Origin of the sequence: Bradyrhizobium sp. CSS354 (assembly GCF_029051725.1) — a bacterium.
Lineage (GTDB): Bacteria > Pseudomonadota > Alphaproteobacteria > Rhizobiales > Xanthobacteraceae > Bradyrhizobium.
Map to the genome: position 1 here is coordinate 1 of NZ_JAACFU010000004.1, position 54,835 is coordinate 54,835.

Sequence of the window (54,835 nt, forward strand, 5' to 3'; positions counted from 1 at the left end):
CCCGAGATCACCCTCCACCGCCTCCCCGACCTCCTCCACCCCAACCTCCGCCTCGTCTTCGTCGGCACCGCCGCCTCTACTCGATCGGCCGAGCTCGGGCACTACTACGCCCATCCCGGCAACCGCTTCTGGCGCGCGATCCATGAGGCCGGCATCACGCTGCGGCGCTATCAGCCGGGCGAGTTCGCAAGCTTGCTCGAGCTTGGGATCGGCTTCACCGATCTTTCCAAGTCGAGCGCCGGGATGGATCACCAGATCGCGGCTGAGACGGTCGACGTGCCTGCGTTCAGGGCCAAGATCAAGAAGTATCGGCCGAGGACAATTGCGTTCACGAGCAAGAAGGCGGCGAGCTTGTTTTACGGCAGGCCGACGAGCGGGATTGCGCTGGGGCGGCAGCCGCGCGTGGAGAGTTTGCCCGAGGTGTTCGTGCTGCCTTCGCCGTCCGGGGCGGCGTCCGGGCATTGGACGCTGGAGCCGTGGCGGGAGTTGGCGGCGTGGATCGGTTCGTAAGGCAGGTTGGGGATATCGCCAACACTCAGCCGTCGTCCCGGCGAAGGCCGGGACCCATACCCTCAGAAGACGTTTTGCGATAACTGGTCGCTCGGTATTGTGAACTACCCGCAACCGACAAATTACGCGGTATGGGTCCCGGCCTTCGCCGGGACGACACTGTGGATTGGGCAACACGATACCGCCAAAATGGACGCGGGTAAGCTGTCGGAATCCGCCCGCGTCATTCGTCCTCCGCACGCAAACTACGAAACCCGAGCGGCGCTGCCGCATCCCCGTCATTGCGAGGAGCGCTTGCGACGAAGCAATCCAGACTGTCTCCGCGTCGGCAGTCTGGATTGCTTCGCTGCGCTCGCAATGACGACGAATGGAGATCTCCCGATGCCTCCCACCATCACCGCCTTCGCAAACTCGCCCGACCGCGGCAAGGGACAAGCGCGCGACATGCGGGTGCGCTGGGCGCTGGAGGAAGTCGGCCAAACTTATGATGTCCGTCTGGTTTCGTTCGCCGCGATGAAAGAGCCCGCGCATCTTGCGCTGCATCCGTTCGGGCAGATCCCAACCTACGAGGACGGCGACCTCGCCCTGTTCGAATCCGGCGCCATCGTGCTCCATATCGCGGAGCGCCGTGCCGGGCTGCTGCCGACCGAGCCGAACGCCAGGGCCCGCGCGATCACGTGGATGTTTGCCGCGCTGAGCACGCTGGAGCCGCCGATCGTCGAGCTCGGGATGGCCATGCTGTTCGAGCGCGACAAGGGCTGGTACGCGGAGCGACTGCCGATGCTGCAGGATCGCGTCCGTGTCAGGCTCGGCGAATTGTCCCGCCGCCTCGGCGATGCCGACTGGCTCGACCGCGCGTTCAGCGCCGGCGATCTCATGATGGTGACGGTGCTGCGCCGGTTGAACGCATCGGGTCTGCTGGATGCGTATCCAGATATCGCCGCCTATGTCGCCCGCGGCGAAGCGCGGCCGGCGTTCAGGCGGGCATTCGATGCGCAATTGGCGGTGTTCAAGGCTGCGCCGGCTTCGTAACCCGGATGGAGCGGCTTGTCGGCCGTAGCTCGGAGAGCGAAGCGGAAGCGCAATCGGGGACCACCGCCCCGCATTCCGCTCTGCTCCCTGCGGGCTACGAGACCGTCGCTACGCTCCCACTCACTGAAACCGATACGTCACCCCGAACGTCGCCAGATGCGTCCGCATCGCGACGTCGTAGGTGCTGGCGGACGGATTGCGCCCGGCGTCGGTGGCGGATCTGGCGAAGGTGAAGGACGAACTGCCGTAGTCGGCATAACGATATTCGGCGCGCGCCACCCAGTGGCCGAAGAGCGCGGTTTCGATGCCGCCGCCGGCCGTCCACCCTGCTTTTGTGGTCGCCCCCGTGATGATCGCCGGCGTCAACCCGAAAAGGCCGCAGACGACGCTGACGCAGGTCGAGGTCAGCTCATAGTTCTGCCAGGCCACGCCGCCGGTCGCGTAGAGCAGCGTCTGCGGTGTCAAGAGATAGCCGAGCCGGCCCCGCACGCTGGCGTCCCATTTGCTGCGAATCGCCAGGCTCTCGCCGCGCGACTGGGAGTCGGCGAGCGATATGGTGGTGAAGCCTTCGCGCGTGGTGATGCTGTCGGCAAAACCAAAATCGCCTTCGACGCCCGCGGCCCATTGCGGGGCGAACTGCCAGAGATAGCCGGCATAGGGGTTGACGCGGAACGCGGTGTTGTCCATCGGGCGAATGGTGGCGCGACGCGTCAGATCCTCGGGGAAGCCGGCACGCGATTCGGACGTCGTGATGAGATCGGTGCGCGTGGCGCGCGCACCTAGACCCAAGCCCACATACGCGCCGGTCCAGGACGGCAGGATCGCGGCCTGCGCGGCCAGCGGATGCGAACGGCCGCCGATGACGGGCTCGCCGAACTTCCAGGCGAGGCCGACGCTTGCGGTGTGCGTCCGCAAGCTCGCGTCGAAATTGTCGACCGTGAGCGCCGGGCCTGCAGTCGCCGTGCGCGTGAAATTGAAAGGCGCAGCGCCGAAATCCGCGTAGCGATATTCGGCGCGCACGAGCCAATTGCCCCACAGCGCGGTCTCGATCCCCGCACCCAACGTCCAGCCGGTACTGGTTGCGGAATTCGAGATCAGCTTGGGTGCCAGGCCGTTGCTGGCACAGCTGGCGCTGACGCAGACCAGGGAGACGTCATAGTGCTGCCAGGCGAGGCCGCCGGTGGCATAGATCAGCGTCGCCGGCGTCAGCAGATAGCCGGCGCGGCCGCGCAAGGTCGCATCCCAGCCCGCTTTGACCGACAGGCTGTCGACCCCAAAGGTGGACGAGCCGGCCCAGGGCGAGGCGCGAAACCCGGGGAGTGCCGTGGTCTTGTCACCGAAGCCGATATCGCCTTCGACGCCGACGACCCAGCTAGGTGCGACCTGCCAGTTGAAGCCGGCATAGGGATTGACGCGAAAGCCGGTGCCGTCGAACGGCTGGGTGAGCACGGCTCGCGTCAGGTCGCGGGCAACGCCGTCTTGCAGCACCGACGTGGTGGTGAGATCGGCACTGGTCGATCGAAAGCCGAGACCGAGCCCGGCGTAGAATCCGGTCCATGACGAGGCCACGAGCGGCGGCGCCTTCGTGTACGGTCCCGGCACGATGTCTGCGGCCTTCGCCGGTGCGACGAGAGCCAGTCCGGCCAAAAATACCGTGCCACAGCACAGGGCGGCAATCACTCGGCGGGTCGATGAACGTCGCATGTCGGGCCTTGGATCCCTGCAGGAATGTCGAGCGATTCCATACTGCGAACGGGCGACGCCTATCGTCCTCCGATCGAAGGAGGCGGCGCACAAAGCGCGAGACTGTTGCAAGGGCGTCACTGCGGCGATACGACTTCAGCTTGAGGAGCGTCCCATGCTGACCCTCTATTCCTATCCAGACCTGTTCGGCGTCGCCGACAACAACGGCTACGGCCTCAAGGTCTATGCCCTCCTGAAACTCGCTTGCGCACCGTTCGTGCATGAGCATGTGTTCGATGCCTCCGCCGCGCCGCGCGGGCAGCTGCCCTATATCGTGGATGACGGCGAGACGATCGGCGACAGCGAGACCATCATCGCGCACGCGACCGCGAAATACCGCCTGACAATCGACGCGGGGCTTTCACCGGAGCAGCGCCGCACCAATCACTTCGTCACGCGCATGCTCGACGACCTCTATTGGGTGATGTCGTATTCGCGCTGGAAGGACGAGTGTTATTATCCCGCGTTCCGCGACGCCTTCATCGCGCAACATCCGCAGATCGACGCGGCCGGGTTCGAGAAGGCGAAGGCGTATAATGCGCAGCGCTATCATTTCCAGGGCATCGGCCGCTACTCGCCCGAGCAGGCCTATGCGCGGGGGCTCGCCGATCTGCAGGTGCTGGCGGAGATCGTGCCGGCGGCCGGCTTCGTCCACGGCGCGGCGCCTGCTAGCATCGATGCCGGCATCTACGGCTTCATCGCCAACATCTATTACTTCCCGATCCCGACGCCGCTGAAAACCTTCGTCGATGCGCACGCAAATCTCGTCGCGCATTGCGAGAGGGTGCATGCGATGGTGAGCGCGTAGTCCGCAGGTCTCGTAGGGTGGGCAAAGCGAAGCGTGCCCACCAACTTTTCGTATGCCGCTGACACCGTGGTGGGCACGGCGCCTGCGCGCTTTGCCCACCCTACGGCACCAAGTCCTACGGCATCGCCCCTACCGCATCGTGATCGCAAGGCCGCTCAGATCCGCATTCGCCATCAGGCCGACCTGCGTGCCGGAAAGCTCGAGCACGGCGCCCTTCTGGTTGGTCAGCACGATCGCACGCGCGCCGCGGCCCACTGCGATGCCGGCACCGGCGGCGCCGTAGACGCCGGCGATGTCGGAGGGCCGGTTGATGTTGGAGACGCGGCCGCGCAGCACGGTCTTGGAGCCGCCGAAGACGAGGCCGTAGTCGAGACCGCCGGTCGAGAGCGAATAGGCGCGGCCGCGGAAGTTCAGCACGCCGGAGCCGCCGGAGCCGCCGATGATCCAGCCCGCCTTGTAGATCGTCAGCACCACGGTGCCGCCGTCGGCCAGCGCCGAGGTCGAGAGGCCGGCGAGCGCGGCAATGCCGACCAGCGCGGCGCGAAGGGTGGATGCGAACTTCATTGGGGGTCTCCGGGGGCTATTCTTCAACGAGGGAAACGAATCAGACGCAGCGAATGTATCCGATGCATCGCGGCGGCAACATGATGGGGGCGGCATTGAGGCGCGAGGTGCAGCAGCGCATTCAACTGTCATCGCCCGGTTTAACCGGGCGATCCAGTATTCCAGAGAGGGCGATGGTGAACCGAGAAGCCGCGGCGTACTGGATGCCCCGGTCGAGCCGGTGCATGACGGCGGAGTTTGGCGCGACAAGACGCTTACCCGCCATCATGCCATTCTGCCCTTGTTTTGCCCGACGGAGCAACAATTATTTTGCTTTTCCCGAAGTCAAAAAGAAACATCAATGATTTCCGCCGGATGCCTACTGTGCATAGGGTTGTTTTCGCGTTTTTTGTTGGAGGCGCCCCGAGCTGCCGCTAGGCTTGCGCTCCCAGCCGTCCATTCGAGGTGACCTCATGCCGATCCAGCATTTCGCGCCCCCGCCGCACGTCAAGGCGCCGCCGCTGTCCTTTGCCACGCGCGCCGGCGATCTCCTGTTCGTCTCCGGCATTCCGGGCTTCGACGCGAGCGGCGCGCTGCCCGAAGGCTTCGAGGCGCAGTTCGCCAATGTCGTCGTCAACATCAAGCGCGTGCTGGCGGAGGCCGGCGCCGAGATCCGCGATCTCGTCAAGGTCAACGTGCTGCTGACCCGCGCCTCCGACGTCGCCGCCATGAACGCACTCTACGCCGGCGCCTTCGGCCCGCCGCCCTACCCCGCCCGCACCACCTGCGTGGTCCACGCGCTGCCCGATCCGAAGATGCTGATCGAGATCGAGGCGGTGGCGTCGCTGGCGAAGGGGTGACGTGTGATAGTCAGGCGACAGTCAAGGCATAAGGGTCATTCGAACAGCCGACGAACGGCTGACATGTCCGTGAACGGTCGCCGCCCCGCTTGCCAGCCGCACCATTTTGCCGCACCAGTTTCCGTCTCACGTTCCCATCAGGAGATATTTCATGCGTCGCGTTCTCGCCCTCTGTGCCGTTGCCGGCATCGCCACCTCCGTGTTCGCCGTGCCGGCCTCTGCCGCGGTCGGCTATTACGTGATCCGCTGGGACAACACCGGCATCTGCCAGATCTGGAACGAGGACCTGAAGTACAAGCCGTTCCAGTGGGGCGTGTCGACCTACAAGGTCGTCAGCAAACCGCTCCCGACCTTCACGGCCGCCTCGGAGCTCCAGATCAAGCTGCGCGCGGAGCGCCGCTGCACCCTGTAAGCTGACGCGACAGATCGGATTTGAAGGGGCGGATCGCGCGAGCGGTCCGTCCTTTTCTTTTGGACGGACCACTGGCTTTCCGGGCGAAATCACGCAATTCCGCGCACGCGCTTTGAACCTGGCCGGTTGGCGGACCTACTCACATCTTTCCCGGGTGCACCCCCAAGCGTCCCGCGCCAACCAGCATCCTTGCCTGCTTGTTTTTGCCCGCTCGTTCTTTCACCCCCTGGCCTTGGAGCCATCGATGCGCGCACCGGCGACAGCAACCATTCTCGCCGTATCGCTCCTGCTCGCTGCAACGGCGCACGCGCAGGCCCCGCAATCCTTCCGCGTGATCTCGCCGGTGTTCGGCCAGTTGGTCAGCTTCGCGATGCCTTCGAATTTTTCCGTGGTGTTCGAGAACACCAAGGGCGTCCACTACATCCGCGAGGCCGTGCTGAAGGGCGAGACGCCCGAACGCTGGACCGAGATGATCACCGTGACCGGCGAGAAGGGCATGACGCTCACTCCAGGTTCATCGCCGGAGAAATTCGCGGGCTCGATCGCAAGCGGTTTCAAATCCGCCTGCCCCGACAGCTTCGCGGCAAGGCCGCTCGGCGCCACCACGTTCGGCCGCTTCGAAGGTTTCGTCGCCGTGATCGGCTGCGGCCGCGTCGACAGCGGCCCGACCCGGCACAGCGAGACCGCACTCCTGGTCACGCTCAAGGGCACGAGCGACTACTACACGATCCAGTGGGCCGAGCGCGGCCCCGAAACCGACGAGCCGCCGGTGAACGACGACCGCTGGCAGGCGCGTTTGCGCGCGCTCAGCCCCATCGAGCTCTGCCCGATCGTAGCAGGCGAAGCCGCGCCCTATCCGAGCTGCACGAGTAAGAGCTGAGCCCTCACGCGTCCTTGTAGGCGCGGGGATGGATCAGGACATCGCGCGCGGCGGCGAGGTCGATGAATGCTTGCGCGCTGCCGCCCTGGTCGGGGTGCATGCCCTTGGCCGCGCGGCGATAGGCCTGGTTGATGTCCTCGCAGGTGAGCTGCACCGCGAGCGGCAGGCCGAGCACCTTGCGGGCGCGATCCTCGCTGGACAATTTTTTCGGCGCAGCATTGCGGCGACCGAAGCGCGGCGCGGTCAGATCATGAATGACGTCGAGCACCACACCGAGACGGCGGCGGGCCGCCACCGTGACGCTGTGATCGTCATTGTCCACGGCCTGGCGCAGCACCGGAAGCGCCTGCTCGGCCGCCTGACGCAGCATGGTATCGGTGCTCATCCGCGCGATCTCGGCCACGACCCGGCCCGCCTCGGCCCAATCGGCGCCGTCCGCCGACCGCAGGCGTTCGAGTGCCAGTTTCCAGGATTCAAGCCGTTCCATCATGCGCGCAACGTTTAGCAATCAAGACCAGTATGCCAAGGCCGCCGTTTCCGACCCCTTAATTTCGAGTTAGCCTTTCATGAAACTTCGAAAAGAAATCGGGAGGAAATTGTCATGGCATTGCTCGCAAACCACATCGCGATCGTCACGGGCGCCGGTTCGGGCATCGGGCGGGCCATCGCGGCCGGCTACGCCCGCGAGGGCGCGCAAGTGGTGCTGCTCGACGTCAACGCCGACACGGTCGCGGAAGCCGCCGAGGAGATCCGCAAGTCCGGCGGCAAGGCCGAGAGCTTCGCCCTCGACGTGACCAAACGCGACGACTGCTTTTCGCTCGCCAAGCAGGTCGCCGACAAGATCGGACAGGTCTCGATCCTCGTCAACAATGCCGGCATTACCCGCCGCAACGCCTTCACCGCCGAGCCGGAGACAGTGGCAAAGGACTGGAACGACATCATCGCGCTCAACCTCAACGGCGTCTTCAACATGACGCAGGCGTTCCTCAGCCCGTTGCGCGCAGCCAAGGGCCGCATCGTCAATATCGGCTCGATCCAGTCCTTCGTGCATCTGCGCACGCCGAGTTCGGCGGCCTACACCACTTCGAAACACGGGGTGCTCGGCTTCACCAAGGCGCTCGCGGTCGAGCTCGGCAAGGAGGGCGTGCGCGTCAATGCGATCGGGCCGGGCTTCATCGAGACCAACATCAACGCCAATGTGCGCGCGACCAATCCGGCGCTGGTGCAGGCTTTCGTCGATCACACCCCGCTGGCGCGCACCGGCAAGCCCGAGGACATCGTGGGTCCAGCGATCTTCCTTGCGTCGGACATGTCGGCTTACGTCACGGGAACGATCGTGATGGTGGACGGCGGATACCGGACGGTGTGAGCGAGATGATGCCTGCTTTGTAATGCGGAATATGCTCGCAGAAATATGCAGTCCGTGCCAATCGCGGCGGTGCGGCGGCATTCCCAAGGTCAATTGGTGCGATCGCCCCGCGGTTAACCTTTCGTTAACCAAACCCGCCCACCGTAGATTTACGGCTTGGGGGTCGTTTGTTCTCGATCCGCTTCCAAAGACGGAAGCGGGCGTTGATCGGGGAGTGTGTCGATGACCACTGTTCATGTCGCTGCGTCCGAACCGGGCGCGTATGTCCTTTCACCGAACCAGATCGTTCCGCTGCTGATCGGCGCGACCGTCGACGAGGTCGAGCGTGAGCTCGTGCTCCAGACGCTCGCGCGCTGCGACGGCAATCGCACGCGCGCGTCGCGCGTGCTCGGCCTCTCGGTGCGCACGCTGCGCAACAAGATCAGGCTCTATGCCGCCTCCGGCATCGAGGTCCCCGCCTATCACGACTAGGGCGCGACGTGCCGCCGATTGGTGTTGATCACGCCCAGGCGCGAGCCCGGGCGGAATTGCTGCTGTCTTCAAACGCCGCTAATTAGCTTGCTTCCGGTCAAGGGAGCAGTGGCGTGGCAGACGAACAAAAACGGCAGGGACCTCAGGGACCGCGCGGACGGCAGGGCGAACCGGGGCGGCCGGGACCGCAGGGTCATCCAGGCAAGCGCGGGCCGGATGGCGCGCGCGGCAAGCCGGGTCCGCAGGGCAAGCCGGGTCCGGTCGGGAAGGCCGGACCGCTGGGCAAGCCCGGTCCGCAAGGCAAGCAGGGCGAAGCCGGACCGCGCGGGGTGGCCGGTGCACAGGGACCTGTCGGACCGCAAGGGCCGGCGGGGCCGCAGGGCCCGCGTGGCGAGCCCGGTCCGCCCGGCCCATTGCCGTCGATCGAGCAGGTGTTGCCGTGGCTCGATCAGCTGTTCGATGCCTGGGACGAGCGCCGCCGCCAGCGCGAGCATGAAGCCGCCGAGCGCGAGGCGCTCGAGGCAGCCGTGCAGGAGACCGACGATGCGCCCCTCGGTGACGAGGACGAGGACAGCGAAGGTGATCACAGGAAAAAGAAGAAAAAGAAGAAGCACGGCAAGGACTGACAGACGAATCTATTTCGTCCCGTTCTCGCGTCGCGGCAGCATGCCCATGCGCTCGAACTGCCAGCGCATGGCGCGGTACCACAGATAGCCGACCGCTGCGCCGCACAAGGCCAGGATCACGACGCTCGCGCTCGAGAACGAGCCGCTCCACCACGTCATCCACGCGGTCCACAGCAGCGTGAAAACGATGGCACCTGCTTTCAGCGGAAGAAGGGGGCGGCTCATGGTCGTGCTCCGGGGTGTCAAAAGCCCGGCGAACATCATCGCGCGTTGAGACCGCTTTCACCGTGAGCCAAGTCACGGAACGGACGCGCGAGCCGCCTAACCGAAGCGCAGCCGCGAACGTTCCTTGGCCTTTTCCGCCTCGACCTCACGGTCGCGTGCCGGGGCATGGGTGTGCAGCGACGTCAGCAGTCTTCGCGCAGCCTCCGAGACCTCCGCCACCGCACGATCGAAGGCCGCCTCGTTGGCCTGCGACGGCTTGTTGAAGCCGGACAGTTTGCGAACGAACTGGAGCGCGCTGGCGTGGATCTCATCCTCCGTCGCTTCCGGCTCGAAGTTGAACAGCGTCTTGATGTTGCGGCACATGCAGTCTCTCCTGACCTTTCCCTCAAGGACGACCGGCGAAAACGAAATCCTACATCCTTCCGGGCAGTTCTGCTAAGTTCCGCCGCAACGCGGCCGCCGACCAGAGCCGCACGGGGGGAATACACATGAAAGCTTCTTGCGCGGCACTGTCAGCCATCCTGTTGTCCGTCTCGTTGTCGGCCATCTCGACAGCCGCATGGGCGGCCGATTATCCGGCGCCGAAACAGGGCGACTGGGTTGTCAGGGATTTCAAGTTCCACACCGGCGAGACCATGCCGGAGCTGAAGCTGCACTACACCACCGTGGGTGAGCCCAGCGGCCAGCCGGTCCTGGTGCTGCACGGCACCGGCGGCTCGGGCGCGAGCATGCTGTCATCAGCCTTTGCCGGCGAGCTGTTCGGCGCGGGACAGCCACTCGATGCGTCCAAATACTACATCATCATTCCCGACAATGTCGGCCATGGCAAATCGTCAAAGCCGTCCGACGGGATGAAGACGAGCTTCCCGAAATACAATTACGACGACATGGTCGAAGCCCAGTATCGCCTGGTGACGGAAGGGCTCGGCATCAAGCACCTGCGGCTCGTCATCGGCAATTCGATGGGCGGCATGCACACCTGGCTATGGGGCGAGAAATATCCGAAGGCGATGGACGCGCTGATCCCGATGGCCTCGCAGCCGACCGAGATGGCGTCGCGCAACTGGATGCTGCGGCGGATCATGCTCGACACCATCCGCAGCGATCCCGACTACAATGGCGGCAATTACACCAGTCAGCCGCGCCTGATGAAATACGCCATCACCGCCTACGGCATCGCGAGCATCGGCGGAACGCTGGCCTATCAATCGCAGGCGCCGACGGCGGCCAAGGCCGACAAGATCGTCGACGAGCGGCTGGCCATGCCGATCACGGCGGATGCCAACGACTTCGTCTACCAGTGGGAGTCCTCGCATGACTACAATGCCGGCGAGAAGCTGGAGGCCATCGAAGCGTCGCTGCTGCTGATCAATTCCGCGGACGACGAACGCAACCCGCCCGAGACCGGCATCACGGACGCCGCGATGACGCGGGTCAAGAACGGCAAGCTGTATCTCATCCCGGCCAGCACCGAGACGCGCGGTCACGGCACCACCGGGAACGCAAAATTCTACAGGGAGCAGGTCCAACAATTTCTGCAAGCCGCGCCGCAGCAAACGATCGAATCTGCGCGCCGCTGATTTTGCATCGCATCACCGGCCGTCTACCCCGCATATTATTTGAGCATGCATTACGCCGGCGGCTCGGGCTTAATCGCATCGATGTACGAATCGACGCGTGAGACAATCACGCGTATGGCACGACACGCGATGAGGAGGATCGCATGCACAGGCTCGTACTGTGCGTTTGGCTGACCGCGCTGACGAGCGCCGCGTTCGCGTTCGACAACGGGCAATATGATCACGTCCCCCCCGACGTCCGCGCCTGGTTCAAGAGCGTGATCGCACCGAACGGCGTGCCCTGCTGCGACGTCTCCGACGGCCATCGCACGGAGTACGACGTGCGCAGTGGCGCCTATTGGGTGCCGATCGAGGGACAATGGATGGAGGTGCCCGAGCGCGCCATCATCCGCGACCGCGGCAATCCGGTCGGCCAGGCCGTGGTGTGGTACGTCCGTCACCGCGGCGCCATCATCATCAGTTGCTTTGTGCCGGCGGACGCGGTGTAGCGCGCGATAGCGCCTCGGCGCCGCGCGTGCTAGTTCGACCGATGGCTCCTGCGAACGACAGAACACGCGCTGTGATGCGCTTTGTGCTGGCAGCGTTTTACATCGCGGCTGGCATCGCGCATCTCCGGGTTCCCGAAAAGTTGCTTGCGATCACGCCGGCCTGGGTCCCGTTTGCAACACAGGCCATCCTCATCACTGGCGTCTGCGAGATCGCAGGCGCGGTTGCGCTGGTGACGAAGCCGCTGCGCTGGTGGGCGGGCGTTGCGCTGGCGCTCTATTCGCTTTTCGTGTGGCCAGCAAACATCAAGCATGCCTTGGAGGGCATCGACCTTCCGCCCGTCCCCAACAGCTGGCTCTACCACGGGCCGCGGCTGGCGCTTCAGCCGGTCCTGATCTGGTGGGCTCTCTATTGCGCTGGCGTGATCGGCTGGCCGTGGCGGCGCGACAAAGGGGGATAGCGATCGGGCCGGGAGATGATATTCTCGGGCATCCAATCAGGGAGACCTTCGTGACTGATCTTTGCGCCGAAGACCTCGCCACCATCTATGCCCAGCCGAGCCCACGCGTGATCGCGAAAGCGCGTCCCGCGGTCGACACGCATGCGAAGAAATTCATCGAGATGTCGCCGTTCTGCGTGCTCGCGACATCGGGAGCGGACGGCAGCGTCGATGCCTCACCACGCGGCGGCGGCGTCGGCTTCGTCCATGTCGCCGGCCCCAACCAGCTGCTGATGCCCGATCGCTCCGGCAACAACCGGATCGACAGTTTCCGGAATGTCGTCGAGGGCTCGGGCTTCTTGCATCTGTTGTTCTTCGTCCCTGGATTCGACGAGACGCTGCGCGTCGGCGGCCGCGGCACGCTGTCGGCCGATCCGGACCTGCTCGCCTCGATGGTTGAGTTTGGCAAGGCACCGCGCGCGGTGCTGAACGTCGCCGTCAGCGAAGTCTATTTCCACTGCGGCAAGGCCCTCATGCGCTCGAAGCTGTGGTCATCTGACAAGGTGCCGCGCTCGGTGATGCCGAGCATCGTCGAGGTGGTCCACGAGCAGACCGGCCTTGGTGAGCCGCAGAGTCAGGAGATCGTGGAAGAGCTCTACAAGACGCAGTTGTAGCTGGCGTCCAGGCTGTCGTCCCGGCCTGGTGCGCAATTGCGCACCAGGCCGACACGGAATTGTGGGCAGCGCTAACGCGCCAAACTAATGCCCGTCGCCCTCGAGCCCACCAACGTGCTTCTGGGTATAGAGCTCGAGGCCGATGCGGCCGATTAGGTCGAGCTGGGTCTCGAGGAAGTCGATGTGGTGCTCCTCGTCGCTCATCAGCTTCTCGAACAGGTCGCGCGTCACGTAGTCCTTGACGCTGTGGCAGTAGGTCGCCGCTTCCTGGTAGAGCGCCCGCGCGCTCATCTCGGCGGCGAGATCGCACTCGATGATCTCCTTGACGTTCTGGCCGATACGCAAGGGATCGAGCACCTGCATGTTCGGGAAGCCGTCGAAGAACAAGATCCGCTCGGTAAGCTTGTCGGCGTGCTCCATCTCCTCGATGGACTCCTTGCGCCAGACCTTGGACATGTCCCGCAGGCCCCAATTGTCGAGGAAGCGGTAGTGCAGCCAATACTGGTTGATCGCAGTCAGCTCGTGACGCAGTGCCTTGTTGAGATAGTCGATAACTTTTGCGTCGCCCTGCATGGTTCACTCCAGCTCTTGCAGTCCAAATCGGCCGTAACCCGAATTTAGAACGCTTCTAAATGAGTTTAAAGACTGGGGCAACCGGCTACGCGGACGCAGCCGGGGAAAAGCTCAGCCAGGGTTGCGGAAGATTTCAGCAGGCCGCGAGGGCAAACTCGGCCGGCTGGGCAGTCTCGTCATTGGCCGCCACAGTGTGGTTGTGCGGGCAGCCGGAGCAGCAGGACGAGGCACAGGGGCCGAGCGCTTCGTCGATAATGGTCTTGATCGTCCGAGCACAGCGGCCGCATTCGGCGCTACAGCCGAGACAACCATAAACCTGCTTTGCATGGCGCACAGCGTCGTCGGACTCGGCGACGGCGGCGCGGATGTCGTCATCGCTCAGCACGTTACAGGAACAAACGATCATGGAAGCGGCAGGCCCTTTGGTGATGCGCCATCATCGATATTTAAGGGGCCGGCCGGATGCAAAAGGAAAAAGCGGAATTTGAAGCTATTCCAAACTAGCCCGGAACAGCCTAGAACGGCTCTAAAATAGGGCCTTGCGCTGGATCAAGATTGCGGCGGATCTAGTCGCCCCCGCCGCCTCCACCATCGCCGCCGCCCCCGCAATCTCCGCCACTACTGCCGCTATCGCTGCTGGAGCAGCTGCCGCTGTCGGCCGGGCTGCCGGAACTATCGCTGGAAAACCAGCTCCCCAACGAGAAGCCGTCGCTGGTGCCCGTGGAGGTGTCGCCACCGCTGTTGCCGCTGGCCCCGGCGCGGGAGCGCCGCTGGCCGCGGTTCTGGAGATGGGTGATCCAGCCGTAGCCGATCGCGGAGACGATCCCGGCAGCGATCAATGCATTTATCATCGCGTTGCCCACCATCACCCTCCCCTGGCTGAGCTGCGGTCCATGCTAATTGGTCGTCCCCGGCAACGGTGCGTTCATTGATCATTCAATCGAAATATGGAACTTTACCGCCAAAGAGTTCCCGCGTGTTTTGCTCGAAAGGTCAGCCAATGAAGAAGTCGCTCCTGGCAATCGCTGCCGTCGCCGCTGTGGCCCTTAGCGCCGCTACACCAGCCCAGGCGCAACGCGGCGTCGCCGCGGGCGTGGCGGCCGGAATCATCGGCGGCGCCATTGTCGGTGGGGCGCTGGCCTCTCCGTACTATTACGGGCCCGGCCCTGGCCCCGGCTACGCATATGGTCCGGGATATAGCCCGGGCTACTATCCGCCGCGCTACTACGCACCGGGCCCGGGCTACGTCGCCGACGACTATTACGGCGACGGCTGCGTCTGGCAGAAGCAGCGCTTCTGGGACGGTTATGCCTGGCGCGTCCGCCGCGCCAGAGTCTGTGGCTGAAGTCGTCCCAGGCCGGTTCATTCCGGATGCGCCGTTCATCCAGGGGCCTGAAAAAGACCGCTTTTTCTCGTCACAGCTCCGTGTGCGTTTACCGCGGATTGACCATTTGCGCGCTTCCTAGCTGCAAGGCCAAATCCATCAGAGTCTGCGTGAACCTTTGAACCCCGGGCGCTCCTAACAAGGAGCATCCATCTCTCAGGAGAGCTAAGCGTATGAAGAAGACTTTAGTTGCCGCCCTCACGGTTGCGACGATCGCCGGTTCGCTGGTGACCGCCACGCCGTCCGCCCAGGCCCATGACGGCGTCGGCGTCGGCATCGCAGCCGGCCTGATCGGCGGCGCGATCGTCGGCGGCGCCATCGCATCGAGCCGTCCCGCCTATGGTGGACCGGTTTATGTGGCCGAGCCCGGCCCGCCGCCCCCGCCCTGCTACTGGCAGCGCCAGCGCTACTGGGACGGCTACGGCTGGACCGTCCGCCCGGTTCGCGTTTGCTACTGATCTGATCGCACGGCGCTCATGAGCGCCGCGATCGAAGCCCGGCCGAGCACCTCGGCCGGGCTTTTTCTTTTAGCTGGCCCTGCAGCAGCTATCGCGCCGCCTGGATTGAGCGCAGCACCTCTTCGCTTGGCCAGCAATCGACCTTGAGCCCTGCCGACTTCTGGTAGGCGCCCAGCGCAGCGCGCGTCTGCATGCCGGCCTTGCCGTCGATCTTATCCTTGTAGAGTCCGACGCGCGTGAGCCCGCGCTGCATCGCCTCGACGTCCTTGGTTCGCAATTGCTTCGAGGCAGACCACGGCGTCGCGAACGGTTGCGGGCTCGTCATGCGGTCGGCGAGATGGCCGACGAACAGCACGTAGAGATCGGAGAAATTGTATTCCTTGATGACGAAGTAGTTCTTCGTGGTCAGGAAGGACGGGCCGTAGATGCCTTCCGGTTGCAACAGCGAGGCCGGGTGAGCCTGCTCGGCGGCAGTGAGCTTTTGTCCACGCACCGGCACAAAGCCTTCGCGCAGCCACTGGCCGATCGGCTTCGTCACCTCGGGCACGCCGGCGGTGCAATCGACCTTGGCCGGTGCCTGCACCTCGTAAGCCCAGCGCACGCCGCTCTGCCAGCCCTTGTTGACGAGCTGCTGCGCGGCGGAGGCCAGCGCATCCGGCACCGAATGCCAGATGTCGATGCGGCCGTCGCGGTCGAAATCGACGCCGTGCTTGTAATATTCGGACGGCAGGAATTGCGTGAGCCCGGTCGCGCCGGCCCAGGACGAGCGCATGTCCTTGCGTGTCACCACGCCGTCGCCGAGAATTTTCAGCGAGAGGATGAACTCGTTGCGATAGGTGTCCTTGCGGCGGCCGACATAGGCCTGCGTCGCCAGCACGCGCACGAGATCGTAAGGCAGCGTGTAGCGGCCGTAGTCGGTCTCGCGGCCCCAGATCGCCAGCATGACGGTGGCGGGCACGCCGGAGTTTTTCTCGATCTCGGTCAGCGCCTGACGATGTTTTTGGAGCAGCCGCTGCCCCTCGCCCGCAAGCCGCGCGATCGAGGCTTCCCTGACATAGTCGGCCGGCACCTGCACGAACTCGGCCTGCGACGGCGCACCGGTCGCTGGGCGCCCCGGCAGAATGAGATCCGGCAGCTTGTAATCAGGCTCGAGCCCGCGCGTCTCTCGCTCGAACGTCGCGCGCGACACGCCGGCGGCCTCCGCCTCCGGCCACTGCGAGGCGATGAACTGGGTGAAGGCGGCGTCGGCGGCGCGGACGGGCGACAGGCCACAGGTGATAGCGATCACCGCAGCTATGAGCACCCGCCGCATCATGCTGAGATCACCGCGTCAGCTTCTTGTACTTCACGCGATGCGGAATGATGCTGTCCTGGCCGAGCCGGCGCATCTTGTCCTTCTCGTAGTCCTGGAAGTTGCCCTCGAACCATTCGACATGGCTGTCGCCCTCGAAGGCCAGGATGTGGGTCGCGATGCGGTCGAGGAACCAGCGATCATGGCTGATGATGACGGCGCAGCCGGCGAAATCCTCCAGCGCCTCTTCGAGCGCACGCAAGGTGTCGACGTCGAGGTCGTTGGTCGGCTCGTCGAGCAGCAGAACGTTGGCGCCTGATTTCAGCATCTTCGCAAGGTGCACGCGGTTGCGTTCACCGCCGGAGAGCGCGCCGACTTTCTTTTGCTGGTCGGCGCCCTTGAAGTTGAACGACGAACAATAGCCGCGCGAATTGACTTCCCTCTTGCCGAGCAGGATCAGCTCGTTGCCGCCGGAGATCTCCTCCCACACGTTCTTGCTGCCGTCGAGCGCGTCGCGCGACTGGTCGACGTAACCGAGATGAACGCTCTCGCCGACCGTGATGGTGCCCTTGTCCGGCTGTTCCTGCTTGGTGATCATCCTGAACAGCGTGGTCTTGCCGGCGCCGTTGGCGCCGATCACGCCGACGATACCGCCGGGCGGCAGCTTGAAAGTGAGATCGTCGATCAGCATGCGATCGCCGAAACCCTTGCTGAGCCCTTCGAAGTCGACCACGTTCTGACCTAGGCGCTCGGCCACTGGAATCGTGATCTGCGCGGTCTGGGTCTGCTTTTCGCTCGCCTGTTTCAGCAGTTCGTCATAGCGCTGATAGCGCGCCTTGGATTTAGCCTGGCGGGCTTTCGGCGAGGATGCGATCCATTCCTGCTCGCGGGCCAGCGTCTTCTGATGCGCAGCGTCCTCGCGGCCCTCCTGCTCGAGCCGCTTCTGCTTCTGCTGCAGCCAGGACGAGTAATTGCCCTCGTAAGGGATGCCCTTGCCGCGATCGAGCTCGAGAATCCAGCTCGTGACATTGTCGAGGAAGTAGCGGTCATGGGTGACGATCAGGATCGCGCCGGGATAGTTGCGCAGATGGCCTTCCAGCCACGACACCGATTCCGCGTCGAGATGGTTGGTCGGTTCGTCCAGCAGCAGGAGCTCGGGCTGATCGAGCAGCAGCTTGCATAGCGCGACGCGGCGGCGCTCACCGCCGGAGAGTTTCGACACGTCGGCATCGTCGGGCGGACAGCGCAGCGCGTCCATGGCCTGGTCGACCTTGCTGTCGAGATCCCAGAGGCCCTGGGCCTCGATCTCGTCCTGCAGCTTGGTCATCTCGTCGGCGGTCTCCTCGGAGTAGTTCATCGCCAGTTCGTTGTAGCGATCGAGGATGGCCTTCTGCTTGGCGACACCCAGCATGACGTTCTCGCGCACGCTGAGAGCCGGATCGAGATGCGGCTCCTGCTCGAGATAGCCGACGCGGGCGCCCTGGGCGACCCAGGCCTCGCCGTTATACTCCTTGTCCAGGCCGGCCATGATCTTGAGCAGCGTCGACTTGCCCGAGCCGTTGACACCGAGCACGCCGATCTTGGCGTCCGGGTAGAACGACAGATGGATGTTATCGAGCACCTTCCGGGTCGGGTAGCTCTTGGTCAGGCCCTGCATGAAATAGATGAACTGGCGCGCCATCGGTCCCGAAAACCTTCGATTTGAGGAAATTTGCTTGCCGCCGATGTAGCGATCCCGCCCCCAAAGGGCAATGTTTTCCCTCCGTTCACCACGGATGAATACGGGACGGACACCATCCCGCCGCCGATCCGGACAATTGAAACCATCTTTTAATAAATCAGGCCAAAGCTCGGTTTCGCGCGGAAACAGCGCCACCCGCTCAGAATGAACGGGAGCACAGCGAGACAGCGTCATGGCCATGATCGAGACCAATTCCCTTCCCGTTCCGGCGGAAGCCGGCAGCGCCTCCGCGTTCGCCTCGGAGATCAAGGGCTTCTGGAAGCGCTTCTTCGCCACCGCTTTCAACCCCTACCGGCCCGAACTGCATTACATGCGCGGCCCCGGCCCCGCCTGGCGCGCCAAGCACGGCATGAATGCGCCGATCCGGCTCAAGCCCCGCGACCTCTGAGCCTCACCACCTGTCGGATTTTTGAAGACGCGAACGGCTTGCGCACGGTCCTGATTGCGCGCAACCATGGCCTGGTTCCACCTCTCGCCATGGAAGAACGCTGATGACGCGGCTGCGCTGTGCAATTCTCGACGACTATTTCAACCTCGCCCTCGATGTCGCCGATTGGCAAAGCCTGTCCGACCGCATCGACGTCACCGTGTTCAGCCATCCCTTCGCCTCCGAGCAGGCCGCGGCGAGCGCGCTGGCCGATTTCGAGATCGTCTGCGCGATGCGCGAACGCACCGCGTTCCCCAAGAGCCTCTTCGAGAGCCTGCCGAAGCTGAAGCTGCTGCTGACCTCAGGCATGCGCAACGCCTCGATCGACATGGAGGCCGCCAAGGCGCGCGGCGTCACCATCGGCGGCACGCAATATTCACGAGATCCGACCGCGCCCCTCACCATGGGCCTAATCCTGGAACTGACCCGCGGCATCGGCCGCGAGAACGCGCGCATGCATGCGGGCGAGCCATGGCAGGCCTTTGCCGGCGTCGAGATCGAGGGATTGACGCTCGGCGTCGTCGGGCTCGGCAAGCTCGGCAGCAAGATGGCGGGCATTGCGAAGGCGTTCGGAATGAACGTGATCGCCTGGAGCCCGAACCTGACCCCGGAGAAGTGCAAGGACGCCGGCGTCGGCTACGCCACCAAGGAGGAGCTGTTCGCCAAGGCCGATATCGTCAGCATCCATGTGGTGCTGAGCGAGCGCTCGCGCGGGCTGGTCGGGGCCGCCGATCTCGCGCGGATGAAGCCGACGGCCTTCCTCGTCAACACCGCGCGCGGGCCGATCGTGGACGAGCAGGCGCTGCTCGAGGCGTTGCAGCAGAAGAGGATTGCAGGCGCCGGCATCGACGTGTTCTCGGTCGAGCCGCTGCCGACGGATCATCCCTTCCGCAAGCTCGACAATCTCGTGCTGACGCCGCATCTCGGCTACGCCACCGAGGACGGCTTGCGCATCCATTACGGCCAGATGGTCGAGGCGATCGACGCCTTCACCAAGGGCGGCGAGCTGCCGCGGAAGCTGGCCTGAAGCCTCAGGCCGCCGAGCGCTGGCTGGTGGGCTGCCGTGCCGCATCGGCAAAGCCGTCGCGCCAGGAGGCATGCGCCGGCAGCCAGCCGAGCTCGCGCTTTGCCTTGCCGTTGGAGGCTCCGCGCACCTCCGTCATCATCGCAACCATATGCTCGCCCGCAAGCAGGCGGCCGAGCCAGGCGGGAATGTGACGCGGCGGCTTGGCACCAAGCAATTCGGCCAGCGCGGGCAACCAATCCTTCACCGGCGCCGGATGATCGTCGACGATATTGTAGATGCTGCCGGAGCGCCCGCGTTCGAGCGCGGCAAGCGTGGCAGAGGCGGCATCTTCGGTGTGAATGAACGACCACGTGCCGCCGCCATCGCCGATCACTGGCACACGCCGGTGGCGCAGCTGGTCAATCATCGCCGGCGAGAGCGTTCCGGTGCCCGGTCCATAGAAGAATCCATAGCGCAGCACGATGCCCTCCGGCGTCGTCGAAGCGGTGACGCTTCGCTCCAGATATCGGATTGCCTCCAGCGTGCGTCGCAGCTCTTGCGGCGGATGCGGATCGAGCTCATCGGTCTCGATCTTCACCGTTCCCCCGGCGCGACTGAAGGTCCAGCCGCAGAAGCTTTGCGCGATGAAGCGCCTAGCGCCGGCCTCGCGTGCGGCGTTGAGCAGAATGTCGGTTCCGCGGGTGCGGAGCTCGTTGGTTCGCTTGAAAGCGCGATCGAAATGCCGGAGGTCCGTAGCAGCCGCGAGATCTGTCATCTGGTGGATGACGGCGTCGGGCTTTGCCGCAATCACCGCAGCGCGCATACTGTCGGCATCGAGGCCGTCGGCGACGACCGGCTCCGCACCCAATCGCCGCACAAGCTCTGTTTTCGCCGCACTCCGTGTCGTGCCGATCACCGAATGACCCCCGGCGACCAGCGCCGGAACAAGATACTGACCGACCGCGCCAGTCGCGCCCGCAACAAAGATGCGCATCCTGTGCTCCTCAATTCGTTGCAATCCTCCCGGACGTAATCGAGGTGCGGAGCCGTTCAAGCATGCGCAAGCGAGACATGCGCATGGGTCAAATGACGACGGCGCGTGACCGAAGATCACGCGCCGTATCAGATCAATTCCTGGGAAGCCGGTTCAGCGCACGGTGACGGGCGCGGGCAGCGGCGGCACCACTGTCGGCTGGGTGCCTCCGACCGGGCCGGCCTGCGCGGCCATTGGCGCGGGGCCGGCAGCGCCGGGCACGGGCGCGGCGGATGCGGTCGCAGTTCCCGGCGGCGGACCACCCGGCATCACCACCACGCGGGTGCCGACCTTGACGCGATCGAACAGGTCGGAGACGTCCTCGTTCAGCATGCCGATGCAGCCGGAGGACACGAACTTGCCGATGGTCGAGGGCTGGTTGGTGCCGTGGATGCGGTAGACGGTCGAGCCGAGATACATCGCGCGGGCGCCGAGCGGATTGCCGGGACCGCCGGCCATGAAGCGCGGCAGATAGGGCTGGCGCTCGATCATCTCGGTCGGCGGATGCCAATCCGGCCACTCGGCCTTGCGGGTGATCTTCTGCACGCCGGTCCAGGTGAAGCCGTCGCGGCCGACGCGGACGCCGTAGCGGATCGCACGGCCGTTGCCGAGCACGTAATAGAGGTAGGTATTCGGGGTATCGACGATGAGCGTTCCGGCCGGCTCCTTGGTCGCCAGCGAGACCTCCTGACGGCGCAGGTTCTGCGGCAACTGCGCCGGAGCGGCGTCGGGCTGCTCTTCGGGCGGCAGCGAGGCGATCGCCATCGGCCGGCCGTCGGCGCCAACGGGCGGCTGACCGGCCTGGACCGTTCCGGTCGCGCCGGGACCACCGACCGCCTCCGGCGGACGCAGGCCGTCACTGCCGGGCGCCTGACCCGGACGATCGGCGTAGATCACCGCAGGCGGGCCGGCGGGGCGGCCGTAGCGCGGATCGTCGGGCGACGTCACGGGACCCTGCGGCGGCGCGGCCGAGTACACGGGGGCGCCTGCGGGACGGCCATAACGGGGATCATCGGGCGACATCACCGGACCCTGCGGCGGCGCGGCGGAATACACCGGGGGAGCGCCGGCTGGACGACCGTAGTAGCGCGGATCCGGGCCGGGCGGCGGCAGCGCCGCCTGCGGCATCGAATCGTCTTCATCGTCCATAGCGTCGAAGTTCGGCGCGCGGTCGCCGGGCCGATATTCGGCCGGCGCGCCATAGCTCGGCGCCTGCTGGACCGGATAGCTTTGGGCCTGCGCGAGCGAGGTTCCCGCCGCAGCGACTGTTGCGGCAGCGCATATCGTCAGAAAATGTTTGATCATCATCGCTCTTGTATAGTCCCCGGGCCCCGTCCGGACCGTTAACGGCCAGATGACCGAAGATAGCGGCACATTCAAGACATTGCAGGCGGATTTGTGCCTGATTTGCCGATTTGTGATCCGCAAGACTACCGTTGCCTCCTTGCATCACGGGACGAAAATCAGCCCACGACTGAGATTGCCGGAGTCGCCGGCTCCGTTTTTTACGGAACGGCGGGGAATCGTTGCGGTATGTTCGAATCAGCCTGATTCGCCCCCGCTTTGAGCTTCGATCCCCGCGTGGCGAACGCGGCAAGCAGTACCGTCACCGCGTTCAGATGGCTCATGGGCCCTGGCCACTTCGCCGCCGGGGCGGAAATTCGCAATCCCTCGATGCTTCCCGGCTTTCGCTTCCTGTTTGCCGCGATCCTGCTGTCAGCTTCCATCCTGGTATTCGGCCTGGGCGCCGCCGCGCTGCTGCGGGCCAGCCACGAGCAGTATGTCAGCAACCCCTCCTGGCGGAATGGTCCGCAGGAGCAGGTGTTTGCACAAGCTCCCGAGCCGGCCCAGCCCGTGCTCGCGGTTCTGCGCGCCGAGCCGGAAGCAGCCACCGATCCGGCGCCGTCGCTGCGTGACCAGGTGCCGACGATCGGATTACCGGCGAACGAGCCCGAGCCGGTCTTCGCGCTGACGACCGAGACCGACCGTCAGCCGCCGCAGGTCGTTGCAGCTCCGGCTGACGTCCCGACCGAACCGGCCAATGCGGAGACCAAGGCCGAGACGACGACGGACGACGCCACGCCGGTCTCAAGCAACACGCTTACTCCGGCCGACGCCAGCGCATCCATCGCCGAGACCAAGCCCGTTTCGATCGCTCTCACGAGCAAACCAGCACCTACCGCCCCCAGCGGAGCCTCGGCTTCGTCCTCGTTCGACATGGCGAGCGCGAAGTTCGCCGCATTGAACGACCCGGCGACCACGGCCTGGAAGGATCCGCCTGCGAAGGCCAAGCCCGACTCTAAGGCCGACAGCAGTTCGCCGGAGAGCAAGGCGACCAAGCCGCGGGCGCATCGCGTGAAGAAGCGCCGCCGCATCGTCCGGCGTCCGCCGCCGCCGGTTCAGCAACTCGATCCGTTCGGGCAGCCGCAACCCACGCTCGCCGCAACGACCACGCGCGCACGTCAGTAAGGTTACGCCGGGCCGGTTGCGATCGGCGGTCCCTTTTCCTGGCCCCATTCCGACCACGAGCCGTCGTAGAGCGCGGTGTCGGTGATGCCGAGGCGATAGAGCGCCAGCGTCAGCACGCCGGCAGAGACCCCGGAGCCGCAGCTCGTCACGATCGGCGCATCGAGCCTGACACCGGCGTTCGTGAAGGCGGCGCGGAGATCATCGAGTGGCTTCATCGTGCCGGTCGCGGCATCGAATAGGAGATTGTAGGGCACGTTGCGCGCGCCGGGGATATGGCCGGAGCGGATGCCCGCGCGCGGCTCCGGCGCCCGGCCCTCGAACCGGTCGGCGGCGCGCGCGTCGATCACCTGCTCGGCACGGCTTTCGATGTTGGCGATCAATTGCTGCATGCTGCGCACGCGCTTTGAATCATAGCTCGCCTTGAATGTCGCTGGCTTCGGCTTGACCTCGCCGCTCTCGACCGGACTCCCCTCGGCGCGCCACTTCTTCAGGCCGCCATTGAGGATGCGCACATTGCCATGGCCGAAAGCCAGGAACATCCACCACGCGCGGGGAGCAGCGACCCAGCCGCCGGCATCATAGATCACGACGGTGTCGGCATTGGAGATACCGAGTTGGCCTGCGTCGCGACCGAACTGCTCGGCGGTCGGATACATGTGCGGCAGCGGGTTGGAATGGTCCGAGACCGCATCGACGTCGAAGAACACCGCGCCCGGCAGATGCGCGGCGAGATAGTCGTCCTTCGGCAATGGCAGCACGCCGGGTAGTTTGAAGCTGGCGTCAAGCACCTTGACGTTGGCGTCGTTGATGTGGGCGGCGAGCCATTCGGTGGAGACGAGGGGATCGGTGGGGGTGGTCATTAGGGTGCTCCGGCAATTGTCTCAGTCGTCATGCCCGGGCTTGTCCCGGCCATCCACGTTCTTGCGGCGAAGACGTGGATGCCCGGGTCAAGCCCGGGCATGACGGAGTGTGTGGCGAGAGAGGTATTCACCTCACCCCTTCTTCTTCGGCTCCCACTGCTCCACCGGCCCGCCGGCGTCGCGCCAGGCGGCGTAGCCGCCGGCGATGTGGGCGACGGGCTTGAGGCCCATGTCCTGCGCGGTCTTGGCGGCGAGCGCAGAGCGCAAGCCGCCGGCGCAATGGAAGACGAACTTCTTGTCCTCCTGGAACACCGGCTTCGCGTAAGGGCTCTGCGGATCGATCCAGAATTCGAGCATGCCGCGGGTGCAGGCGAACGCGCCGGGGATGCGGCCGTCGCGCTCGATCTCGCGGGGATCGCGGATATCAACGATGACGACGTCGCCGTTCTTCGATATCTCGATGGCGTCCTTGGCGGTGAGCGTCTCGATCTCGGCATTGGCCTCGTCGATCAGCGCCTTGATGCCGCGGGTGATGGTCTGGGGCATGTGGTTCTCCCTCTTGTTGTCATTCCGGGGCGTGCGCAGCACGAGTACGGAATCCATTTATCTACACGTGCTGCGGCCCGACGGATTCCGGGTTCTCGCTGCGCGAGCCCCTGAATGACAACAGCTAGTGCGTCAATTCCTTCATCGCACCCTCGAGCCCCTCGATCGTGATCGGATACATGCGGTTGGCGAAGATGCGTTTGATGATCGTGGTGGATTCCGAATAATCCCAGTGCTTCTGCTGCACAGGGTTGAGCCACACCGAATGCGGATAGGTGCGGATGATGCGGTCGAGCCAGACCGAGCCGGGCTCCTCGTTGACGTGCTCGACCGAGCCGCCGGGCACCATGATCTCGTAGGGCGACATCGATGCGTCGCCGACGAACACGATCTTGTAGTCGTGCGGGTATTTATGCAGCACGTCCCAGGTCGGGGTGCGGTCGGTGAAGCGGCGCTTATTCTGCTTCCACACGCCTTCATAGAGGCAGTTGTGGAAGTAGAAATACTCCATGTGCTTGAACTCGCTCTTCGCAGCCGAGAACAACTCCTCGACCTGCTCAATATGCGCGTCCATCGAGCCGCCGATATCGAAGAACACCAGCAGCTTCACCGCGTTGCGGCGCTCGGGGCGCATGTGCACGTCGAGATAGCCGTGATTGGCGGTCTCGCGGATGGTGGTGTCGAGATCGAGCTCGTCAGGCGCGCCGGTGCGCGCGAACTTGCGCAGGCGGCGCAGCGCCACCTTGATGTTGCGGATGCCGAGCTCGACATTGCCGTCGAGATCTTTGAACTCGCGCTTGTCCCACACCTTCACGGCGCGGTTGTTGCGGTTCTTGTCCTGGCCGATGCGGATGCCTTCGGGATTGTAGCCGTGGGCGCCGAACGGCGAGGTGCCGGCCGTGCCGATCCACTTCGAGCCGCCCTGATGCCGGCCCTTCTGCTCCTCGAGGCGCTTCTTCAGGGTCTCCATGAGCTTGTCCCAGCCCATGGCCTCGATCTGCTTCTTCTCTTCGTCCGTCAGGTATTTCTCGGCGAGCTTCTTCAGCCACTCCTCGGGGATCTCGGCCCCCTCCATGGCGTCGAGCAGGCTTTCCAGCCCCTTGAAGACGGTGCCGAAGACGCGGTCGAACTTGTCGAGGTTGCGCTCGTCCTTCACCAGCGAGGTGCGCGAGAGATAGTAGAAATTCTCGAGCGAGTAGTCCGCGAGGTCAGCGTCGAGCGCCTCCATCAGCGTGAGGTATTCGCGCAGCGTCACGGGGACCTGCGCATCGCGCAGAGAAGTGAAGAATTGCAGGAACATGGGTGACAGATTGCCCGTCGGGCGGCGAACGTCAAGGGGCGGAGGCCATCGCTCTGCGCTGGACCGGGAGGCTTTTTGCTCTAGAATTGACGGTCTCACGGGGTTGTTTTGGGGACGTTTGCAATGGGAATTCTCGCAGCGCTCATCATTGGCGCGATCGCAGGCTGGCTTGCCGGCAAGATTGTCCATGGGGCGGGATTTGGGCTGATCGGCAACATCGTCGTCGGCATCATCGGTGCGCTCGTGGCGAGCTGGATTCTGCCTCAGCTGCACATCCAGCTCGCAACCGGCACGGCCGGGGCCATCGTGGATGCCACGATCGGCGCGGTGATTGTGCTCGTCATCCTTTCGCTGATAAAACGGGTCTGAAAGCCTGACCGAACCAGGAACGGCCGCCATGCGCGGCCGTTCCCATGTCGCGACCGGGGCATGCCGGGACGACGATCAACAAGGACGCGCAATGAAATTTACCGGCACTAAGGACTACGTTGCGACCGACGATCTCAAGGTCGCGGTCAATGCCTCGATCGTGCTGGAGCGCCCGCTGCTCATCAAGGGCGAGCCCGGCACCGGCAAGACGGTGCTGGCGGAGGAAGTGGCGAAGGCGCTGAGCGCCCCGCTTCTGACCTGGCACATCAAGTCCACCACCAAGGCACAGCAAGGCCTTTACGAATACGACGCGGTGTCGCGCCTGCGCGACAGCCAGCTCGGCGATGCGCGCGTGTCCGACATCAAGAACTACATCAAGCGCGGCAAGCTGTGGGATGCCTTCACCGCCGAGCAGCGCCCGGTGCTGCTGATCGACGAGATCGACAAGGCCGACATCGAATTCCCGAACGATCTTTTGCTCGAACTCGACCGCATGGAATTCCATGTCTACGAGACCGGTGAGACCATCAAGGCCAAGCAGCGCCCGATCATGATGATCACCTCCAACAACGAGAAGGAGCTGCCGGACGCGTTCCTGCGCCGCTGTTTCTTCCACTACATCAAGTTCCCCGACGCCGATACCATGACCCGGATCGTCGATGTCCACTTCCCCGGCATCAAGAAGCGGCTGGTCGAGGAAGCCTTGCGCATCTTCTTCGAGATCCGCGAGGTGCCCGGCTTGAAGAAGAAGCCGTCGACCTCGGAGCTGCTCGACTGGCTCAAGCTGCTGCTCAACGAAGACATGAGCGTCGAGCAGTTGCGCGAGCGCGATCCGCGCAAACTCATTCCGCCGCTGCACGGCGCGCTGCTCAAGAACGAGCAGGACGTGCATCTGTTCGAGCGGCTGGCGTTCCTGAGCCGGAGAGAAGTGTAGGTTCGAGCGCACTCCGCTGCCGCCCCACCTTCCGGTGTCATTCCCCGCGAAGGCGGGGAATCCAGTACGCCGCGGCTTCTCGACTCAATCATAACCGCCTCTGGAATACTGGATCGCCCGGTCAAGCCGGGCGATGACACGGAGAGTATGGCTCACTCTCTCCACCTCGTCATTGCGAGCGCAGCGAAGCAATCCAGGCTGCCTCCGCGGAAAGATACTGGATTGCTTCGCTGCGCTCGCAATGACGGAGCAAGGGCGAGCATCGCCTTCTCCAACTCGCGCTTCAAATCGCCAGGAGGCGCACGAAGGTCACGTGAGATGGGCCTCGGCTCTGCAGCGCACGGCTGCACCGGACGATGCTTCGCATCGCCGGGGAAGCGCTGCGCTGCGTCCGGGGCACGAGACCTTGCTACGCCACCGCGGCGTCCGGTACACGCGCGGCTTCCATTGGCTGCTTGCCGCGGATGAGGTCCGAGGCGCGGTCGGCGATCATCATGGTTGAGGCATTGAGGTTCGCCGAGATCATGCGCGGCATCACCGACGCATCGATCACGCGGAGGCCTTGCAATCCGTGGACGCGGAGCTTGTCGTCGACCACCGCCCAGGTGGAATCCGCCGGGCCCATGCGGCAGGTGCAGCCGGGGTGGAAAGTGGTGGTGCCGCGCTCGGTGGCGGCGGCCAGGAACTCGTCGTCGGTGTTGATGTTGGGTCCAGGGAAATCCTCGTAGGCGTAATAGGGCGACAGCGGCGCACTCTTCAAAAGCCTGCGCGCGAGCTTCATGCCGCCCACGATGACGCGACGGTCGAGCTCGGCGTCGAGATAATTGGTCTGGATGATCGGCGGCGCGAACGGATCAGACGAACGGATGCGGACATAGCCGCGGCTCTCGGGGCGCTGCTGCCAGGAGGCCACCGTCATGCCGGGCTCGTCTTCGAGCTGGCCCTGCACGCCTTCCTTGTAGCTCGCAGGCGTAAAGGTGAGCTGGAGGTCGGAGCTGTCCGCGCTCTCGCCGGAGTGCCAGAAGCAATAGACCATGGTCGGCGACAGTGAGAGGAGGCCTTTGCGCGCCGTCGCCCATTTCATGGCCTCGACCCAGAGACGCCAACCGCGACGAAGCTCGTTGATGGTCCTGATGTCTTTGACGCGGGCGACCGTACGCGGGGCGTAATGATCTTGCAGGCCTTCGCCGACCGGCAGCGCGTGACGCACGGCGATGCCGTGGGCGCCCAACAAATCCGGCGAGCCGATGCCGGAGAGCTGCAAGAGCTGCGGCGAATTATAGGTGCCGCCGGAGAGGATCACTTCCTTGTTGGCGCGGACTTCGATCGGCGTGCCGCCACTACCGCCCTTCGTGTAGCGCACGCCGACGGCGCGCTTGCCCTCGAAGATGATCTCGGTCGCATGCGCGTGGGTGTGGACATGGACGTTCGGACGCTTCATCGCGGGCTTGAGAAACGCGGTGGCGCCGGAGACGCGCAAGCCCTTGTCGATGGTGCGCTGGCAGTAGGAGACGCCTTCCTGGGTCTTGCCGTTGTAGTCGGGGTTGCGCGGAATGCCGAGGCTCACCGCGCCTTCCATGAAGGCTTCGCAAAGCGGATCGCGCCAGTTCATGGTGGTAACCGTGAGATTGCCATCGCGGCCGCGATAAATGTCCTCGCCCTCGCCGACGCGTTTCTCCAGCCGCCGGAAGTAGGGCAGCACGTCGGCATAGCCCCAGCCGCGATTGCCCATCTGCGCCCAGGTGTCGAAATCCATGCGCTGGCCGCGATTGTAGATATGGCCGTTGATCGAGGACGAGCCGCCGAGAGTCTTGCCGCGCGGCGCATAGATGCTGCGCCCGCCGGTCCAGGGCCCGACCTCCTGCTGGTAGGCCCAGTTGATGCTCTTCATGTGGAAGGTCTTGATGAAGCCGGCCGGCAGATGGATGTAGGGATGCCAGTCGCTCGGGCCCGCCTCGAGCACGCAGACGCTGGTAGCGGGGTCTTCGCTCAGCCGGCTGGTGAGCACGCAACCGGCGGAGCCCGCGCCGACGATCACATAATCAAATCTGTCCATGGTGCCTCGGCCGCCTCTAGCGCGGCTTGTCGTTGAGTTGATAATTCAAATGCGTTCGCACCGTCGGCCATTCGGCCGCGGTGATGCTGTAGACCACCGTGTCGCGTAGCGTGCCGTTCGGCGCGACTTGGTGGCTGCGCAGGATGCCGTCCTGCTTGGCGCCAAGACGCTCGATGGCGCGGCGGCTCTGGTGATTGAAGAAGTGGGTGCGGAATTCCACCGCGATGCAGTCCAGGGTTTCGAAGGCGTGGGTGAGCAGCAGCAGCTTGCACTGCGTGTTGAGCGGACCGCGCTGCGCGCTCTTGCCATACCAGGTCGAGCCGATCTCGACGCGGCGGTTGGCGGCATCAATGTTCATATAGGTCGTCATGCCCACGATTTTGCCGCTGCCATCGAGCACGGTGAAGGGGAGCATCGAGCCCGCGGCCTGAAGACCGAGCCGGCGGTCGATTTCCTTGCCCATGTTGTCCGGCGTCGGAATCGCGGTGTACCAGATGGTAGAGAGCTCGCCGTCCTTCACGGCCTCGATCAGCCCCTCGCGGTGCTGATGCGACAGCGGTTCCAGACCGGCATGCTGTCCGCGCAGGGTGATGGGATCAGGCCAGGGCATTTGAAACTCTCTCCTTTGTCATTGCGAGGAGCGAAGCGACGAAGCAATCCATACTGTCACCGCGGACGCATTCCTGGATTGCTTCGCTTCGCTCGCAATGACGGTCACTAGCACCGTTTATTTGTTTAGGAAATTGAGAGGCAATCCGCCGCGCGGCCAGTCCATGGCGATCAGCTCGCCCTTGCCTGAGAGCGTGATGTAGGCGGTCTTCAGCTCGGGGCCGCCGAAGGCGATGTTGGTGGTGACGCGGTCGCCGGTCGGCACCTGCTCGACCAGGGTACCGTCAGGCGCGATCACCGAGATGCAGCCGGAGACGAGGGTGGCGACGCAGACATTGCCGTTCGCTTCGACCGCCAGCGAGTCGAACATCTGGTAGCCGCCGAGGCCGCAGATCGGTTTGCCCCGCTCGCCGCGATAGATCACATCGCGCGGCTTGAGCGTGCCGGGCGCGGAGAGCTCGTAGGCCCAGAGCCGACCGGTGGGCGTCTCCGCGATGTAGACGGTGGCCTCGTCCGGCGACAGGCCGATGCCGTTCGCCGGCAGTATGCCGTGCACGACCTCGACGATCTCCTTCATGCCAGGCTTGAGATAGTACATGCCGCCGACGTCCATCTCGCGTGCGCGGCGCTTGCCGAGATCGGAGAACCAGAGGCCGCCCTGCTTGTCGAACACCAGATCGTTCGGCCCCCGCAGATCGTGCTCGCCGCAACTGGTCACGACGGTTTCGATCTGGCCGGATTGCAGATCGACGCACTGGATCGAGCCGCCGAGGTAATCGTCGGGCTGCGGACCCGGCATGACCATGTTGCGGGTCGGGATCCAGGAGAAGCCGCCATTGTTGCAGATGTAGATCTTGCCGTCGGGGCCGAGGGCTGCGCCGTTCGGGCCGCCCGGCATCTTCGCGACGATCTCCTTGCGGCCGTCGGGATGGATCCGGGTCAGGCGCTGGCCACGGATTTCCACCAGCACCACCGAGCCGTCCGGCATCACGACCGGCCCTTCGGGAAATTCGAGGTCGGTGGCGAGAACGCGGACGTTGGACATGTGGGGACCCTCCCGGCTGCTTGTTATGACTTGCACGGGATGTCCGGCACGGGCCCCACACGCAAGATTGCCTGCGGTTATGACAAAGTCGCCGGGGCTTGCCAAGCAAGCGGGATGGTATGCCAGCGTTGCACGCTAATCTCGCACGGGTATCCAAATCTCCAGGCCGCCATTGCCGGTGGCGGGATCGAATTTCTCGTCGTAGCGCTCGAAGTTCGGCGCATCGGCAGCCTTCAGGCCGGAGGCCGGCAGCCACTGATTCCAGATCGCGTTGACGGTGCGCCTGATCGAGGCGACGTGGTCGGCGTGGGTGAACACCGCATAGCGCTGCTCGGGGATACGGATGCGGCCGAAGCGGCGCGGCAGCTCGGAGAAATCGTCGACCTCGACGCCGGCGATGTAGTCGAAATTGCCGGCATCGTCGCCGTTGCAGCAGACGCCATAGGCGACCGATCCAACGCGCACGGGAATGTCGGCGACCTCCTGGTGGAAGCGCTGCCACAGTCCAGGAATGGCCGCGCCGTTGTCGCAGGAGATGCGCTCGTTGATGCCTGCGACGAGGAAGGCCTTTGTGGTTTCGAAGCGCGGGACGGCGAGTTTGTCTGCGATGGTTGAATCCATGAGGATCGGCTCCTGAAGCTTGAGATGGCCGGTGCATTGCGCGGCCCGCACCGCTTCGGGCGTGGTGCCGAACTGGTCGCGGAACGCGCGGGTGAATGCTTCGTGCGAGCCGTAATCTGCCTCCAGCGCCAGCGACAGGATGTCCGGCGCGCCGTTCGCAAGACTGCGCGCCGCTTCGGTCAGCCGCCGCGCGCGCACGTACCGCATCACCGGCAGCCCGGTGGCTGCGGCAAACGCGCGCACGATGTGGAACCGCGACACGCCCGATATCGTAGCGATCTCGTCGAGCGTCATCGGCTCGGCCAGATGGCTCTCGACATACCAGAGCGCGCGCTGGGCTGGGTTCATGGCGTTTCTCGTTCGAAGCGCGACCATGATGCACCGAAGTCCGCGGGTTTCGCTTGATCGGTGTTGCGGTCCCGCAAGAGGATAACGCCGGAGCAGCCACTGGCAACGTCCGGGCGTTCATGGCTACACTCGGGACATCCTTGAAACCGCTCACCAGAAAGCAGGAGGAACCGCGTCATGAAAGTCACCGACGTGCGGGCGCACCATATCCGCATCCCCTATGACGCCGGTGTCGCGAGCTTCCGCCAAGGCGCCTCGGCGATCACCGCCCTCGACATGGTGATGGTCGAGGTCAGCACCGACGCCGGGCTGACCGGCTGGGGCGATGCCTTCGCCTATGTCTGCCCCCGCACCACGCGCAGTGCCGTCGATGAAATGATCGCACCGCAGGCCCGTGGGCTGGAAGTTCCCGATGCCGCCGGGATTCCGGCGGTGATGGAGCAAATCCAGCGCAATCTGCATCTGTTCGGGCGTTACGGCATCACCATGTTCGCGATCTCCGGGCTCGACATCGCGCTGTGGGACCTCGCCGCCAAGGTCAAGGACGTGCCGCTGCACCGCCTGCTCGGCGGCACCAGACGCCCGGCCATTCCGGCCTATGCGAGCCTGTTGCGGATCGGTTCGCCCGACAACATCGCTGCCGAATGCAAGAAGGCGCTCGCGCTCGGCTATGGCGCCATCAAGCTGCACGAGACCACGGCACCGGCGGTGTTTGCCGCGCGCGCGGCGATCGGGCCCGGCATTCCGCTGATGGTGGACATGAACTGCCCGCTGTCAGGCGAAGAGGCGATCGCGTTCGCCAGGACATGCCGCGACGCGCAGCCGATGTTCCTGGAGGAGCCGGTCTGGCCGCCGGAGCATTTTGCGGCGCTCGCCGAGGTCCGCAGCAAGGGCGGGCTCGGCGTCGCTGCCGGCGAGAACGCCTGCACGGAATATCAATTCCGCCAGATGATGGATGCGGGCGCGGTCAGCCACGCCCAGCCGTCGGTGATCAAGGTCGGCGGCATCACGGAATTTCTGAAGGTTGCGGCGCTCGCAGATCGGCTCGGCGTCAAGATCGTTCCGCACTCCCCATATTTCGGCCCCGGCCTGCTGGCGACCTTGCATCTCCTGGCGGGGCGCGGCGACGGGTTGGTGGAGATGTTTTACCTCAAGCGCGAGGCCTGCCTCTGGGGCGGCCGCGCCGATGTCGATGCTACCGGCCATGTCGCGGTGCCGACCGGACCTGGACTCGGCTATGAGCCCGACCGCAGCGTGATGGAGCGATATCGCGTCGCCTGAGCGCGGCGCCTATTTCGCCGCATCCTTCGGCGGCGGCGCATCCTGTTTCTTCTTCACATCCTCCGCGGCCTTCGCCTGCGCGGCCTGGAGATCGCCGAGCATCTTCTGCAAGCCGGCCACGGTCGTCTTCAACGCATCGATCTGGCGCCCCGCGGCATCCAGCTTCTGCTGGTGATCGAGGTTCAGCTTGGTGATAGTCTTCTGGAGGAAGTCGACGTTGCTCTGGAGGCAGCTGGTGCGGCGCTCCATGGTCTTCTCGACGGTGCAGATCTCGATGCCGGGCACGTCCTGCGCGCGGACCGGCGCAATCGCCAGCGTAGCGAGCAGCAACATCGCGAAACAGACGCCGGCGCTTCGAAGCAGCATGCAAGTTCCTCGTCAAATCAATCACGGCAATGTGCGCTTTTTGCACGCCGCCTGTCGAGGCTACCACACTCGCACCGCATTCTCGCGTTGAGCTTGCGGCTGTTCCCTCGGACGGGGAGCGATGATCTGCATGCGGAGGAAATGGGCGCTCCTTCTGCGGCTTTGTTTAGGGGAGTTTTTTGATGGCAACGCGCGACAGACGACTGGCGGAATTCGACGGCGCCGGAGAACCGCCGCCTGGCCTTGCAGTCGAAGTGCTGTGCGAGGACCACAGCGGGACTTATCAGCTGCCGTTCGCCTGCCGCTATGTCGAGGGACGCTGGCAGAACCACGCGGCCGGCGTCGCGGTTGAAGCTACAGTCATCGGCTGGCGCGTCCCGCGCATGAAGCATTCGGGCGTAGCCTGAGCACCGGCGTCTGTCTCAAAATGCAACGGTGCCGCGTCCCGGCTTAACCTTCGGAACGCGGCCCGAACGAATCACGTCCGAATCAGCCGTAGAGCCCCGTACGCGCCTGTTCACGGCTAGATGTCGCAACCGGCCAGCAGGCGCATACAATATCTGCGCAGCGCCTGAGCAGGCCCAACCGGCCACGGGCGTCAAAAGTTAACGGCTTCAATGACATGACTGCGGGGCGCGGCGGTTGGATGCTCGCTCGCAAAACAGGCAAATGGCACCCGGCCTGCCTAATATTCGACCTCGAGCTCCTCGATTTCGGCCGGCTCATCCTTTGCCGCCGCGATCCATTCTTTCATCTCCGGCATGGCCATGATGGTATCGGCATAAGCCTGCAGCTGCGGCTCGAGCTTGACGTTATAGGTCACGAAGCGCGTCACTACGGGGGCGTACATCGCGTCAGCCATGGTACGGGTCTCGCCGAACAGGAAGGGCCCGCCCGATTTGTCCAGGCAGTCGCGCCAGATCGCCCAGACGCGATCGATATCGGCCTGCGCGCGCGACCAGATCTTGAAGCCCGGGAAGTGCCCCTTCAGATTGACCGGCAGCGAGGCGCGCAAGGTGGTGAAGCCGGAATGGATTTCGCCGCAGATCGAGCGGCAATGCGCGCGCTGGATGCGATCCGCGGGCAACAGCCCGGCGTTCGGCATCGCCTCGTTGAGATATTCGGCGATCGCCAGCGTGTCCCAGACGATCGCGCCCTCGTGCCGCAGGCACGGCACCAGGATCGACGACGACAACAGCAGGATTTCGGCGCGCGCCGACGCGTCGTCCGGCGCGGTGACGATCTCCTCGAAATCGAGCCCGGAAAATTTCGTGAGCAGCCAGCCACGCAGCGACCAGGACGAATAGTTCTTGCTGCTGATGGTCAGTGTCGCCTTCGCCATGTGGCCTTCCCTCACGCCTGTGACTCGCACCCTGCCGGACTCTGCGGGAGTGCGCACCGCCTGTGCTTCCCGCGAAAAGAGCAGCAAGCGACGTGCCAATCTTGAGGGCGGCCCATCCCAGGTTTGGCTCCGATATTGCATAGCAGCACGGGGACAGGTGGGCGTTTCAGTATGATGTCGATGTATTATCAGGCCTTTCAGAACCATATGGACCTGACGGCGCCGTGGCGGTCGGGGGCTTCGTCCGCACTCAGATTCCTCAATCTGGTGCCTCAGGGCTTGTCGGATCAGGTCGTCGGCCGTCTGTCGGCCGCGCTTGAGCTGATCTCCCGCTCCACCCTCACCTACCACCGCCCCGCCTACGGCATCGACAGCGTCATGGTCGGCAATCGCGAAGTCGCCGTGACCGAGGAGATCGCTTACGCGACCCCGTTCGGCTCGCTGCTGCGTTTCAAGAAGGAGGGCGTGGGCGAGCAGCCGCGCATGCTGCTGGTGGCTCCAATGTCCGGCCATTTCGCGACGCTGCTGCGCGGCACCGTGAAGACGCTGCTGCAGGATCACGATGTCTACATCACCGACTGGCACAATCCGCGTGACATTCCCCGTAGCGAGGGCCGTTTCGGGCTCGACGACTACACCGAGCATCTCATCGACTTCCTCGGCCAATTGGGCCCGCGCCCGCATATGGTCGCGATCTGCCAGCCCTCGGTCTCGGCGCTCGCGGCCGCCGCGATCATGTGCGAGGGCAACCATCCTTCACGGCCGGCGACGTTGACGCTGATGGCCGGCCCGATCGACACGCGCATCCAGCCGACCAGGGTCAACGAATTCGCCAAAAGCAGGCCGATCGACTGGTTCGAGCAGAACCTGATCAACTACGTGCCGGTGCAGTGCCGCGGTGCCTTGCGGAAAGTCTATCCAGGTTTCGTGCAGCTCACCGCCTTCGTCTCGATGAATCTCGAGCGCCACATCAAGCAGCACATCGATCTCGCCGATCACATCGCCAAGGGCGAGAAGGAGAAGGCGGCCAGCATCAAGACCTTCTACGACGAATATTTCGCCGTGATGGACCTGCCCGCGGAATTCTACATCGAGACGGTGCGCGACGTATTCCAGGAGCACCTTCTGCCCCAGGGCAAGCTGATGCATCGGGGACGTCCGGTAAACACCAAGGCCGTCAGCCGCATGGGGCTGATGACGGTCGAGGGCGAGAAGGACGACATCTGCTCGATCGGCCAGACGCTGGCCGCGCAAGACCTCTGCACCGGCGTGCGCGCCTACCGCCGCGTCCACCACATGCAGGCCGGCGTCGGCCATTACGGCGTGTTCTCGGGCAAGCGCTGGAATAACGAGATCTACCCGCTGCTGCGGGATTTCGTGCACGTGAATTCGTAACCCGTCAGCCCTGGCCCGTACGTCACGAGCGAACGCGCATTGCAGTGAGGCGACCGGAGATGCTGGGGCAGGATCTCGACGCCTCTCCTGACCAAACGGCTAGCTAGAGAAACCGCACGTGCCTAATGCACTTGCTTGAGCAGCTCTCTGGCTTCAACGACTTCGGGAAGATTGCGCTCCGCATCGAATTCAGCGAGCACGGGAGCGAGCACCTCGGATACCGCGCCCGCTCGGCCATTTGTCTTGTGCAGGCGTGCAAGTCCAAGGGCGCTGCGCAGCTCGAAAGTCTTCACCCGTTGGTGCCGTGCGATTTCCAGCGCTCGGTTTAGCGCATTTTCGGCACTGGCTAGGTCCGAAGGATCATGACGCAACAAAAGCTCCCCGTAGACGCGATGCAGCTCGGCATCAAGCCAATGCTGACCGGATTGCCCCGCCCATGTGATCAATCCGCTCAAGATTTCCAGCCCGTTTTCGAGTCGGCCCGACTCTGCATCCGCCATCGCGACATGCATCCCCCAAAACGGCTCACAGAGGTAGCAGTCATTCTCGTGCAGCAAGGTCCAGCCGCGACGCATTTCCGTTAGCCCGGCCATTCCGTCGCCGGCACGCCACTTGGCCAGGCCATTCAGGTAGGTGCCGGCGGCCACATACAGCGGCATCGTGTGGTCGCGAGCGAGACCGAGCGCCAGGATCGTCTCTGTTTGCTGCAACATGCCCCCGCATAGTCCGTCGAACACAGCTCGATGAACAAGCGCATTGGCCTGAGAAAGCGCCCGTTTTTCTCCGGAAGCACTTATCGCTTCCACGGCGAGGCGACGTGCGCGAGCGATCCTGCCAAGCGGCCAAAGCACCAGGGCAAGAAACCTCATGATCACGAATGGGAGATCCAGTGCCGAGCCCCTAAACGTCGCGGGATCCGGCTCGTCACCATAGATCTCTAGTGCCTTCTCAAGATGTACTCTCGCGTTCAAGTAGTCGCCCCCGAACCAGCAGGTAACCCCGCCCGTCCAATGTGCAACGACGGCGGCCACCGGTGAGTCCGGTCGCCGTTCAGCGGCGTTCACGATGGCATCCACCAGCGCCCGCATCGGCGCGAGTTCGCCGTGTGTCAGGCAGGCATTGAAGAGACCCGAATGGACTGGCGCAAGTTCAACCGGGTCATTGATGTCGGCTGCGAACTGTCGGGCGCGCGTCCATGCGGCTACCGTTTCGGGAGCGCTGTGCCCGAGGCTGCCCCGTAATGCACGGCCATATGCGATTTGAAGATGTAGCCTACTCATCATCCGGTCGTGCTCATCGGGCAGCTCATCGGCGACGGCAATCGCCTTGCCGAGATGTGCAATCGCCTCGGAATAGGCGGAGCGTTTCAGCGCCTGCAGGCCCGCCTTGCGCCACCATTCGAGGGCGACCTCGTTCAGCCCCGCCTCAGTGAAGTGGTGTGCCAGAACTTCCGGCTCAGTCTCGGCGACGACTGGAAACTTCTCGCGCAGGACATCGCCGATGCGCTTGTGAAGCACCTGCCGTTTGCTCTTGAGCAGGCTCTCGTAGGCCGCTTCCTGAACGAGAGCGTGCTTGAAACTATAGTTTGCTTCGGGCGGAGCCCCGCGACGCACCAGCAGTTCGGCCTCTTCGAGTTGCGCTAGCGCAGCGCTCAGCGTCAGATCATCGCGTCCCGCCACATATCTCAGCAGCGCGTATGAAAAATCGCGACCGATGGCGGCGCCTATCTGCGCCAACTCCTTGACTGGGGCCAGCCGGTCAAGCCGCGCCATCAGCGAATCCTGCAGCGTTGCGGGAATAGCGAGCGGCGGGAGCGGATTATCGAGGCGATAGCGCCCGGCATCTTCGACGAGTAGCCCGGACTCCAGCACCATCTTGGTCAATTCCTCGACGAATAGTGGGATGCCATCCGTCCTATCGATGATCTGCTTCATCATCTCGCGTGGCAGCTGGCGACCAACGGCCACCTGTTCGACCAGCGCGCGCGAGTCCTGCCGATCGAGTCGGTCGAGCCGCAACAGACTAACGTTGGCAAGGCCCGACCAGGAGGGCTCGAACTCTGGCCGGGATGTCATGAGCACGAGTATCGGCAGGCCTCTGATCCGATCGACCGCGAGATCGAACAGTTCAAGTGTCGTGGCATCGGCCCAATGCATATCCTCGCAGATAATCAGCAGGGGTTGCTCTCGCGCCAACCCCTCAAGCTGATCCAGAAGGGCGGCAAATGTCTGTCGCCGCTGCTGCGCCGGGCTCAAACTCAGCGGCGGACAATGGTCGCCGGTGGGAATCGAAAGGAGAGCCGCAATGAGCGGTGTCGCTTGGGCGACCTGCTGTGTTCCAAGCGCCAGCATTGCCTCGAGCTTGTCGAGCTTTTGCCCAGGCGTGTCGTGCGACCGGATGCCGGCGGCGCGCTCGAGCTGCGCGACAAAGGGATGGAGCGCACTGTTGATATGGTAGGGCGAACACTGATATCGCACCCGGCGGTGAGCCCCCAACGAGGGGCTTTCGGACAGCGTTGCGACAATGCGCGACTTGCCGATGCCCGCTTCGCCGGAAATCAATACCATCTGCCCCTGCCCCTGCCCCTGCCATGCCAGCCGCTGGCGCGAGAGAGTGAACTCGATCTCATCCCTGCGGCCGACAAAACCGGTCGAGCGTACCGCGCGGACCGCCTCGAAGCGACTCTCGGATGCGATCGCTCCCTCCACCGCCCAGACTGCGATGGGTTCGGCTATGCCCTTGACCTCACGGCGGCCGAGATTGCGAAACGTGAAGAGATCACCAAGCAGCCGGCGCGTCGACGAAGCAACGACGACCGCGCCCGGTTCCGCCAGGCTCTGGAGCCGAGCGGCAAGGTTTGGTGTGTCGCCGACGGTTGCCTGTTCCTCTGACGCATCTCCGCTGATGAGGTCACCGACCACCACAAGCCCTGTCGCAATTGCGATGCGCAGTTCAACCCGTTCGTCGGCGCCTGTTTTGAGCTGCCCAATTGCGGAGATAGTGTCGAGACCCGCTCGCACTGCGCGCTCCGCATCATCCTCGTGGGCGCGAGGATAGCCGAAATAGACGAGTATTCCGTCGCCGACGAACCTGGCTATCCTGCCGTCATAAGCCGCAACGACGCTCGCGCAGGCGGCGCGGTAGGCCCGGATCACTTCCCACATATCCTCGGGATCGAGACGCGCCGAGAGCGCGGTCGAGCCGACCAGATCGCAAAACATAACGGTGAGGTGGCGCCGCTCGGCGTCCTGAGGAGGCGTCGGCGATGCGATCAACGCGGCTGGATCGAGGTCGGCAATAGCACGCAGCATTTTGCGGCGATGGCCTAGCAGGACTCCGAGCTTATCAAAGTCCTCGTCCATCAGTTCGGGGAGGATGCCCACGTCGATTGCATTCTGGGCAAAACGCTCTGCGTATTGCCCAAGCCCCAGTTTGTCGAGCCACTCCGCAATCTGCATTGGCTCCACCGATCGTGTGGTTGGCGGTTAGCAGGATTTTGGACCACGGCGCGGGGACGATATCCCAACATCGCCATGATGGCACGTCTTGTTTGTTGTGCGATAATTTAGGTTACTCAGTACCGACACGGCTTCTAAGCCGGGTCGCCGCCCGATGCGAACGACTCCGCTACCAAACATCGTCTTCACGCAGCGTTGCACGACAGAGGTTGCGATGAGTGGTCACGACTCACTCGGGACCTGAAGCCGAATCCAACGCTGCGGCTTGTGCTCTCGTCATGACGCCAAGCAGACGTTCTTGGGTGAGCACAATTCCTTCATTGCTTGTCCATGCGCGCTTCGTAGTTGCGAGCCATCGTGCCCGCCGCGACTTGGAGCGAAGAACCAACCACCCAACAGCCGGCAACAAAGGCTATCAGGCCATTGGCTGGGTTATGATCAAGGACAAGGATGCTGACGGACAGAGTTGCGGCAATCGCGGCGCCGAACGTTCCGGCCGCGCTCATGATCTCAGCCGGCTCGGAACCATTCCACTCTTCCGAGGTGCTCGAAATCGACTTCCGCGCGACACTGCGAGACAAATCAATTCCAACGTAATAGCTAAGAGCTCCGTAGAGCATCGTTATCAGCACGATCCAGCCGCTTTCAAACAGTCCGCCTTTCTCACGCAACAGGGCCGCACCCACATAGAGGCCGCAAGAGGCCCCAACGGCTGCGAGCCCAATTCTTTCAAGAAGATGGGCCGACCTGATCAGACCGGAACGAGCGATCCGAAGATTGCCGGAGCCCCTCGTTAGGGAAAATGCGCTGGAAATTGCATCACTAATTTTCATTGGGGGTCTCCTTCTTAGGTAAGTAGCGGCCTACCGGCCGACCCCGAATAGAGGCAGCCTCGTGGACGCGTTTTGCGATTGCCTGGATTCCAATTTCTGAAAAATCTGTGCTGAGTGATGGGGCTGGCTTGCTCGTGAGCTAGACGAGAGCCAATCCAAAGCTGCGAGCACGCGGCTACGCAGGCCTTGCATCTCACCCGTGTCTGTCAGTTAAGTCCGGGTGCGGCAATTTCTTGCGGGAGTGATAGCTCGAAAAGAGAGTGATGAAATATGAGCCGGTTCACATAACGCGGTTCGCCGTCGCTCTATCCGATCACAATTTCCGGAGGACAAGTCTGCATCGTCGCGAGACCCGGGAGCGCGGGAGCTGAAAGAGCCATCAGTAAACAAGTTGTCCCGCGTCTCGCCGACATCAGATCTATCCACTCATACCATGTTTTGCGCACGTGAATTCCCGAAGCGCGAGCAAGCAATCAGCAGGGTCGGACAAGGCAGCGCGGCTTTGGGAAAGACGTCGGCGCTGCACCAGACCTAAAACCTGGCCATGCCGCTCGCGCCGGAGGCCAAGCCATGTCCGAACTTCCCACCCTCGCTGCAACACCCGCCGCGATCGTCGATGCATTGAAGGCGGTCGCAGGCAATCCGCCGAAGGTGCGCGCGATCTTCGCCAAGGGTCGATGTGTGCGCGGGACCTATGCGCCGTCCGACCACGCGGCAGAGATCACGCGATCGCTGAGCTTCACAAGACCGTCGCGCGTGCTGGCGCGCTTCTCCGTTGGCGGCGGCAATCCCGGGGTGACCGACACCAACAATCTCGTCCTGCGCGGCTTCAGCTTTAGGCTTGGCGACGATGCCCATCGTTCGGACATCCTGACGGAAACCGCTCCGGTGCATTTTGCACGGACGCTCGACCAGATGCTCGCCTTCCTCGAGGCGCGCATCCCAGGCGCGGACGGCAAGCCTGACATCGAGAAGGTCCGAGCCTTTTCCGCGGCCAATCCTGAAACACTGAACCAGGCGAATTACGTCGCGGCACGCCGGCTGCCCGGCAGCTTTGCCGGCACGACCTATTGGGGCGTGCACGCCTTTCCCGCGACGAACGCGAAGGGCGAGACCCGCTTCATCAAGTTCAAGGTCGCGCCTGTGGGCGGTGACGTCACCTTGAGCGAGGACGAAGCCAGGGGGAAGTCGGCCGATTTCCTGCATGACGATCTCGCGCGGAGGATCGCAGCCGGCGATATCCGCTTCAACGTGATGGCCTTGCTCGACCGTCCCGGCGATCCCACCATGGACGTGACCCTGCGATGGCCGGACGAGGACAACCGTGAGCAGGTGCGGCTAGGGACAATCGTCATCACCAGCCTCGAGGCCAACGAGGCCTGCGACGGCTCCATCTTCAATCCGGTCAATCTTGCCGACGGCATCGGCCATCCGCCGGACGAGATCTTTGCCGCGCGCCGCACGGCCTACACGATCTCACTGGCGAAACGCCGGTAAGTTCAAGTCTTGTCCCGTCCGCCATCCGTGTCGCGGCGCCATGCGCCCGGACTGACGCCGACGATGGACGAGAACACCCGCGTGAAATGGCTCTGATTGGCGAATCCGGCCGAGATGGCAATCTCGGACAACGGCAGGTCGCGGACCGACATTAGTTGCTTGGCCGCCTTCACGCGCTGCTGGAGCAGCCATTGATGCGGCGGCAGGCCGGTGGAGATCCGGAATGCGCGTGAGAAGTGGCTGACCGACAGGCCAAGCTCGGTCGCGATCAGCTGCAGCGCGATCTTGCCCGAGAGATCGGAATCGAGCCGGTCACACGCACGCTTCACCTGCCATGGCGCGAGACCGCCGCGGCTCGGTTCTGCGGCTGGCTTCAGCCCACCATAGGTCTGGGCCACATGGGCGGTGAGCGCAAGCATCATGTGATCGACGAAAAGCTGGTTGGTCTCGTCGGGCCTACACAGTCCTTGCCGCAACGAGGCACCGACATGTCGAACGACCTCGTCGTCATGACCGACACCTGGCTCGTAGCTCAGCTCGCCAACGCGCGGCCCGCCCGGTTGCCTGGCAACGCCGTTGAGCGCCGAGCGCGGCAAATAGAAGAAGAGCGAGTGAAACGGCTTGTCGATCACATAGCGCGGGTCGCGCTTGAGGTCGTACAGATAGGTCGCACCGGCGCGAACATCCGCCTTGGTGACACAGCGGCCCTCCTCCCAGCATTCGCAATCCGGATAGTCGCGGAGTTTCAGGCTGACGAGATAGGCATCTTCCGCAGTCAGCGAGCCGGAAATATCCGGTGTCGGATCGTCGTTGCGGACTTCGGTGACCGCGAGTTCGGAGCTGTGCAGCGAACGCGTGATCAGGACCGGTGCTTGCTCCGAGCGAAGGCCCTGCCCGAGCCTCTGCCCGTAGACGCCTGCTTGTGTCATTTCAGTAAATCCATCCGTAAAGGCACGTCTTCGCCGGCCTTCCCGAGATCCGCACATTATCGGAGATCGCCGGCCGACGGTCCAGCCGCAGCGCATAACACGAGGCTGGCGCGGCAGGCTGTCGCACTGGATCGCGCCGCGATGATTTCATTGTGATTTCAGCGTGATGTCACAGGCCCGGCGCCGCGAAGGACACCATCGTTGACCTCCCCGGCAGATCGCCGCGCGACTCCATCGTGCATTTTGGAAATGATGCGTAGACAGAGAGCCATGCGCTCATGGCCTTCGTCAGGCGGACCATTCCTCGCCCCAGACCTGCACGACGTGGCCCGGCGACACCTCGCGATATTGCCGAACGGGCGGCTGGTAGTCGGGCGCGCGCACCGGGCTTCTGATCTCGTCGTTCGCTACCTCGCGCCTGGTGCCGCGGCGCGCTGGATCCGGCACCGGCACGGCCGCCATCAGCTTCTTCGTATAGGGATGCTGCGGATTTCCGAACAGGGCCGCGCGTGGACCGGTCTCGACGATCTCACCGAGATACATCACCGCGACGCGATGGCTCATGCGCTCGACCACCGCGATATCGTGCGAAATAAAGAGATAGGCAAGTCCCATACTGGCCTGAAGGTCCAGCATCAGATTGACGACCTGCGCCTTGACCGAAACGTCGAGCGCCGAGACCGCTTCGTCCGCGACGATCAGCTTCGGTCCGAGCGCGAGCGCGCGGGCAATGCAGATGCGCTGGCGCTGGCCACCGGAGAATTCGTGCGGAAAGCGCGCGGCCATGTCGGCGGTGAGACCAACGCGAACGAGCAGGTCGGCGACCTTCTCCCGCGCCTGCGACGCCGTGGCGAGCCCGTTGGCGAGCAATGGGGCCGCAATCGCCGTTCCCACCGACATGCGCGGATTGAGGCTCGCGAACGGATCCTGAAACACGATCTGCATCTGCTTGCGGAAGTGGCGCAAGGTGCGGGCATTCATGGCCAGCACATCCTGCCCGTCGATCAGGACGGTGCCGCTGTCCGGCTCCGTCAGCTTGAGAATGGAGCGGCCCGTCGTCGACTTGCCGCAGCCGGATTCGCCGACCAGCGCCAGCGTCTCGCCAGCGCGCAAGGTGAAGGAGATGTTCTCGACCGCATGAACGCGGCCCGAGACCTTGCCGAACAGGCCCGAGCGGATCGGAAAGCGCGTCGTGAGGTTGGAGACTTCGAGCAGCGGTCGCTCGGCAATCGAGACCGTATCGGGCGTCTCCGCCGGCTCGTCCGAGGTTCCCGTCAGCTTATCGACGATCGGAAAGCGCATCGGCCGCGTCCGCCCGTCCATCGAGCCGAGGCGTGGCACGGCGGCGAGCAGTGCCCTTGTGTAGGGATGCGAAGGGGCTGCGAAGATGCGCGAGGTATGGTCGGTTTCTACCGCCTGCCCGCCATACATCACCACGGTGCGGTCCGCGATCTCGGCAACCACGCCCATGTCGTGAGTGATGAAGAGGATCGACATCTCCTCTTCCTGCTGAAGCTCCTTCAACAGCTCCAGGATCTGGGCCTGGATTGTGACGTCGAGCGCGGTGGTCGGCTCGTCGGCGATCAGCAGCCTCGGCTTGCAGGCCAGCGCCATCGCGATCATCACACGCTGGCGCATGCCGCCGGAAAAGCGATGCGGATGCTCGTGGAAGCGCGACTTCGCCGCAGGTATCCGCACGCGGTCGAGCAGGCGGATGGTCTCGGCCTCCGCCGCCGCGCGCGACAGGCCGCGGTGCTGAATCAGCGCTTCCGCAATCTGGAAGCCGATGGTGAGCACCGGATTGAGGCTCGTCATCGGCTCCTGGAAGATCATGGCGATGTCGTTGCCGCGAACATCCTTCATGCTCGCTTCGGGCAGCGTCAGCAGGTCGCGACCGGCAAGCCGGACACTGCCTTCGACGCGGCCGGTCTCCTTCGGGATGAGCCGCATGATCGAGAGCGCGGTGACGCTCTTGCCCGAACCGGATTCGCCGACGATCGCCACGGTTTCCCGCGAGGCAATATCGAACGATACATCGCCGACCACGGGAATCCATTGCCGCTCGCGCAGGAAGGACGTCGTCAGGCCGGAAACCGACAGCACCGGCGACTGCGCGTTGATAGCGACTTGATCAGCTCCGCTTGCGCCCATGCTCATGCCAGTGTCCTAATAGCCACGAGTACGGTCGACACGCCCCGGCAATTCTTCACCGCGGCGGTGACGCGCGATCACGTCCAGCACGAAATCGACCGCCGTGTCCGGCGTGGTCATGCTGGCATTGTGCGGCGTGACCAGGATGCGCGGGTGGCCCCAGAACGGATGGCCTGCGGGCAGCGGCTCCGGTTCGGCGACGTCGAGGACGGCGCCTGACAATGCGCCGCTGTCGAGCGACGCGAGAAAGTCGGCTTCGACCAGATGCGGGCCACGCCCGACGTTGACGAGCGACGCGCCGCGCGGCAGGCGCGCGAACAAGTCTGCATTCAGGATGCCGCGGGTCTCGTCGGTCAAAGGCAGCAGGCAGACGAGAATGTCGGTCTGCGCAAGGAAATCCGGCAACGACTCCATGCCCGCATAACAGGTGACGCCGTCGAGCTCGCGCGGCGAGCGGTTCCAGCCGACAAGCGGAAAGCCGAACGCCGTGAGGCGTTCCAGCACGGCCTGGCCGAGCTGGCCAAGGCCCATCACGCCGACGCGCCGCCGCCTCGCCGGCGTGATCCGGATCTCGCGCCAGACCTGTTCCTTCTGCTGGTTGATGAAGTGCAGGAGATCGCGATGCAGAGCGAGCACCGCCATGGTGACGTATTCGACCATGGTCTCGGCGATGCCGGGCTCCAGCATGCGCACCAGCGGAATGTGTGGCGGAACTTTTGACGCGTCGAACTGGTCGACCCCCGCACCGACCGAGAAGACCAGCTCGAGATTGGGGAAAGTCGTCGCGATGTCGTCCGGCGGCACCCACGCCACGAGATAGCGGACGTCAGCGGGATCGCCGATGTCGGGCCAGAGCCGAAACGGAACATCGGGCGCGCGCTCGGCGAAGAAGCCCGCCCACTCAGCGCCCCGAACCATGTTGGCCTTGTAGAGGACCGTCATGCCGCAAAACCCTCAGAAGGGGCTGACCGGCGCGAGCCGGCGGCCGTCGATCAGGCGCTTGTGGCTGTAGGCCGCGGGATCGACGAGCGGCGTCGCGCCCGTTACGATGTCGGCGGCGAGCTTGCCAGCCGCAGGACCGATGCCAAAGCCGTGGCCGGAGAAGCCGGTGGCGAGGAAGAAGCCGGGCATGGCGTCGACCGGCGAGATGACGGGGATGGTGTCCGGCGTGCAGTCGATCGTCCCGCCCCAGGCTTCCGCGATCTCGATCTCTTTCAGCTCCGGGTTCGACTTGATCAACGAAGCCAGCGCGGCATTGACCAGAGACATGTCAGGCGCGGGATCGCGCACGCGCTCGGTCTCGAACGGCGACAGCTTGTCCAAGCTCCAGCTCGTGCCGCGCATGAGCTGGTCGAAGAAGGATTTGCCGAACGACAGTTTCAAGCCGTTCTTGCGATGCAGATAGGTTGGCCAGAAGGTCCGCGCGTAGCGAAACAGATCGGGCGACAGTTCAACCGTGCCGCGGTTGCGCAGCGCCAGCGTAAAGCCGCCGTCGAGGCGGCGGCGGATGCAATAGAAGTCGGTGCCGAGCGCGCCGGAGGTGATCTCCGGCCCCGGCGTGGTCCGGCACGCGGTGGCGTTGACGAGGCCGATCGGCAGCTCGATGCCATGGCGGCGGCAGAACAGCGACGACCAGGCGCCGCCGGACAGCAGCACCGATTGCGTGCGAATGGTGCCCTTCTCGGTGACGACGGCGCTCACCCGTCCGCCTTGCGTCTCTAACCCACGCGCGGCGCAGCCCTGATGAATGGTGACGCCGTGTTTTCGCGCGGCGGTCGCAAGCGCCGGCACGGCCATCGAGGGCTCGGCGCGCCCGTCGCTGGGCGTGTGCAATCCGCCGACCCATGTTTCGGAATTGCCGGGCACGCGCTCGGCGACTTCCGCCGGCGTCAGAACGGTCGAGTGGACCTGCATCTCGCGCGCCGTTGCGGCCCATCGCTCCCAGCTGGCGAGTTCGTCCTTGCTCTTGGTCAGGAACAGCACGCCGGTACGGCGGAAGCCGGCATCGACGCCGGCATCGTTCTGCATATCCTCCCATAACCGCAGCGCCTCGCGCGCCAGCGGGATCTCCTCACGCGCGCGACCCTGCTGGCGGCACCAGCCCCAATTGCGACTCGACTGCTCGCCGCCGACATGGCCCTTCTCGACCAGGGCGACGGAGAGGCCCTTCTTCGCGAGGTGATAGGCCGCGGAGACGCCTATGACGCCGCCGCCGATGACGACGACATCCACCTGCGCCGGCAGGCGTTCGTCGCTGTTTATACGGGTGAGCGGCGGGGACATGGGAGACTCCTGGCATTCAGTTCGATCGAGACAGCTCGGCTCGTCGCTAGTTTGCAGATCATGGGATGTTCATTCGCGGATCGAGCGCATCGCGCAGGCCGTCGCCGAGGAAGTTGAAGCTCGTGACCGCCAGCGTGATGGCGACGCCCGGCGCGATCGCGAGCCAAGGCGCGCTGGTGAGATAGATCTGCGCGTTGTTGAGCATGTTGCCGAGGCTCGCCGCCGGCGGCTGGATGCCGTAACCGAGATAGCTCAGATAGGACTCCAGCAGGATCGCCTTGGCGACGTTCAGCGTCGCAGCCACCACGATCGGCGCGACCGCGTTGGGCACGAGCTCGCGGAACATGATCCGCAGGTTCGACGAGCCGAACGCGAGTGCAGCAACCGCAAACTCGCGTTCCCGCAGCGAGCGCACCTGGGCCTCGACGACGCGGGCCACCCACATCCATGCGGTTGCCGCGATCAGCACGGTGGTGGTGACGAAGCCGGGCTCGATGAGCGCCGCGAGCGCAAGCAGCAGGAAGATGGTCGGAAAGCAGAGCATGGCATCGACGAGCCGCATCAGCACCGCACCGACTGCGCCGCCATAGAAGCCGGCGAAGGCGCCGACGGCGATGCCCACCGCCATCGCGATCACCATCGCGACGAAGCCGATCGACAGCGAGACACGCGCGCCCATCATCAACCGGGCCAGCACATCGCGGCCGAGTTCGTCGGTACCGAGGATGTGCGCGCCGGAAAACGGCGGCGCGAAGCGCTTCATGATGTCGATATAGGTATCGTCGAACGGCAGGAGGTACGGGCCGAATGCCGAACCGAGGATGAGCAGCAGAATGATCACGGCGCCCGCGAGCGCGAGCCGGTGCCGGCGGAAGCGCCGCCAGGCGGCCTGGCCCGGCGCGAGCTGAACGGTCGTGAGGGCTGCGCTCGTCATCGCCTAGCCCACCCGGATCCTGGGATCGACGACGGCATAGAGGATGTCGGCGAGCAGCGACCCAATCAGCACCATGATCGCCGAGAACATCAGGATGCCCATCACCACGGGATAGTCGCGGTAGCCGATGGAATCGAGGAACAGCCGGCCCATGCCCGGCCAGGTGAACACGGTCTCGGCGACCAGCGCGCCCCCGAGCAGCGTCGGAAACTGAAGGCCGGCCACCGTGATCATCGGCAGCAGCGCGTTCCGCAAGGCGTGAACCGTAAGGATCCGCCATTCCGGCATGCCCTTGGCGCGCGCGGTGCGGATGTAGTCCTGGTTGATCACCTCGAGCATGGAGGAGCGCATGAAGCGGCCCCACATCGCGGTCTCGACCAGCGCCAGCACCAGGGCCGGCGCGATCAGATGATGCAGCAAGTCGAGGAAGGAGCCATCGCCGACGGTCTGCCGGTTGCCGGCCGGCAGCCAGCCGAGCTTCACCGAGAACACGTAGATGGTGACGAGTCCGAACCAGAAGGTCGGGATCGACAGCGCGATCATGGCGCCGACGGTTGCGAGCGTATCGAACAGCGAATAGCGGCGCAGCGCACCGAGCACACCGATCCAGCAGCCGAGCAGGACGGCGATGATGGTCGCGGTCGCCATTAGCTCCAGCGTGGCGCCGAGATGAGAAGAGATCACCGACAGCACCGCCTCGCCGTCGCGATACGAGCGGCCCCAATCGCCCCTCAGCATCCGGCCGAACCAGTCGAGATACTGGATCGGCAGCGGCCGATCGAGCCCGAGCTGCCGGGTAACGCGATCGAGGTCCTCCTGCGTCATCTGCGCGGACGCCGCGAATTGCGAGAGCGGACCGCCGGGCGCCAGATGCAGGATGGCGAAGCCGATCGCGGACACGATCACCAGCAACATGATCGCCTGCGCCAGGCGATTGGCGACGTAACGGGCCATCTCAGGCGATCTCGCGCACCTGAACCATCAAGCCCAGTACCATTCGCGGATGTTCCAGCAGTTGATCGACATGTTGATGTTGGGACGGAAACCCTGGAGCCCTTCCTTCACGCCCTCGGCGATGAAGCCCTGGAACAGCGGCAGGATCGCGAGGTCGTCGCGGATGAGCTTTTGCAGATTGCCATAGGTCGACTTGCGCTGCGTCAGATCGAATTGCTTGGCACCTTCTGCGAGAAGCCGATCCGCCTCAGGGTTGCGATACTGATAGGTGTTGTAGCCGCGGCCACCCTTGGCAGGAATGGCGCCGGAGCCGAAGCGAGGCGTCACGTCGGGGTCGCTGCCCAGCATGAAATTCACCCCCACGATCACCGAATTGAATTTCGACTGCTGCCAGAAATCGCCCCAGATCACGGCCGCCGGCATGTTGTTCACGCGCATCGCGGCACCGATCGCGCGCCAGTCCTGGATCAGCAGTTGCTGGGTTTGCTCCCGCACCGCATTGCCCGACGTTGTGGAATTGGCGAACTCGAGCTTGACGCCGCCTTTCTCGCGCACCCCGCCAGCGCCGCGGACCCAACCGGCCGCATCGAGCAGCGTGTTGGCCTTGGCCGGATCGTATTTGTGCTGCGGCAGTCCCTGCTGGAACGACCAGGCCTGTTGCGGCACGAAGCTTTCGGTCTGCGTCGGCAAGCCGTAGTTCAGCGCGTCGATGATCGCCTGCTTGTTGATCGCAAGATAAAGCGCCTCGCGCACGGTGCGGTCCGCCAACGCGCCGAACTCCAGATTGGGGGCGATGTGCTCCACCGACGACGTCGAGGAGACAAATATCTTGCGCCCCTTCAGCGTCTTCGCCTCCTGCACGAAGTTCGGCAAAATGCCTTGCAGGCCGGTGTAATCGACCTGCCCGGTGCGGAACTGAGTGTAGAGGACGGTCAGGTCCGGAATATATTTGAACACCACGCGCTCAACGTAAGGTCCCTTGCCGTGATAGCCGGTGTGAGCATTCAACTGAATGTGGTCCCCGGGCACGCGCTCGCCCCAGCGAAACGGCCCGGTGCCGACAGGCGCGTTGTGGAACGGCGAGGCGTTCGGATCGGTCACCTTCTCCAGGATGTGCTTGGGTACGATGAAGGTCAGCGATCCCAGGATCGACATATAGGGCGAATAGGGAGCTTCCATGCGCCAGTGAATCTCGTCGGGCGCGACGACCTTGATGTCCTTCACGAGGCTATGGCCGACGCGGCTGCGCGCGCGGAAATCGGGATTGTTGATCAGCTCGAGCGAGAACTTGACGTCGTCGGCCGTGAACGCCGTGCCGTCGTGCCATTTCACGTCGCTGCGGAGCTTGATCTTCCAAGTCAGGCCGTCGGCCGACAGGCCGCCATTCTCGATGGTCGGGACTTCGCGGGCGAGGTCGGGAACGAACTTGCCGTCGGGATCGATGAACCAGAGCGGCGAGAACACCTGCCACCAGATGCCCTGATCGACTTCGATGCCCGGCATCAGGGGATGAAAGACCGTCGGCTCCTGTGACAGCGCCGCGATCACCTGCCCGCGCGGCTTGTCCGGCGGTTGGGTCGGGCGTTCGGTCTGCGCAAATGCGTTGCCCGAAAGCGTCCATCCCGCCGCGGCGCCCGCACCGAGCTGAAAGATCTGACGGCGATTCGGAATGCCGAGTTGCAGTGCCCCAACGCCGAACTTCCCGGTGTCGTCCGCCATGACCACTCTCCGTTGTCGCACGCGGCACCGTCTCCCGCGCCCCCGAGATCCCCGGCAAGGGACAGGAGTGGGCTTTAGTGCTTCTAAATTTTTCTATCAAAAGTTCATCACGACTAAATACAGCTGTCAATCGCATTGCTAGGATGCGCGACCTTTTCACTTCGACTGAAGCTCCGGACCGTCGTCCTCCGGGCTGAGATGATGCATGGGAGAGCGACATGGATGGTCGCGGCGAGATCAACGATCCGAAGGATGCCCCGGCGATCGAGGCCGACGATGCCGTCGACCAGCGCCTCGGCGAAACCGTGCGGCTGCTGCGCCAGCGTGCGGGCCTGTCGATCCAGGACGTCGCCAACACGACCGGCCTCTCCAACGGCATGATCAGCCAACTCGAACGCGCGCGCGCCATGCCGTCGATTCGCACGTTGCGCCTGCTCAGCATCGCGCTCGACGTTCCCATCTCCTATTTCTTCGAGACCACCGATCCCGCCGACGTGCAGCGCTATATCGTGCGCAAGAACAGCCGGCGTCTGCTGCGGCTCACCGCCAGCGGGGTGGTCAAGGAAGCGCTGACGCCGGCAGACAAAGGCCAGCTCGAACTCTACGAGCTCACGCTCAATCCCGGCGCCTCGTCCGGCACCGACTTCCTGCAGCACACCGGCGAGAAGGCGGGCTATATCCTCTCGGGCAGCCTGCGGCTGTGGCTCGACAACCAGGCCCATCTGCTCGAGGCCGGCGACAGCTTTCGCTTTCCGAGCATCGTGCCGCACATGTTCGACAACCCGACCCAGCAGACCGCGCGCGTGATCTGGGTGACGACGCTGCGCCAGACCGATTCGCCGGCAGGTTGAAGCAACCACCCGACACCACCGCAAATTGCCCCTCGACGCCGCCGCGCGGAATCTGTAGCTGACATCTGTAGCTCACGTGGAGCCGGACATTGATAGGGCGGACACGAGGGGTCCGCGACTGACGCGTTGGTGTGAGATCATGAAACTCAGGGGGCTTCTGACACTCGCGATGGCCGCGCAGGTCATCGTGACCGCGGCGGCTCTCCTCGTCTCCTATGCCGCGACCGGAATCGGGTTCGGCATTGCCCAGATCGTCGCCCTGCTCGCAAGCGGCGCCATTGCCGTCCTGCTCGCTCGTCTGTGCACGCGCGCGATCGAAACGGCGCAGGAAAAACGCGCCGCCGCGTTGCTGACCGAGCAAGCGCGGGCCAGCGCACAGATGACGCAAGCCGTCATCAAGACCGCGCTCGACGCCTTCGTTCAGACCGACCAGAACGGCATCGTGCTGGAATGGAGCCTTCAGGCCGAGGCCTTGACGGGATGGACGCGCAAGGAGGCGTTCGGCACCGACGTCGTCAACCTCCTCATTGCCGAGCCACTGCGCGACGGCTTCAGGCAACGCATGATGCGGCTGCTGCCGGAACTGTCGGATACGCCGATCGGCATCCGGTTCGAAGCGACCCTGCTGCACCGGAACGGCGACGAGATCCTGATCGAGGCGTCCAGGACGGCGCTCCACATCGGGGGTCGCACCCTCATCAACAATTTCGTCAAGGACGTCACCCGGAAGCGCGCCGCGGAGGAGCAGCTGATCCAGGCCCAGAAGATGGAGGCGGTCGGCCAGCTCACCGGCGGCATCGCCCACGAATTCAACAACATGCTCACCGTGATCACGGGCACGATCGAGATCCTCGCCGACGCCGTGAAGGACAATCCGCCGCTCGCGACCATTACCAAGCTGATCAGCGACGCCGCCGACCGCGGCGCCGCGCTGACGTCGAGCCTGTTGTCCTTTGCCCGCAAGCAGGCGCTCAAGCCGGCCGAGAGCGACATCAATGAACTGCTGGAAGAGCTCGCAAAGCTGCTGCTGGCAACCTTCGACAAGAAGATCGAGATCGTGACCCGGCTCGACGGCAACGTCTGGCTCGCCCTCGTCGATCGCGGCCAATTGAGCTCCGCGCTTCTCAACCTCGCGATCAACGCCCGCGACGCGATGCTGGGTGGCGGCAGACTGACGCTGACGACGCGCAACGTCGTGTTCGGCGTCCGCGAGGCCGTGGCGATCGGGGCCGGCTATGCCGGCGACTATGTCGAGATCGAGATCGCCGACACCGGCACGGGCATTCCGCCAGCCATCCTGGAACGGATCTTCGATCCCTTCTTCTCGACCAAGGACGTCGGCAAGGGCACCGGGCTCGGCCTCAGCATGGTGTTCGGTTTCGTCAAGCAGTCCGGCGGCGGCATCAAGGTCTCGTCCGAAGAAGGACGCGGCACGATTTTCACGATCTACCTGCCGAAGGCGGAGGCGAGCACGCTTCGCCCCACCGGCTACGACGAGCGCAAGGTCGTGGGCGGGACGGAAACGATCCTTTGTGTCGAGGACGACCGCGACGTCCGCCAGTACGTCACGGTCCAGCTCGAAAGCCTCGGCTACAAGGTCATCCCGGCCGGCAATGCGGCCGAGGCACTGGCCATCGCGGCCGAAGGCACGCCCTTCGACCTGCTTTTCACCGACATCGTGATGGCCGGCAACTTGAATGGACGCGAGCTCGCCGACGAAATGGTGGCAGCGCGCCCCTCGCTGCGGGTGCTATTCACGTCGGGCTATGCCTACGACGCCCCGCATGCGCAGGGACGCGCCACCAAGGGCGCGCCGCTTCTGACCAAGCCCTACCGCAAGGCCGAGCTCGCGCGCATGCTGCGCCGCTCTCTCGACACCGCTGTCGACGACGCGGGCGATCCGATCCCGACGCCCTATTCCGTGCAGGCTGATCTCGAAGGCTTTCTGCGCAGGCAGGCGGCTGAACGCGACAGGCATTAGTGCGAGTCTTGCGCATGGACAGCGCATGGCTGCTGCGCAACACTCGTATCAGTTACAATCCCATTGGAGGCGAGCCATGACTGCACTCGAAAAAGGCATCACCGCGAACGGTACGGGGTATGGCGGCAAGACCTGGAACATCCTCGGCCAGGTCTACTTCCCGAAGGCGGTCACCGAGTCCACCTTCGCGTTCGAGACCAACAGCGATCCCGGCCAGTTCGTGCCGGTGCACATCCATCCGACCCAGGACGAATTCATCCTGGTGCAGGAAGGCACACTCGACCTCAAGCTCGACGGCAAATGGGTGAAGGCCCATGCCGGCGACCTCGTCCGCCTGCCGCGCGGTATCCCGCACGGCTATTTCAACAAATCCGACAAGCCCGCCCGCGCGCTGTTCTGGGTCTCGCCGATGCAGAAGCTGGAGGCGCTGTTCAATCAGCTTCATGACCTGACCGACCCGGCCGAGGTCGTGCGCATCTCGGCGCTGCACGAGGTCGACTTCCTGCCGCCCGAAGCCAACGACTAGGCTACGATCCCCCGAGCGACGAATCGTTGGGGGAACCGGCCATGCCTGCACGACGTCAACTCCTCGCAATCATCGCGGCGCTTGGGCTGCTCCTTACGACGTTCGTCCCGAGCCGGGCGCAAACGCTCACGGCCAGGCAAGCGGAAGCGCTTGCCTCCTACGAGCGTGCGCTCGACGACTTCAAGGCGATCCTGGCCGAGCGGCGGCGCCAGATCGAGGCGAAGCAGCCGCTGCCGGGCCTGCCGGGCCAGGCGCTCTATCTGGCGCGCGTCGCCGTGATCAGTGCCTACAAGGATCTCACCGACGCCATGCCGTCGCGGATCGGCAGGCCCAACAAGTTCGAGATACCTCCGGCCTATTTCGATGCCGACATCGAGCCGCTGGTGGACGAATACTCAAAGCTGTTCGAGATCATGGAAGCGCCGCCGGCCGGCGCGCAGAACTCGGCGACGCCGTTCAGGGACGTCGTCGATCTCGCGGTCGCGATCGCGCGCGCCAAGGGGCTTGCGCCTGACCACGCCGAAGCCGCGGGCCGCATCAGCCTCGGGCTGTTCTTCGCCGAGACCAACGGCAAGCAGAACGTCCGCAACGGGCGCTCGAACACCTA

At 64.3% G+C, this 54,835-nt stretch carries 58 protein-coding genes (1 of these 58 cut by a window edge); 28 read left to right on the forward strand and 30 right to left on the reverse strand.

Going from position 1 to position 54,835, the window contains the following annotated elements:
- Positions 1–6: 6 nt before the first annotated feature.
- Positions 7–510 carry a mismatch-specific DNA-glycosylase gene (locus GWG67_RS09990; protein WP_275169685.1) on the forward strand — a complete coding sequence of 168 codons (504 nt, stop codon included), beginning with the start codon at positions 7–9 and terminating at the stop codon, positions 508–510.
- Between the two features lie 381 nt (positions 511–891).
- Complete coding sequence (locus tag GWG67_RS09995; RefSeq protein ID WP_275169164.1) at positions 892–1,542, forward strand: glutathione S-transferase family protein; 651 nt, start codon at positions 892–894, stop codon at positions 1,540–1,542.
- 120 nt (positions 1,543–1,662) lie between these two features.
- Here the strand turns inward: GWG67_RS09995 and GWG67_RS10000 are convergent, their stop codons facing one another.
- On the reverse strand, positions 1,663–3,246 hold the full coding sequence (locus GWG67_RS10000; protein ID WP_275169166.1) for an outer membrane protein: 1,584 nt from the start codon (positions 3,244–3,246) through the stop codon (positions 1,663–1,665).
- 154 nt (positions 3,247–3,400) lie between these two features.
- Between GWG67_RS10000 and GWG67_RS10005 the strand changes: the two genes are divergently transcribed.
- Positions 3,401–4,093 carry a glutathione S-transferase family protein gene (locus tag GWG67_RS10005; RefSeq protein WP_275169168.1) on the forward strand — a complete coding sequence of 231 codons (693 nt, stop codon included), beginning with the start codon at positions 3,401–3,403 and terminating at the stop codon, positions 4,091–4,093.
- Positions 4,094–4,222: 129 nt separating this feature from the next.
- Here GWG67_RS10005 and GWG67_RS10010 read toward each other — a convergent pair whose 3' ends face one another.
- Positions 4,223–4,657 carry a hypothetical protein gene (locus GWG67_RS10010; protein WP_027519692.1) on the reverse strand — a complete coding sequence of 145 codons (435 nt, stop codon included), beginning with the start codon at positions 4,655–4,657 and terminating at the stop codon, positions 4,223–4,225.
- A gap of 452 nt (positions 4,658–5,109) precedes the next feature.
- On the opposite strand from GWG67_RS10010, the gene GWG67_RS10015 reads away from it, so the two are divergent.
- From GWG67_RS10015 to GWG67_RS10025, 3 genes are all read left to right on the forward strand, one after another.
- Positions 5,110–5,496 (forward strand): RidA family protein, encoded by a 387-nt coding sequence (locus GWG67_RS10015; RefSeq protein WP_275169169.1) that lies wholly within the window; start codon positions 5,110–5,112, stop codon positions 5,494–5,496.
- A 151-nt stretch (positions 5,497–5,647) separates the two neighbouring features.
- Positions 5,648–5,908 (forward strand): hypothetical protein, encoded by a 261-nt coding sequence (locus GWG67_RS10020; RefSeq protein ID WP_275169170.1) that lies wholly within the window; start codon positions 5,648–5,650, stop codon positions 5,906–5,908.
- Positions 5,909–6,152: 244 nt separating this feature from the next.
- Positions 6,153–6,788 carry a hypothetical protein gene (locus tag GWG67_RS10025; RefSeq protein ID WP_275169172.1) on the forward strand — a complete coding sequence of 212 codons (636 nt, stop codon included), beginning with the start codon at positions 6,153–6,155 and terminating at the stop codon, positions 6,786–6,788.
- A gap of 4 nt (positions 6,789–6,792) precedes the next feature.
- Here GWG67_RS10025 and GWG67_RS10030 read toward each other — a convergent pair whose 3' ends face one another.
- The gene (locus GWG67_RS10030; protein WP_275169174.1) at positions 6,793–7,278 is read right to left on the reverse strand and encodes a J domain-containing protein; all 486 of its coding nucleotides are present in this window, start codon (positions 7,276–7,278) and stop codon (positions 6,793–6,795) included.
- Positions 7,279–7,389: 111 nt separating this feature from the next.
- On the opposite strand from GWG67_RS10030, the gene GWG67_RS10035 reads away from it, so the two are divergent.
- The 3 genes from GWG67_RS10035 (at position 7,390) to GWG67_RS10045 (ending at position 9,254) form a co-directional block, all read left to right on the forward strand.
- A complete protein-coding gene (locus tag GWG67_RS10035; RefSeq protein ID WP_275169175.1) occupies positions 7,390–8,157 on the forward strand; it encodes an SDR family NAD(P)-dependent oxidoreductase in 768 nt (255 codons plus the stop codon).
- Positions 8,158–8,379: 222 nt separating this feature from the next.
- Positions 8,380–8,628 carry a helix-turn-helix domain-containing protein gene (locus tag GWG67_RS10040; protein WP_018454141.1) on the forward strand — a complete coding sequence of 83 codons (249 nt, stop codon included), beginning with the start codon at positions 8,380–8,382 and terminating at the stop codon, positions 8,626–8,628.
- A 113-nt stretch (positions 8,629–8,741) separates the two neighbouring features.
- Positions 8,742–9,254, forward strand: a complete 513-nt coding sequence (locus tag GWG67_RS10045) for a collagen-like protein (protein ID WP_275169177.1) — start codon at positions 8,742–8,744, stop codon at positions 9,252–9,254.
- A gap of 9 nt (positions 9,255–9,263) precedes the next feature.
- Here GWG67_RS10045 and GWG67_RS10050 read toward each other — a convergent pair whose 3' ends face one another.
- Together GWG67_RS10050 and GWG67_RS10055 are read right to left on the reverse strand one after the other, a co-directional pair.
- Positions 9,264–9,479, reverse strand: coding sequence for a hypothetical protein (locus tag GWG67_RS10050; protein WP_007613682.1), 216 nt, complete (start codon positions 9,477–9,479; stop codon positions 9,264–9,266).
- Positions 9,480–9,575: 96 nt separating this feature from the next.
- On the reverse strand, positions 9,576–9,842 hold the full coding sequence (locus GWG67_RS10055) for a DUF2277 domain-containing protein (RefSeq protein ID WP_211400432.1): 267 nt from the start codon (positions 9,840–9,842) through the stop codon (positions 9,576–9,578).
- A gap of 125 nt (positions 9,843–9,967) precedes the next feature.
- Between GWG67_RS10055 and GWG67_RS10060 the strand changes: the two genes are divergently transcribed.
- The 4 genes from GWG67_RS10060 (at position 9,968) to GWG67_RS10075 (ending at position 12,658) form a co-directional block, all read left to right on the forward strand.
- Positions 9,968–11,059 (forward strand): alpha/beta fold hydrolase, encoded by a 1,092-nt coding sequence (locus tag GWG67_RS10060; protein ID WP_275169179.1) that lies wholly within the window; start codon positions 9,968–9,970, stop codon positions 11,057–11,059.
- 143 nt (positions 11,060–11,202) lie between these two features.
- Positions 11,203–11,547 (forward strand): hypothetical protein, encoded by a 345-nt coding sequence (locus GWG67_RS10065; RefSeq protein WP_275169181.1) that lies wholly within the window; start codon positions 11,203–11,205, stop codon positions 11,545–11,547.
- Positions 11,548–11,588: 41 nt separating this feature from the next.
- The gene (locus tag GWG67_RS10070) at positions 11,589–12,005 is read left to right on the forward strand and encodes a DoxX family protein (RefSeq protein ID WP_275169183.1); all 417 of its coding nucleotides are present in this window, start codon (positions 11,589–11,591) and stop codon (positions 12,003–12,005) included.
- Between the two features lie 50 nt (positions 12,006–12,055).
- Positions 12,056–12,658: an MSMEG_1061 family FMN-dependent PPOX-type flavoprotein gene (locus GWG67_RS10075; RefSeq protein WP_275169185.1), complete on the forward strand. Its 603-nt coding sequence runs from the start codon at positions 12,056–12,058 to the stop codon at positions 12,656–12,658.
- Positions 12,659–12,742: 84 nt separating this feature from the next.
- Here GWG67_RS10075 and bfr read toward each other — a convergent pair whose 3' ends face one another.
- The 3 genes from bfr to GWG67_RS10090 form a co-directional block, all read right to left on the reverse strand.
- Positions 12,743–13,231 (reverse strand): bacterioferritin, encoded by a 489-nt coding sequence (gene bfr, locus GWG67_RS10080; RefSeq protein WP_018454135.1) that lies wholly within the window; start codon positions 13,229–13,231, stop codon positions 12,743–12,745.
- A gap of 133 nt (positions 13,232–13,364) precedes the next feature.
- Positions 13,365–13,637 (reverse strand): bacterioferritin-associated ferredoxin, encoded by a 273-nt coding sequence (locus GWG67_RS10085; protein WP_027570626.1) that lies wholly within the window; start codon positions 13,635–13,637, stop codon positions 13,365–13,367.
- A 160-nt stretch (positions 13,638–13,797) separates the two neighbouring features.
- The gene (locus tag GWG67_RS10090) at positions 13,798–14,097 is read right to left on the reverse strand and encodes a hypothetical protein (protein WP_275169187.1); all 300 of its coding nucleotides are present in this window, start codon (positions 14,095–14,097) and stop codon (positions 13,798–13,800) included.
- Positions 14,098–14,231: 134 nt separating this feature from the next.
- On the opposite strand from GWG67_RS10090, the gene GWG67_RS10095 reads away from it, so the two are divergent.
- Positions 14,232–14,576 (forward strand): hypothetical protein, encoded by a 345-nt coding sequence (locus tag GWG67_RS10095; RefSeq protein WP_275169189.1) that lies wholly within the window; start codon positions 14,232–14,234, stop codon positions 14,574–14,576.
- Between the two features lie 212 nt (positions 14,577–14,788).
- Positions 14,789–15,073, forward strand: a complete 285-nt coding sequence (locus tag GWG67_RS10100) for a hypothetical protein (protein ID WP_007613695.1) — start codon at positions 14,789–14,791, stop codon at positions 15,071–15,073.
- An 88-nt stretch (positions 15,074–15,161) separates the two neighbouring features.
- Here the strand turns inward: GWG67_RS10100 and GWG67_RS10105 are convergent, their stop codons facing one another.
- Together GWG67_RS10105 and ettA are read right to left on the reverse strand one after the other, a co-directional pair.
- Entirely contained in the window at positions 15,162–16,388 is a 1,227-nt protein-coding gene (locus tag GWG67_RS10105; RefSeq protein ID WP_275169191.1) for a lytic murein transglycosylase, read from the reverse strand.
- A 7-nt stretch (positions 16,389–16,395) separates the two neighbouring features.
- The gene (gene ettA / locus GWG67_RS10110) at positions 16,396–18,045 is read right to left on the reverse strand and encodes an energy-dependent translational throttle protein EttA (protein ID WP_027519709.1); all 1,650 of its coding nucleotides are present in this window, start codon (positions 18,043–18,045) and stop codon (positions 16,396–16,398) included.
- A 232-nt stretch (positions 18,046–18,277) separates the two neighbouring features.
- On the opposite strand from ettA, the gene GWG67_RS10115 reads away from it, so the two are divergent.
- On the forward strand, positions 18,278–18,493 hold the full coding sequence (locus GWG67_RS10115) for a hypothetical protein (RefSeq protein ID WP_275169192.1): 216 nt from the start codon (positions 18,278–18,280) through the stop codon (positions 18,491–18,493).
- 103 nt (positions 18,494–18,596) lie between these two features.
- A complete protein-coding gene (locus GWG67_RS10120; protein ID WP_275169193.1) occupies positions 18,597–19,559 on the forward strand; it encodes a D-2-hydroxyacid dehydrogenase family protein in 963 nt (320 codons plus the stop codon).
- Positions 19,560–19,563: 4 nt separating this feature from the next.
- Here GWG67_RS10120 and GWG67_RS10125 read toward each other — a convergent pair whose 3' ends face one another.
- Positions 19,564–20,532 (reverse strand): NAD(P)-dependent oxidoreductase, encoded by a 969-nt coding sequence (locus tag GWG67_RS10125; protein WP_275169195.1) that lies wholly within the window; start codon positions 20,530–20,532, stop codon positions 19,564–19,566.
- A gap of 153 nt (positions 20,533–20,685) precedes the next feature.
- Entirely contained in the window at positions 20,686–21,876 is a 1,191-nt protein-coding gene (locus tag GWG67_RS10130; RefSeq protein ID WP_275169686.1) for a L,D-transpeptidase, read from the reverse strand.
- Positions 21,877–22,197: 321 nt separating this feature from the next.
- Here GWG67_RS10130 and GWG67_RS10135 point away from each other — a divergent pair, with 321 nt between their 5' ends.
- Entirely contained in the window at positions 22,198–23,040 is an 843-nt protein-coding gene (locus tag GWG67_RS10135) for a hypothetical protein (RefSeq protein ID WP_275169197.1), read from the forward strand.
- A gap of 2 nt (positions 23,041–23,042) precedes the next feature.
- Here the strand turns inward: GWG67_RS10135 and sseA are convergent, their stop codons facing one another.
- From sseA to GWG67_RS10150, 3 genes are all read right to left on the reverse strand, one after another.
- Positions 23,043–23,900: a 3-mercaptopyruvate sulfurtransferase gene (gene sseA, locus GWG67_RS10140; protein ID WP_275169200.1), complete on the reverse strand. Its 858-nt coding sequence runs from the start codon at positions 23,898–23,900 to the stop codon at positions 23,043–23,045.
- Positions 23,901–24,032: 132 nt separating this feature from the next.
- Positions 24,033–24,446 carry a rhodanese-like domain-containing protein gene (locus GWG67_RS10145; RefSeq protein WP_007613708.1) on the reverse strand — a complete coding sequence of 138 codons (414 nt, stop codon included), beginning with the start codon at positions 24,444–24,446 and terminating at the stop codon, positions 24,033–24,035.
- A gap of 124 nt (positions 24,447–24,570) precedes the next feature.
- A complete protein-coding gene (locus tag GWG67_RS10150) occupies positions 24,571–25,746 on the reverse strand; it encodes a VWA domain-containing protein (RefSeq protein WP_275169202.1) in 1,176 nt (391 codons plus the stop codon).
- Positions 25,747–25,869: 123 nt separating this feature from the next.
- On the opposite strand from GWG67_RS10150, the gene GWG67_RS10155 reads away from it, so the two are divergent.
- On the forward strand, positions 25,870–26,115 hold the full coding sequence (locus GWG67_RS10155; RefSeq protein WP_247401578.1) for a GlsB/YeaQ/YmgE family stress response membrane protein: 246 nt from the start codon (positions 25,870–25,872) through the stop codon (positions 26,113–26,115).
- Between the two features lie 91 nt (positions 26,116–26,206).
- Positions 26,207–27,049 (forward strand): MoxR family ATPase, encoded by an 843-nt coding sequence (locus GWG67_RS10160; protein ID WP_275169204.1) that lies wholly within the window; start codon positions 26,207–26,209, stop codon positions 27,047–27,049.
- 409 nt (positions 27,050–27,458) lie between these two features.
- On the opposite strand, the gene GWG67_RS10165 is transcribed toward GWG67_RS10160, so the two are convergent.
- From GWG67_RS10165 to GWG67_RS10180, 4 genes are all read right to left on the reverse strand, one after another.
- Positions 27,459–29,105 (reverse strand): GMC family oxidoreductase, encoded by a 1,647-nt coding sequence (locus GWG67_RS10165; protein ID WP_275169206.1) that lies wholly within the window; start codon positions 29,103–29,105, stop codon positions 27,459–27,461.
- A 16-nt stretch (positions 29,106–29,121) separates the two neighbouring features.
- Positions 29,122–29,715: a GNAT family N-acetyltransferase gene (locus tag GWG67_RS10170; protein WP_275169207.1), complete on the reverse strand. Its 594-nt coding sequence runs from the start codon at positions 29,713–29,715 to the stop codon at positions 29,122–29,124.
- Positions 29,716–29,832: 117 nt separating this feature from the next.
- Positions 29,833–30,759, reverse strand: a complete 927-nt coding sequence (locus tag GWG67_RS10175) for an SMP-30/gluconolactonase/LRE family protein (protein ID WP_275169208.1) — start codon at positions 30,757–30,759, stop codon at positions 29,833–29,835.
- Between the two features lie 135 nt (positions 30,760–30,894).
- Complete coding sequence (locus GWG67_RS10180) at positions 30,895–31,728, reverse strand: AraC family transcriptional regulator (RefSeq protein WP_275169210.1); 834 nt, start codon at positions 31,726–31,728, stop codon at positions 30,895–30,897.
- A gap of 177 nt (positions 31,729–31,905) precedes the next feature.
- On the opposite strand from GWG67_RS10180, the gene GWG67_RS10185 reads away from it, so the two are divergent.
- Positions 31,906–33,009 carry a mandelate racemase/muconate lactonizing enzyme family protein gene (locus GWG67_RS10185; RefSeq protein ID WP_275169211.1) on the forward strand — a complete coding sequence of 368 codons (1,104 nt, stop codon included), beginning with the start codon at positions 31,906–31,908 and terminating at the stop codon, positions 33,007–33,009.
- A gap of 9 nt (positions 33,010–33,018) precedes the next feature.
- Here GWG67_RS10185 and GWG67_RS10190 read toward each other — a convergent pair whose 3' ends face one another.
- Positions 33,019–33,375 carry a hypothetical protein gene (locus tag GWG67_RS10190; protein WP_275169213.1) on the reverse strand — a complete coding sequence of 119 codons (357 nt, stop codon included), beginning with the start codon at positions 33,373–33,375 and terminating at the stop codon, positions 33,019–33,021.
- A gap of 182 nt (positions 33,376–33,557) precedes the next feature.
- Here GWG67_RS10190 and GWG67_RS10195 point away from each other — a divergent pair, with 182 nt between their 5' ends.
- Entirely contained in the window at positions 33,558–33,782 is a 225-nt protein-coding gene (locus tag GWG67_RS10195; protein ID WP_027570609.1) for a hypothetical protein, read from the forward strand.
- 278 nt (positions 33,783–34,060) lie between these two features.
- On the opposite strand, the gene GWG67_RS10200 is transcribed toward GWG67_RS10195, so the two are convergent.
- A complete protein-coding gene (locus GWG67_RS10200) occupies positions 34,061–34,717 on the reverse strand; it encodes a glutathione S-transferase family protein (protein ID WP_275169214.1) in 657 nt (218 codons plus the stop codon).
- A 171-nt stretch (positions 34,718–34,888) separates the two neighbouring features.
- Here GWG67_RS10200 and GWG67_RS10205 point away from each other — a divergent pair, with 171 nt between their 5' ends.
- Positions 34,889–36,112, forward strand: coding sequence for a polyhydroxyalkanoate depolymerase (locus GWG67_RS10205; RefSeq protein WP_275169215.1), 1,224 nt, complete (start codon positions 34,889–34,891; stop codon positions 36,110–36,112).
- Positions 36,113–36,234: 122 nt separating this feature from the next.
- Here GWG67_RS10205 and GWG67_RS10210 read toward each other — a convergent pair whose 3' ends face one another.
- Together GWG67_RS10210 and GWG67_RS10215 are read right to left on the reverse strand one after the other, a co-directional pair.
- On the reverse strand, positions 36,235–39,570 hold the full coding sequence (locus GWG67_RS10210) for an adenylate/guanylate cyclase domain-containing protein (protein ID WP_275169217.1): 3,336 nt from the start codon (positions 39,568–39,570) through the stop codon (positions 36,235–36,237).
- Positions 39,571–39,887: 317 nt separating this feature from the next.
- Positions 39,888–40,403 (reverse strand): hypothetical protein, encoded by a 516-nt coding sequence (locus GWG67_RS10215; RefSeq protein WP_007595598.1) that lies wholly within the window; start codon positions 40,401–40,403, stop codon positions 39,888–39,890.
- Between the two features lie 570 nt (positions 40,404–40,973).
- Here GWG67_RS10215 and GWG67_RS10220 point away from each other — a divergent pair.
- On the forward strand, positions 40,974–41,900 hold the full coding sequence (locus GWG67_RS10220; RefSeq protein WP_275169218.1) for a catalase family peroxidase: 927 nt from the start codon (positions 40,974–40,976) through the stop codon (positions 41,898–41,900).
- 2 nt (positions 41,901–41,902) lie between these two features.
- On the opposite strand, the gene GWG67_RS10225 is transcribed toward GWG67_RS10220, so the two are convergent.
- The 7 genes from GWG67_RS10225 to GWG67_RS10255 all read right to left on the reverse strand — a co-directional run bounded on the left by GWG67_RS10225 (position 41,903) and on the right by GWG67_RS10255 (position 50,870).
- On the reverse strand, positions 41,903–42,829 hold the full coding sequence (locus GWG67_RS10225) for an AraC family transcriptional regulator (RefSeq protein WP_275169221.1): 927 nt from the start codon (positions 42,827–42,829) through the stop codon (positions 41,903–41,905).
- Positions 42,830–43,117: 288 nt separating this feature from the next.
- Positions 43,118–44,986: an ABC transporter ATP-binding protein gene (locus GWG67_RS10230; RefSeq protein WP_275169222.1), complete on the reverse strand. Its 1,869-nt coding sequence runs from the start codon at positions 44,984–44,986 to the stop codon at positions 43,118–43,120.
- Positions 44,987–44,995: 9 nt separating this feature from the next.
- Complete coding sequence (locus GWG67_RS10235) at positions 44,996–45,922, reverse strand: glyoxylate/hydroxypyruvate reductase A (RefSeq protein WP_275169224.1); 927 nt, start codon at positions 45,920–45,922, stop codon at positions 44,996–44,998.
- Between the two features lie 12 nt (positions 45,923–45,934).
- Complete coding sequence (locus GWG67_RS10240) at positions 45,935–47,263, reverse strand: FAD-binding oxidoreductase (protein ID WP_275169226.1); 1,329 nt, start codon at positions 47,261–47,263, stop codon at positions 45,935–45,937.
- 58 nt (positions 47,264–47,321) lie between these two features.
- A complete protein-coding gene (locus tag GWG67_RS10245) occupies positions 47,322–48,197 on the reverse strand; it encodes an ABC transporter permease (protein WP_275169228.1) in 876 nt (291 codons plus the stop codon).
- A gap of 3 nt (positions 48,198–48,200) precedes the next feature.
- Positions 48,201–49,151, reverse strand: coding sequence for an ABC transporter permease (locus tag GWG67_RS10250; RefSeq protein WP_275169229.1), 951 nt, complete (start codon positions 49,149–49,151; stop codon positions 48,201–48,203).
- A 27-nt stretch (positions 49,152–49,178) separates the two neighbouring features.
- Positions 49,179–50,870, reverse strand: coding sequence for a peptide ABC transporter substrate-binding protein (locus tag GWG67_RS10255; protein ID WP_275169231.1), 1,692 nt, complete (start codon positions 50,868–50,870; stop codon positions 49,179–49,181).
- A gap of 218 nt (positions 50,871–51,088) precedes the next feature.
- Between GWG67_RS10255 and GWG67_RS10260 the strand changes: the two genes are divergently transcribed.
- The 4 genes from GWG67_RS10260 to GWG67_RS10275 form a co-directional block, all read left to right on the forward strand.
- Positions 51,089–51,721 carry a cupin domain-containing protein gene (locus GWG67_RS10260; RefSeq protein ID WP_275169232.1) on the forward strand — a complete coding sequence of 211 codons (633 nt, stop codon included), beginning with the start codon at positions 51,089–51,091 and terminating at the stop codon, positions 51,719–51,721.
- A gap of 139 nt (positions 51,722–51,860) precedes the next feature.
- On the forward strand, positions 51,861–53,702 hold the full coding sequence (locus GWG67_RS10265; RefSeq protein WP_275169234.1) for an ATP-binding protein: 1,842 nt from the start codon (positions 51,861–51,863) through the stop codon (positions 53,700–53,702).
- A 76-nt stretch (positions 53,703–53,778) separates the two neighbouring features.
- Entirely contained in the window at positions 53,779–54,228 is a 450-nt protein-coding gene (locus GWG67_RS10270) for a cupin domain-containing protein (protein ID WP_007595617.1), read from the forward strand.
- Positions 54,229–54,269: 41 nt separating this feature from the next.
- Positions 54,270–54,835: the 5' portion of a hypothetical protein gene (locus tag GWG67_RS10275; protein ID WP_275169236.1), read on the forward strand. 508 nt of this gene lie beyond the right edge of the window; 566 of the gene's 1,074 nt are visible here — the first part of the coding sequence; it begins with the start codon at positions 54,270–54,272; its stop codon lies off the right edge, out of view.

Bases quoted from the DNA above. Each gene is read 5' to 3' on its own strand.
- GWG67_RS09995 (WP_275169164.1), top strand. From the start codon at position 892: ATGCCTCCCACCATCACCGCCTTCGCAAACTCGCCCGACCGCGGCAAG.
- GWG67_RS10000 (WP_275169166.1), bottom strand. From the start codon at position 3,246: ATGCGACGTTCATCGACCCGCCGAGTGATTGCCGCCCTGTGCTGTGGC.
- GWG67_RS10005 (WP_275169168.1), top strand. From the start codon at position 3,401: ATGCTGACCCTCTATTCCTATCCAGACCTGTTCGGCGTCGCCGACAAC.
- GWG67_RS10010 (WP_027519692.1), bottom strand. From the start codon at position 4,657: ATGAAGTTCGCATCCACCCTTCGCGCCGCGCTGGTCGGCATTGCCGCG.
- GWG67_RS10015 (WP_275169169.1), top strand. From the start codon at position 5,110: ATGCCGATCCAGCATTTCGCGCCCCCGCCGCACGTCAAGGCGCCGCCG.
- GWG67_RS10020 (WP_275169170.1), top strand. From the start codon at position 5,648: ATGCGTCGCGTTCTCGCCCTCTGTGCCGTTGCCGGCATCGCCACCTCC.
- GWG67_RS10025 (WP_275169172.1), top strand. From the start codon at position 6,153: ATGCGCGCACCGGCGACAGCAACCATTCTCGCCGTATCGCTCCTGCTC.
- GWG67_RS10030 (WP_275169174.1), bottom strand. From the start codon at position 7,278: ATGATGGAACGGCTTGAATCCTGGAAACTGGCACTCGAACGCCTGCGG.
- GWG67_RS10035 (WP_275169175.1), top strand. From the start codon at position 7,390: ATGGCATTGCTCGCAAACCACATCGCGATCGTCACGGGCGCCGGTTCG.
- GWG67_RS10040 (WP_018454141.1), top strand. From the start codon at position 8,380: ATGACCACTGTTCATGTCGCTGCGTCCGAACCGGGCGCGTATGTCCTT.
- GWG67_RS10050 (WP_007613682.1), bottom strand. From the start codon at position 9,479: ATGAGCCGCCCCCTTCTTCCGCTGAAAGCAGGTGCCATCGTTTTCACG.
- GWG67_RS10055 (WP_211400432.1), bottom strand. From the start codon at position 9,842: ATGTGCCGCAACATCAAGACGCTGTTCAACTTCGAGCCGGAAGCGACG.
- GWG67_RS10060 (WP_275169179.1), top strand. From the start codon at position 9,968: ATGAAAGCTTCTTGCGCGGCACTGTCAGCCATCCTGTTGTCCGTCTCG.
- GWG67_RS10065 (WP_275169181.1), top strand. From the start codon at position 11,203: ATGCACAGGCTCGTACTGTGCGTTTGGCTGACCGCGCTGACGAGCGCC.
- GWG67_RS10070 (WP_275169183.1), top strand. From the start codon at position 11,589: ATGGCTCCTGCGAACGACAGAACACGCGCTGTGATGCGCTTTGTGCTG.
- bfr (WP_018454135.1), bottom strand. From the start codon at position 13,231: ATGCAGGGCGACGCAAAAGTTATCGACTATCTCAACAAGGCACTGCGT.
- GWG67_RS10085 (WP_027570626.1), bottom strand. From the start codon at position 13,637: ATGATCGTTTGTTCCTGTAACGTGCTGAGCGATGACGACATCCGCGCC.
- GWG67_RS10090 (WP_275169187.1), bottom strand. From the start codon at position 14,097: ATGGTGGGCAACGCGATGATAAATGCATTGATCGCTGCCGGGATCGTC.
- GWG67_RS10095 (WP_275169189.1), top strand. From the start codon at position 14,232: ATGAAGAAGTCGCTCCTGGCAATCGCTGCCGTCGCCGCTGTGGCCCTT.
- GWG67_RS10100 (WP_007613695.1), top strand. From the start codon at position 14,789: ATGAAGAAGACTTTAGTTGCCGCCCTCACGGTTGCGACGATCGCCGGT.
- GWG67_RS10105 (WP_275169191.1), bottom strand. From the start codon at position 16,388: ATGATGCGGCGGGTGCTCATAGCTGCGGTGATCGCTATCACCTGTGGC.
- ettA (WP_027519709.1), bottom strand. From the start codon at position 18,045: ATGGCGCGCCAGTTCATCTATTTCATGCAGGGCCTGACCAAGAGCTAC.
- GWG67_RS10115 (WP_275169192.1), top strand. From the start codon at position 18,278: ATGGCCATGATCGAGACCAATTCCCTTCCCGTTCCGGCGGAAGCCGGC.
- GWG67_RS10120 (WP_275169193.1), top strand. From the start codon at position 18,597: ATGACGCGGCTGCGCTGTGCAATTCTCGACGACTATTTCAACCTCGCC.
- GWG67_RS10125 (WP_275169195.1), bottom strand. From the start codon at position 20,532: ATGCGCATCTTTGTTGCGGGCGCGACTGGCGCGGTCGGTCAGTATCTT.
- GWG67_RS10130 (WP_275169686.1), bottom strand. From the start codon at position 21,876: ATGATCAAACATTTTCTGACGATATGCGCTGCCGCAACAGTCGCTGCG.
- GWG67_RS10135 (WP_275169197.1), top strand. From the start codon at position 22,198: ATGGGCCCTGGCCACTTCGCCGCCGGGGCGGAAATTCGCAATCCCTCG.
- sseA (WP_275169200.1), bottom strand. From the start codon at position 23,900: ATGACCACCCCCACCGATCCCCTCGTCTCCACCGAATGGCTCGCCGCC.
- GWG67_RS10145 (WP_007613708.1), bottom strand. From the start codon at position 24,446: ATGCCCCAGACCATCACCCGCGGCATCAAGGCGCTGATCGACGAGGCC.
- GWG67_RS10150 (WP_275169202.1), bottom strand. From the start codon at position 25,746: ATGTTCCTGCAATTCTTCACTTCTCTGCGCGATGCGCAGGTCCCCGTG.
- GWG67_RS10155 (WP_247401578.1), top strand. From the start codon at position 25,870: ATGGGAATTCTCGCAGCGCTCATCATTGGCGCGATCGCAGGCTGGCTT.
- GWG67_RS10160 (WP_275169204.1), top strand. From the start codon at position 26,207: ATGAAATTTACCGGCACTAAGGACTACGTTGCGACCGACGATCTCAAG.
- GWG67_RS10165 (WP_275169206.1), bottom strand. From the start codon at position 29,105: ATGGACAGATTTGATTATGTGATCGTCGGCGCGGGCTCCGCCGGTTGC.
- GWG67_RS10170 (WP_275169207.1), bottom strand. From the start codon at position 29,715: ATGCCCTGGCCTGATCCCATCACCCTGCGCGGACAGCATGCCGGTCTG.
- GWG67_RS10175 (WP_275169208.1), bottom strand. From the start codon at position 30,759: ATGTCCAACGTCCGCGTTCTCGCCACCGACCTCGAATTTCCCGAAGGG.
- GWG67_RS10180 (WP_275169210.1), bottom strand. From the start codon at position 31,728: ATGAACCCAGCCCAGCGCGCGCTCTGGTATGTCGAGAGCCATCTGGCC.
- GWG67_RS10185 (WP_275169211.1), top strand. From the start codon at position 31,906: ATGAAAGTCACCGACGTGCGGGCGCACCATATCCGCATCCCCTATGAC.
- GWG67_RS10190 (WP_275169213.1), bottom strand. From the start codon at position 33,375: ATGCTGCTTCGAAGCGCCGGCGTCTGTTTCGCGATGTTGCTGCTCGCT.
- GWG67_RS10195 (WP_027570609.1), top strand. From the start codon at position 33,558: ATGGCAACGCGCGACAGACGACTGGCGGAATTCGACGGCGCCGGAGAA.
- GWG67_RS10200 (WP_275169214.1), bottom strand. From the start codon at position 34,717: ATGGCGAAGGCGACACTGACCATCAGCAGCAAGAACTATTCGTCCTGG.
- GWG67_RS10205 (WP_275169215.1), top strand. From the start codon at position 34,889: ATGATGTCGATGTATTATCAGGCCTTTCAGAACCATATGGACCTGACG.
- GWG67_RS10210 (WP_275169217.1), bottom strand. From the start codon at position 39,570: ATGCAGATTGCGGAGTGGCTCGACAAACTGGGGCTTGGGCAATACGCA.
- GWG67_RS10215 (WP_007595598.1), bottom strand. From the start codon at position 40,403: ATGAAAATTAGTGATGCAATTTCCAGCGCATTTTCCCTAACGAGGGGC.
- GWG67_RS10220 (WP_275169218.1), top strand. From the start codon at position 40,974: ATGTCCGAACTTCCCACCCTCGCTGCAACACCCGCCGCGATCGTCGAT.
- GWG67_RS10225 (WP_275169221.1), bottom strand. From the start codon at position 42,829: ATGACACAAGCAGGCGTCTACGGGCAGAGGCTCGGGCAGGGCCTTCGC.
- GWG67_RS10230 (WP_275169222.1), bottom strand. From the start codon at position 44,986: ATGAGCATGGGCGCAAGCGGAGCTGATCAAGTCGCTATCAACGCGCAG.
- GWG67_RS10235 (WP_275169224.1), bottom strand. From the start codon at position 45,922: ATGACGGTCCTCTACAAGGCCAACATGGTTCGGGGCGCTGAGTGGGCG.
- GWG67_RS10240 (WP_275169226.1), bottom strand. From the start codon at position 47,263: ATGTCCCCGCCGCTCACCCGTATAAACAGCGACGAACGCCTGCCGGCG.
- GWG67_RS10245 (WP_275169228.1), bottom strand. From the start codon at position 48,197: ATGACGAGCGCAGCCCTCACGACCGTTCAGCTCGCGCCGGGCCAGGCC.
- GWG67_RS10250 (WP_275169229.1), bottom strand. From the start codon at position 49,151: ATGGCCCGTTACGTCGCCAATCGCCTGGCGCAGGCGATCATGTTGCTG.
- GWG67_RS10255 (WP_275169231.1), bottom strand. From the start codon at position 50,870: ATGGCGGACGACACCGGGAAGTTCGGCGTTGGGGCACTGCAACTCGGC.
- GWG67_RS10260 (WP_275169232.1), top strand. From the start codon at position 51,089: ATGGATGGTCGCGGCGAGATCAACGATCCGAAGGATGCCCCGGCGATC.
- GWG67_RS10265 (WP_275169234.1), top strand. From the start codon at position 51,861: ATGAAACTCAGGGGGCTTCTGACACTCGCGATGGCCGCGCAGGTCATC.
- GWG67_RS10270 (WP_007595617.1), top strand. From the start codon at position 53,779: ATGACTGCACTCGAAAAAGGCATCACCGCGAACGGTACGGGGTATGGC.